Origin of the sequence: uncultured Paracoccus sp., from assembly GCF_937873615.1 — a bacterium.
Classification (GTDB): domain Bacteria; phylum Pseudomonadota; class Alphaproteobacteria; order Rhodobacterales; family Rhodobacteraceae; genus Paracoccus.
This window is the reverse complement of sequence record NZ_CALMYP010000040.1, coordinates 1-55,116: the sequence shown is the minus strand read 5'-3', so window position 1 is coordinate 55,116 and position 55,116 is coordinate 1. Positions and strand designations below refer to the sequence as shown.

Annotated in this window: 55 protein-coding genes (1 of these 55 only partly in view); 23 read left to right on the top strand and 32 right to left on the bottom strand. The window is 65.1% G+C overall.

From position 1 onward, the window contains the following. Positions 1–607: the 3' portion of a LysR family transcriptional regulator gene (locus Q0330_RS10640; protein WP_299478528.1), read on the top strand. Its footprint begins 368 nt before the window's first position; the window shows 607 of its 975 coding nt (coding positions 369–975); its start codon lies beyond the left edge, outside the window; it ends in the stop codon at positions 605–607. Positions 608–647: 40 nt separating this feature from the next. On the opposite strand, the gene Q0330_RS10635 is transcribed toward Q0330_RS10640, so the two are convergent. Next, the gene (locus Q0330_RS10635) at positions 648–1,895 is read right to left on the bottom strand and encodes an MFS transporter (protein WP_299478525.1); all 1,248 of its coding nucleotides are present in this window, start codon (positions 1,893–1,895) and stop codon (positions 648–650) included. Between the two features lie 266 nt (positions 1,896–2,161). Between Q0330_RS10635 and cysP the strand changes: the two genes are divergently transcribed. The 4 genes from cysP (at position 2,162) to Q0330_RS10615 (ending at position 5,626) form a co-directional block, all read left to right on the top strand. Beyond that, positions 2,162–3,184, top strand: coding sequence for a thiosulfate ABC transporter substrate-binding protein CysP (gene cysP / locus Q0330_RS10630; RefSeq protein ID WP_299478522.1), 1,023 nt, complete (start codon positions 2,162–2,164; stop codon positions 3,182–3,184). Between the two features lie 69 nt (positions 3,185–3,253). Further along, on the top strand, positions 3,254–4,096 hold the full coding sequence (gene cysT, locus Q0330_RS10625; protein ID WP_299478519.1) for a sulfate ABC transporter permease subunit CysT: 843 nt from the start codon (positions 3,254–3,256) through the stop codon (positions 4,094–4,096). 4 nt (positions 4,097–4,100) lie between these two features. Then, complete coding sequence (gene cysW / locus Q0330_RS10620; protein WP_299478516.1) at positions 4,101–4,904, top strand: sulfate ABC transporter permease subunit CysW; 804 nt, start codon at positions 4,101–4,103, stop codon at positions 4,902–4,904. Further along, positions 4,901–5,626, top strand: a complete 726-nt coding sequence (locus Q0330_RS10615) for an ABC transporter ATP-binding protein (protein ID WP_299478513.1) — start codon at positions 4,901–4,903, stop codon at positions 5,624–5,626. The genes cysW and Q0330_RS10615 overlap by 4 nt, the downstream gene beginning before the upstream one ends. A gap of 59 nt (positions 5,627–5,685) precedes the next feature. Here the strand turns inward: Q0330_RS10615 and Q0330_RS10610 are convergent, their stop codons facing one another. The 4 genes from Q0330_RS10610 to Q0330_RS10595 all read right to left on the bottom strand — a co-directional run bounded on the left by Q0330_RS10610 (position 5,686) and on the right by Q0330_RS10595 (position 11,202). Continuing rightward, the gene (locus Q0330_RS10610) at positions 5,686–7,839 is read right to left on the bottom strand and encodes an esterase-like activity of phytase family protein (protein WP_299478510.1); all 2,154 of its coding nucleotides are present in this window, start codon (positions 7,837–7,839) and stop codon (positions 5,686–5,688) included. A gap of 175 nt (positions 7,840–8,014) precedes the next feature. Then, complete coding sequence (locus tag Q0330_RS10605) at positions 8,015–9,838, bottom strand: M3 family oligoendopeptidase (protein ID WP_299478507.1); 1,824 nt, start codon at positions 9,836–9,838, stop codon at positions 8,015–8,017. Between the two features lie 49 nt (positions 9,839–9,887). Continuing rightward, positions 9,888–10,862 carry an alpha/beta hydrolase gene (locus tag Q0330_RS10600; protein ID WP_299478504.1) on the bottom strand — a complete coding sequence of 325 codons (975 nt, stop codon included), beginning with the start codon at positions 10,860–10,862 and terminating at the stop codon, positions 9,888–9,890. Positions 10,863–10,914: 52 nt separating this feature from the next. Next, on the bottom strand, positions 10,915–11,202 hold the full coding sequence (locus Q0330_RS10595; protein WP_299478500.1) for an SCP2 sterol-binding domain-containing protein: 288 nt from the start codon (positions 11,200–11,202) through the stop codon (positions 10,915–10,917). A gap of 56 nt (positions 11,203–11,258) precedes the next feature. Between Q0330_RS10595 and Q0330_RS10590 the strand changes: the two genes are divergently transcribed. From Q0330_RS10590 to Q0330_RS10580, 3 genes are read left to right on the top strand one after another with little or no spacing between them, the layout of a single operon-like run. Further along, positions 11,259–11,813, top strand: coding sequence for a tetratricopeptide repeat protein (locus Q0330_RS10590; protein WP_299478497.1), 555 nt, complete (start codon positions 11,259–11,261; stop codon positions 11,811–11,813). A 21-nt stretch (positions 11,814–11,834) separates the two neighbouring features. After that, positions 11,835–14,726: a helicase-related protein gene (locus Q0330_RS10585; protein WP_299478494.1), complete on the top strand. Its 2,892-nt coding sequence runs from the start codon at positions 11,835–11,837 to the stop codon at positions 14,724–14,726. 29 nt (positions 14,727–14,755) lie between these two features. Continuing rightward, positions 14,756–14,977 (top strand): hypothetical protein, encoded by a 222-nt coding sequence (locus Q0330_RS10580; RefSeq protein WP_299478491.1) that lies wholly within the window; start codon positions 14,756–14,758, stop codon positions 14,975–14,977. Positions 14,978–15,027: 50 nt separating this feature from the next. Here Q0330_RS10580 and rpsD read toward each other — a convergent pair whose 3' ends face one another. Beyond that, complete coding sequence (rpsD, locus tag Q0330_RS10575; protein ID WP_299478488.1) at positions 15,028–15,648, bottom strand: 30S ribosomal protein S4; 621 nt, start codon at positions 15,646–15,648, stop codon at positions 15,028–15,030. A 168-nt stretch (positions 15,649–15,816) separates the two neighbouring features. Between rpsD and Q0330_RS10570 the strand changes: the two genes are divergently transcribed. Next, complete coding sequence (locus tag Q0330_RS10570) at positions 15,817–16,614, top strand: glycosyl transferase (protein WP_299478485.1); 798 nt, start codon at positions 15,817–15,819, stop codon at positions 16,612–16,614. A gap of 1 nt (position 16,615) precedes the next feature. Here Q0330_RS10570 and Q0330_RS10565 read toward each other — a convergent pair whose 3' ends face one another. After that, positions 16,616–17,581, bottom strand: a complete 966-nt coding sequence (locus Q0330_RS10565) for a glycosyltransferase (RefSeq protein WP_299478482.1) — start codon at positions 17,579–17,581, stop codon at positions 16,616–16,618. 143 nt (positions 17,582–17,724) lie between these two features. On the opposite strand from Q0330_RS10565, the gene proS reads away from it, so the two are divergent. After that, a complete protein-coding gene (proS, locus tag Q0330_RS10560; RefSeq protein ID WP_299478478.1) occupies positions 17,725–19,077 on the top strand; it encodes a proline--tRNA ligase in 1,353 nt (450 codons plus the stop codon). A gap of 87 nt (positions 19,078–19,164) precedes the next feature. Here proS and hisG read toward each other — a convergent pair whose 3' ends face one another. From hisG to hisS, 3 genes are read right to left on the bottom strand one after another with little or no spacing between them, the layout of a single operon-like run. Then, positions 19,165–19,836, bottom strand: a complete 672-nt coding sequence (hisG, locus tag Q0330_RS10555) for an ATP phosphoribosyltransferase (protein WP_299478475.1) — start codon at positions 19,834–19,836, stop codon at positions 19,165–19,167. Further along, positions 19,830–20,891, bottom strand: a complete 1,062-nt coding sequence (locus tag Q0330_RS10550; protein ID WP_299478471.1) for an ATP phosphoribosyltransferase regulatory subunit — start codon at positions 20,889–20,891, stop codon at positions 19,830–19,832. Before Q0330_RS10550 ends, hisG begins: the two co-directional genes overlap by 7 nt. Beyond that, positions 20,885–22,372 carry a histidine--tRNA ligase gene (hisS, locus tag Q0330_RS10545; RefSeq protein ID WP_299478467.1) on the bottom strand — a complete coding sequence of 496 codons (1,488 nt, stop codon included), beginning with the start codon at positions 22,370–22,372 and terminating at the stop codon, positions 20,885–20,887. The genes Q0330_RS10550 and hisS overlap by 7 nt, the downstream gene beginning before the upstream one ends. Positions 22,373–22,410: 38 nt before the next feature. Between hisS and Q0330_RS10540 the strand changes: the two genes are divergently transcribed. After that, entirely contained in the window at positions 22,411–22,623 is a 213-nt protein-coding gene (locus tag Q0330_RS10540; protein ID WP_299478463.1) for a SlyX family protein, read from the top strand. A 4-nt stretch (positions 22,624–22,627) separates the two neighbouring features. On the opposite strand, the gene Q0330_RS10535 is transcribed toward Q0330_RS10540, so the two are convergent. Continuing rightward, positions 22,628–22,984 carry an SUF system Fe-S cluster assembly protein gene (locus tag Q0330_RS10535; RefSeq protein WP_299478460.1) on the bottom strand — a complete coding sequence of 119 codons (357 nt, stop codon included), beginning with the start codon at positions 22,982–22,984 and terminating at the stop codon, positions 22,628–22,630. A gap of 84 nt (positions 22,985–23,068) precedes the next feature. On the opposite strand from Q0330_RS10535, the gene arsC reads away from it, so the two are divergent. Then, positions 23,069–23,416, top strand: coding sequence for an arsenate reductase (glutaredoxin) (arsC, locus tag Q0330_RS10530; RefSeq protein ID WP_299478457.1), 348 nt, complete (start codon positions 23,069–23,071; stop codon positions 23,414–23,416). Between the two features lie 86 nt (positions 23,417–23,502). Here the strand turns inward: arsC and Q0330_RS10525 are convergent, their stop codons facing one another. The 4 genes from Q0330_RS10525 to Q0330_RS10510 are packed head-to-tail and all read right to left on the bottom strand — an operon-like array spanning position 23,503 to position 28,007. Then, positions 23,503–24,837, bottom strand: a complete 1,335-nt coding sequence (locus tag Q0330_RS10525) for a mechanosensitive ion channel family protein (RefSeq protein ID WP_299478454.1) — start codon at positions 24,835–24,837, stop codon at positions 23,503–23,505. Further along, positions 24,834–25,670 (bottom strand): 3-deoxy-8-phosphooctulonate synthase, encoded by an 837-nt coding sequence (gene kdsA / locus Q0330_RS10520; protein ID WP_299478451.1) that lies wholly within the window; start codon positions 25,668–25,670, stop codon positions 24,834–24,836. Before kdsA ends, Q0330_RS10525 begins: the two co-directional genes overlap by 4 nt. Continuing rightward, a complete protein-coding gene (locus Q0330_RS10515) occupies positions 25,667–27,370 on the bottom strand; it encodes a capsule biosynthesis protein (protein ID WP_299478448.1) in 1,704 nt (567 codons plus the stop codon). Before Q0330_RS10515 ends, kdsA begins: the two co-directional genes overlap by 4 nt. Next, entirely contained in the window at positions 27,354–28,007 is a 654-nt protein-coding gene (locus Q0330_RS10510; protein WP_299478445.1) for an ATP-binding cassette domain-containing protein, read from the bottom strand. Before Q0330_RS10510 ends, Q0330_RS10515 begins: the two co-directional genes overlap by 17 nt. Before the next feature lie 184 nt (positions 28,008–28,191). Here Q0330_RS10510 and Q0330_RS10505 point away from each other — a divergent pair, with 184 nt between their 5' ends. Beyond that, positions 28,192–28,791 carry a uracil-DNA glycosylase family protein gene (locus tag Q0330_RS10505; RefSeq protein WP_299478442.1) on the top strand — a complete coding sequence of 200 codons (600 nt, stop codon included), beginning with the start codon at positions 28,192–28,194 and terminating at the stop codon, positions 28,789–28,791. Continuing rightward, entirely contained in the window at positions 28,778–29,545 is a 768-nt protein-coding gene (locus Q0330_RS10500) for an SseB family protein (RefSeq protein WP_299478439.1), read from the top strand. Before Q0330_RS10505 ends, Q0330_RS10500 begins: the two co-directional genes overlap by 14 nt. Here the strand turns inward: Q0330_RS10500 and Q0330_RS10495 are convergent. From Q0330_RS10495 to Q0330_RS10465, 7 genes are all read right to left on the bottom strand, one after another. Next, positions 29,542–30,468, bottom strand: a complete 927-nt coding sequence (locus tag Q0330_RS10495; RefSeq protein ID WP_299478436.1) for a glyoxylate/hydroxypyruvate reductase A — start codon at positions 30,466–30,468, stop codon at positions 29,542–29,544. The genes Q0330_RS10500 and Q0330_RS10495 overlap by 4 nt on opposite strands. Before the next feature lie 96 nt (positions 30,469–30,564). After that, positions 30,565–31,737: a Hint domain-containing protein gene (locus Q0330_RS10490; protein ID WP_299478432.1), complete on the bottom strand. Its 1,173-nt coding sequence runs from the start codon at positions 31,735–31,737 to the stop codon at positions 30,565–30,567. A 200-nt stretch (positions 31,738–31,937) separates the two neighbouring features. After that, positions 31,938–33,077 carry a rod shape-determining protein RodA gene (gene rodA, locus Q0330_RS10485; RefSeq protein ID WP_299478429.1) on the bottom strand — a complete coding sequence of 380 codons (1,140 nt, stop codon included), beginning with the start codon at positions 33,075–33,077 and terminating at the stop codon, positions 31,938–31,940. Next, positions 33,074–35,020: a penicillin-binding protein 2 gene (gene mrdA, locus Q0330_RS10480; protein WP_299478426.1), complete on the bottom strand. Its 1,947-nt coding sequence runs from the start codon at positions 35,018–35,020 to the stop codon at positions 33,074–33,076. The genes rodA and mrdA overlap by 4 nt, the downstream gene beginning before the upstream one ends. Beyond that, complete coding sequence (locus tag Q0330_RS10475) at positions 35,020–35,550, bottom strand: rod shape-determining protein MreD (RefSeq protein WP_299478423.1); 531 nt, start codon at positions 35,548–35,550, stop codon at positions 35,020–35,022. The genes mrdA and Q0330_RS10475 overlap by 1 nt, the downstream gene beginning before the upstream one ends. Next, on the bottom strand, positions 35,547–36,467 hold the full coding sequence (mreC, locus tag Q0330_RS10470) for a rod shape-determining protein MreC (RefSeq protein WP_299478420.1): 921 nt from the start codon (positions 36,465–36,467) through the stop codon (positions 35,547–35,549). Before mreC ends, Q0330_RS10475 begins: the two co-directional genes overlap by 4 nt. A 15-nt stretch (positions 36,468–36,482) precedes the next feature. Next, a complete protein-coding gene (locus Q0330_RS10465) occupies positions 36,483–37,517 on the bottom strand; it encodes a rod shape-determining protein (protein ID WP_299478417.1) in 1,035 nt (344 codons plus the stop codon). Between the two features lie 263 nt (positions 37,518–37,780). Here Q0330_RS10465 and Q0330_RS10460 point away from each other — a divergent pair, with 263 nt between their 5' ends. Beyond that, entirely contained in the window at positions 37,781–38,611 is an 831-nt protein-coding gene (locus tag Q0330_RS10460; RefSeq protein WP_299478414.1) for a glycosyltransferase, read from the top strand. Between the two features lie 49 nt (positions 38,612–38,660). Here Q0330_RS10460 and Q0330_RS10455 read toward each other — a convergent pair whose 3' ends face one another. The 5 genes from Q0330_RS10455 to folK all read right to left on the bottom strand — a co-directional run bounded on the left by Q0330_RS10455 (position 38,661) and on the right by folK (position 44,355). Then, entirely contained in the window at positions 38,661–40,223 is a 1,563-nt protein-coding gene (locus tag Q0330_RS10455) for a 2-isopropylmalate synthase (RefSeq protein ID WP_299478411.1), read from the bottom strand. A 233-nt stretch (positions 40,224–40,456) separates the two neighbouring features. After that, positions 40,457–41,125, bottom strand: coding sequence for a DUF2062 domain-containing protein (locus Q0330_RS10450; protein ID WP_299478408.1), 669 nt, complete (start codon positions 41,123–41,125; stop codon positions 40,457–40,459). 63 nt (positions 41,126–41,188) lie between these two features. After that, on the bottom strand, positions 41,189–43,315 hold the full coding sequence (locus Q0330_RS10445; RefSeq protein ID WP_299478405.1) for a bifunctional (p)ppGpp synthetase/guanosine-3',5'-bis(diphosphate) 3'-pyrophosphohydrolase: 2,127 nt from the start codon (positions 43,313–43,315) through the stop codon (positions 41,189–41,191). Between the two features lie 19 nt (positions 43,316–43,334). After that, positions 43,335–43,691, bottom strand: coding sequence for a DNA-directed RNA polymerase subunit omega (gene rpoZ / locus Q0330_RS10440; RefSeq protein ID WP_299478402.1), 357 nt, complete (start codon positions 43,689–43,691; stop codon positions 43,335–43,337). Between the two features lie 7 nt (positions 43,692–43,698). Further along, on the bottom strand, positions 43,699–44,355 hold the full coding sequence (gene folK / locus Q0330_RS10435) for a 2-amino-4-hydroxy-6-hydroxymethyldihydropteridine diphosphokinase (protein ID WP_366518326.1): 657 nt from the start codon (positions 44,353–44,355) through the stop codon (positions 43,699–43,701). 49 nt (positions 44,356–44,404) lie between these two features. On the opposite strand from folK, the gene Q0330_RS10430 reads away from it, so the two are divergent. Then, positions 44,405–44,989: an NYN domain-containing protein gene (locus Q0330_RS10430; protein WP_299478399.1), complete on the top strand. Its 585-nt coding sequence runs from the start codon at positions 44,405–44,407 to the stop codon at positions 44,987–44,989. A gap of 102 nt (positions 44,990–45,091) precedes the next feature. On the opposite strand, the gene Q0330_RS10425 is transcribed toward Q0330_RS10430, so the two are convergent. Beyond that, positions 45,092–46,270, bottom strand: a complete 1,179-nt coding sequence (locus Q0330_RS10425) for a PQQ-dependent sugar dehydrogenase (RefSeq protein WP_299478396.1) — start codon at positions 46,268–46,270, stop codon at positions 45,092–45,094. Between the two features lie 129 nt (positions 46,271–46,399). On the opposite strand from Q0330_RS10425, the gene ispH reads away from it, so the two are divergent. From ispH to rnhA, 4 genes are read left to right on the top strand one after another with little or no spacing between them, the layout of a single operon-like run. Then, complete coding sequence (gene ispH / locus Q0330_RS10420; RefSeq protein WP_299478393.1) at positions 46,400–47,356, top strand: 4-hydroxy-3-methylbut-2-enyl diphosphate reductase; 957 nt, start codon at positions 46,400–46,402, stop codon at positions 47,354–47,356. Between the two features lie 48 nt (positions 47,357–47,404). Further along, the gene (locus Q0330_RS10415; protein WP_299478390.1) at positions 47,405–48,010 is read left to right on the top strand and encodes a glutathione S-transferase family protein; all 606 of its coding nucleotides are present in this window, start codon (positions 47,405–47,407) and stop codon (positions 48,008–48,010) included. Beyond that, positions 48,007–48,609: a LysE family translocator gene (locus Q0330_RS10410; RefSeq protein ID WP_299478386.1), complete on the top strand. Its 603-nt coding sequence runs from the start codon at positions 48,007–48,009 to the stop codon at positions 48,607–48,609. Before Q0330_RS10415 ends, Q0330_RS10410 begins: the two co-directional genes overlap by 4 nt. A 41-nt stretch (positions 48,610–48,650) precedes the next feature. Then, a complete protein-coding gene (gene rnhA / locus Q0330_RS10405; protein ID WP_299478383.1) occupies positions 48,651–49,103 on the top strand; it encodes a ribonuclease HI in 453 nt (150 codons plus the stop codon). Here rnhA and Q0330_RS10400 read toward each other — a convergent pair. Then, positions 49,091–49,624 (bottom strand): DUF177 domain-containing protein, encoded by a 534-nt coding sequence (locus tag Q0330_RS10400; RefSeq protein ID WP_299478380.1) that lies wholly within the window; start codon positions 49,622–49,624, stop codon positions 49,091–49,093. The genes rnhA and Q0330_RS10400 overlap by 13 nt on opposite strands. Before the next feature lie 123 nt (positions 49,625–49,747). Between Q0330_RS10400 and bamE the strand changes: the two genes are divergently transcribed. Then, positions 49,748–50,194, top strand: coding sequence for an outer membrane protein assembly factor BamE (gene bamE / locus Q0330_RS10395; RefSeq protein ID WP_299478377.1), 447 nt, complete (start codon positions 49,748–49,750; stop codon positions 50,192–50,194). Between the two features lie 11 nt (positions 50,195–50,205). Here the strand turns inward: bamE and msrB are convergent, their stop codons facing one another. Beyond that, positions 50,206–50,595, bottom strand: coding sequence for a peptide-methionine (R)-S-oxide reductase MsrB (msrB, locus tag Q0330_RS10390; RefSeq protein WP_299478374.1), 390 nt, complete (start codon positions 50,593–50,595; stop codon positions 50,206–50,208). Between the two features lie 79 nt (positions 50,596–50,674). Between msrB and Q0330_RS10385 the strand changes: the two genes are divergently transcribed. Continuing rightward, positions 50,675–51,427, top strand: coding sequence for a GNAT family N-acyltransferase (locus Q0330_RS10385; RefSeq protein WP_299478370.1), 753 nt, complete (start codon positions 50,675–50,677; stop codon positions 51,425–51,427). 21 nt (positions 51,428–51,448) lie between these two features. On the opposite strand, the gene Q0330_RS10380 is transcribed toward Q0330_RS10385, so the two are convergent. Together Q0330_RS10380 and Q0330_RS10375 are read right to left on the bottom strand one after the other, a co-directional pair. After that, a complete protein-coding gene (locus tag Q0330_RS10380) occupies positions 51,449–52,198 on the bottom strand; it encodes a MipA/OmpV family protein (RefSeq protein ID WP_299478367.1) in 750 nt (249 codons plus the stop codon). A gap of 146 nt (positions 52,199–52,344) precedes the next feature. Continuing rightward, the gene (locus Q0330_RS10375) at positions 52,345–54,192 is read right to left on the bottom strand and encodes an ABC-F family ATP-binding cassette domain-containing protein (protein WP_299478364.1); all 1,848 of its coding nucleotides are present in this window, start codon (positions 54,190–54,192) and stop codon (positions 52,345–52,347) included. Between the two features lie 91 nt (positions 54,193–54,283). Between Q0330_RS10375 and Q0330_RS10370 the strand changes: the two genes are divergently transcribed. After that, positions 54,284–55,057 carry a hypothetical protein gene (locus Q0330_RS10370; RefSeq protein WP_299478361.1) on the top strand — a complete coding sequence of 258 codons (774 nt, stop codon included), beginning with the start codon at positions 54,284–54,286 and terminating at the stop codon, positions 55,055–55,057. Positions 55,058–55,116 lie beyond the last annotated feature (59 nt).

Sequence of the window (55,116 nt, the reverse complement as noted above, 5' to 3'; positions counted from 1 at the left end):
GCAGCGCGCACCTGATGCCAATATCACCATCGATGTGCTGCCCTCGCGCGAGTTGCTGGGGCATCTTCTGGCCGGAGAGATGGATTTCGTCCTTGGCCGCATTCTGCCCGAATTCGAAAGCCGCGATCTGGAGATCCTGCCGATGCGCGATGAGAGGGTCAGCCTGCTCGTGCGCGGCAGTCATCCGCTGGCCCGTGCGCCGATGGTCACGCTGACCGAGTTGACCGATTACGAATGGATCATGCAGCAGCGCGGCGCCCCGATCCGAGAGGCGACGCAGGACGCTTTCGCGGCGGTCGGGCTGCGCGAGCCGCGCAATATCGTCAACAGTCCCTCATTGCTGCTGACCATTGCCTATCTGGCGCAGAGCGATGCGGTCTCTCCCATCTCGGATGAGGTTGCGCAGCTGCTGATCCAGCCCCCGGTCAGCGCGGGTTTCCGGGCGCTGCGTCTGCGCCGCCAGATCCGGGTTTCGCCCTATTACTTGCTCAGCCTGAAGCGCCGGCCAATGTCGCCGCTGGCCGTGGCGCTGCGCGACCGGGTGGTCGAGTATGCGCGGGCGGGCGGAGCGGGCGCATGGGGTCAGGCTGCCGCACGGCCTGACTGAGCGACGCGGCCACATTCGGTCTGGCTGTCACGCGCCCCGCCTATCGCGGCGACGTGTCCGCTGACAGGGTGTCGACATTGCGCAGCGTCGGGAACAGGCGCATCCACAGGGCGCAGATCCCCAGTGACACAAGCGCGCCACCGGCCACCGCGACGACGGGGCCGAACAGGGCGGCCATGCTGCCGGCCCGGAACTCTCCCAACTCGTTCGAGGCGCCGATGAAGACGGTGTTGACGGCGCTGACCCTGCCGCGCAGCTCGTCCGGGGTGTGCAGTTGGATCAGCGTCTGGCGGATGATGACGCTGACCACATCGGTTGCGCCGATGATCACAAGGGCGGCAACCGACAGCCAGACATGGGTCGACAGGCCGAAGACCAGTGTCGCGAAGGAAAACAGCCCGACACAGGCGAACATGGTGCGTCCGGCATGTCGCCGGATCGGGCGGGCCATCAGCAACAGCGCGACGGCAATCGCACCGATCGCGGGCGCTGCGCGCAGGACGCCAAGGCCGAAAATGCCGACGTCGAGCACGTCGCGCGCGTAAACCGGCAGCAGCGCGAAGGCGCCGCCCAGAAGAACCACGAAAAGATCCAGCGAGATTGCGCCAAGGATGATCGGACGCTGGCGAATGAAGCTGAAGCCGGCGGTCAGGTCCTGCCAGCTTTGCCGCCGCCGGGGCGCGCGGTTCTGCGCCGGCTTCGGGATCGCCAGCACCAGAACGGCGGCAATGGCCAGCAGCACGAAAGAGGTGCCATAGGCGACCTCTGCCGCCAGCCCGTACAGCAGACCGCCCGCCACCGGCCCGCAGATCGTCGCCACCTGCATGGCCGTGCTGGTGGTGGCCAGCGCGCCCGGCAGATGTTCCGGCGGCACGATATTGGCGATCAGCGATTGCCGGGTCGGATTATAGAAGGCGCGCGACGCGCCATAGACCACCATCAGCACGAAGATTGCCGTGACCGCCATGCTGCCCGAACGGGTCAGCCACCAGAAGGTGCCGGAAACGAATGCCATGACCAGCAGGCACAACCCCATCACCAGCCGGCGCGAGAAGCGGTCGGCCACGGCCCCGGTGACCAGCACCAGACAAAGCGCGGGGGCGAATTGCGACAGGCCGACAAGGCCGAGATCGAAGGGATTGCGGGTCATGTCATAGACCTGCCAGCCAACCGCGACCGTCTGGATCTGGATCGCCAGCCAGTTGAACAGGATGGCGACGACATAAAGCCTGAAGCCGGGAATTTTCAGCAAGGCGCCCTTCGGTTCAGGGCAGGTTTCATCAGTCACATTCTGGCCCGATCCGACAGCAATCGGGCGCAGATTGGGGCGATGCGCAGGTGTTGGCAAGCCCTGCGCCGCCCGTCACGACTGGAAGCGGCGGCAGCGACCGGGAGAGGGGCGAATTCTTTGCGGGCGAAATCTGCAAATCTGGAAAAAATTCCGCGCTTGAGAAAAATGATCGGCAAATCATCCTTATGTGATGCGCTGCGATTGCAAATTCGCGAACATTGTCACCAATTGCGCTCAAACAAGCCTTCCGAAAGGACCTCGATATGACCTTCTTCCAAACCTCCCGCTTGCTGCGGCGCGGCTTCGGCATTGCTGCGATTGCATTCGCGGGATTTGCCGGCACCGCCCAGGCCGAGGATCGCCAGTTGCTGAACGTCTCCTATGACATCGCACGCGAGCTTTACGCCGAGCTGAACCCGGCCTTCATCGAACAATGGAAGACCAATACCGGCGAGGCCCTGACCATCGAGCAGAGCCATGCCGGTTCCTCGAAACAGGCGCGGGCGATCCTGCAGGGGCTGAAGGCGGATCTGGTTACCTTCAATCAGGTAACTGACGTTCAGGTGCTGGCCGATAACGGCTTCGTCGATGCGGATTGGCAGCAGGACCTGCCGAACAATGCCTCGCCCTATTATTCGCTGCCGGCCTTTCTGGTGCGTGGCGGCAACCCGAAGGGGATCGAGGATTGGGACGATCTGGTGCGAGACGATGTCTCCATCGTTTTCCCGAACCCGAAAACCAGCGGCAATGCGCGCTATACCTATCTCGCGGCCTATGCCTATGCGCTGGACAAGTTCGGCGGTGACGATGCGGCGGCGCAGGAGTTTGTCGGCAAGGTGCTGGGCAATGTCGCGGTCTTCGATACCGGCGGGCGCGGTGCCACCACCAGCTTTGTCGAGCGCAGCATCGGCGATGTGCTGATCACCTTCGAGGCCGAGGTGGAAAACATCCGCGCCGCCGAGGATGAAGGCGCTTACGAGCGTGTCGTGCCCTCGATGTCGCTGCTGGCGGAGTTTCCCGTGGCCCTGGTCCGCAAGGTCGCCGAGGAGCGTGGCACGGTCGATGTCTCGGAAGCCTATCTGAACTTCCTCTACAGCACGCCCGCGCAGGAAATCATCGCCTCGTTCAACAACCGCGTCCATGATCCCGAGGTCGTCGAAGCCACGGCGGATCAATTCCCCGAGGTGCGTCTGGTCACGGTCGAGGATGTCTTCGGCGGCTGGGACGAGGCCAGCAAGACCCATTTCGGCGATGGCGGCACGCTCGACAAGCTGCTGCGGAACTGATCTGAAGCCGAACGAACCACGGCCCCCGCGTTCCGGCGCGGGGGCATCCGATGTCAAGGACGCCGTATCATGGCAACGCTTGCCCGCCGCGAAGCCCGGATCCTGCCGGGATTTTCCCTGTCCATGGGGATTACGCTGCTGTTTCTGTGCCTGATCGTGCTTTTGCCGCTGACCGGGCTGTTCTGGCAACTGGCCCAGCTTGGGCCGGGCGATTACCTGCGGGTCATGGGCTCGGAACGGGTGCTGGCGGCGCTGCGCGTCACCATCACCGCCGCCGCTGCGGCGACGGCGCTGAACGGGGTCTTCGGCTTCATCATCGCCTGGGTGCTGACCCGCTATCGCTTTCCGGGGCGCGGCATCGCCGATGCGCTTGTCGATCTGCCCTTCGCGCTGCCGACGGCGGTGGCGGGGATCGCGCTTGTGGCGCTTTATGACAAATCGGGCTGGCTGGGCCGCATCCTCGACAGCATGGGGTTGCAGGTCGCCTATACCTGGTGGGGGATCGTGATCGCGATGACCTTCACCTCGATCCCTTTCGCCGTGCGCGCCATCCAGCCCGCCATCGAGGAGCTGGACCCGGCCGAGGAAGCCGCCGCCCTGACCCTTGGCGCCAGCCGCCCGCAACTGTTCCTGCGGGTGCTGCTGCGCCCGCTTCTGCCTTCTGTCCTGACCGGGGTGGGGCTGTCCTTCGTGCGCTCTCTGGGGGAGTTCGGTGCGGTGATCTTCATTGCCGGCAACATGCCCTACGAGACCGAGATCGCCTCGCTGCTGATCCTGATCCGGCTGGACGAGTTCGACTATCCGGCGGCGGCGGCGATCGCGGGCTCGCTTCTGGGGCTGTCGCTGGTGCTGCTGGTGGCGATCAACATGCTGCAGCACCGCCTGCAGGCCTATCTGCACCGGGAGGGTTGAGGCGATGCTGCGCAGGTTCCTGATCGGGCTGGCCCTGGCATTCCTGGGTCTCATGGTGCTGCTGCCGGTCCTGGCCATTTTCACCCGTGCCTTTGCCGATGGCGCGGCGGCCTATATCGCCGCCATCATCGAGCCGGAGACGCTGGCCGCGATCCGCCTGACCGTTGTCGCGGCGGTAATCGTGGTGCCCTTGAACATCGTCTTCGGCACCGCCGCCGCCTGGCTGGTGGCGCGCTATCGCTTCTGGGGGCGGCGGGCGCTGCTGATCCTGATCGAGCTGCCCTTCGCCATGTCGCCCATCGTCGTGGGCCTGTGCTTCCTGCTGATCTACGGTGCCTATGGCCCGGTCGGCGCGGCGCTGGAACCCTACGGTATCCAGCTGATGTTCAACCTGACCGGGATCGTGCTGGTGTCGCTGTTCATCACCTGCCCCTTCGTCATGCGCGAGATCCTTCCGGTGTTGATGGTGACGGGCGAGGACGAGGAAAAGGCGGCGCTGACGCTTGGCGCGAATGGCTGGCAGATCTTCCGCCATGTGGTGCTGCCCAATATCTCCTGGGGGTTGGCTTACGGCACCATGCTGACCATGGCCCGCGCCATGGGCGAATTCGGTGCGGTCAGCGTGGTTTCCGGCGCGATCCGGGGCCGGACCATGACGCTGCCTTTGCAGATCGAGCTGCTTTACAACGATTACAATGCCACCGGCGCCTTCGCCGCCGCCACGGTGCTGACGGCGCTGGCGCTTGTCACCCTGATCATCCGTGGCCTGCTGAACCGCTTCGGCCCGGCCAGAGAGGTCCATCCATGACGCTGGAAGTCCAGGATATCCACAAGTCCATCGGCGAGACCGAGATCCTCAAGGGCGTCTCGCTGACCGTCGAGGCGGGCGAGTTCGTGGCCCTGCTGGGGCCGTCCGGTTCGGGCAAGACGACGCTTCTGAACATCGTCGCGGGTCTGGCCCATGCCGATCAGGGCCGGCTGATGCTGGATGGCGAGGACATCACCCGGCTGCCCTCGGGCCAGCGGCATTTCGGCATGGTGTTCCAGAACTATGCCCTGTTCCGGCACATGACCGTGGCCGAGAATGTCGGCTTCGGGCTGAAGGTGATGCCCGCCGCCTCGCGCCCGTCCCGCGCCGAGATCGCCACCCGCGTGGCCGACCTGCTGGACATGGTCGAGCTGCCGCATCTGGCCGACCGGTTTCCGGCGCAGCTTTCCGGCGGGCAGCGCCAGCGTGTCGCCATGGCCCGTGCGCTGGCGATCCGGCCAAGGCTGCTGCTGATGGACGAACCCTTCAGCGCGCTCGATACCCAGGTGCGCCACTCGCTGCGGGGCGAGGTGCGGGCCCTGCAACGCAAGGCCGGGGTGGCGGCGATTATGGTCACCCATGACCGGGGCGAGGCCTGGGCGCTTGCCGACCGCATCGCGGTCATGGATCACGGCCGCATCGTGCAGTTCGACCGTCCCGAGGCCCTGTCCGAAAACCCGGCCAGCGAGGCGGTGCGCACCCTTGTCGAGGGCATCGCCTGATCTGCCGGCAACGCAAAAGGCCCCGTGCGTGACGGGGCCTTTCCGGATGCGTGGCAGGATCAGTCCAGCTTGAACGACCAGAAGAAGGTCTCGCCCGAGGCGTCGTCGACCCCGTCATTGTCGGTCACCATCCAGACCGTGCCGTCCTCGGTGATGGCCATGCCCTCAACCTTGTCCTGCACATAGCCGTTCCAGCCCTTGAGGTCGGGGATCAGGTCACGGACGGTTTCCTTGCTCACGAGCGGCAATTCGCCATCCAGCGGTGCCGGGTTCAGATCGGCCAGTGCCACCCGGGTCACGGCCTTCAGCTTCGCCGCATCGCCGATCAGGTTGTCGCGCTCGATCAGGTAGAGGTGGTCGCCATGCACGGCCAGTTCGGACAGGCCGACCCAGCCCTCGCCCTTGTCGAGCGGATAGCGGACGCCGGCCCATTCGCCGCTTGCCGGGTCGAGTTGCAGCAGCTTCACCTGACCTTCGGGATCGTCACCCCATTCACGCTGCACCGCCAGCCAGAGCTTGCCGTCGATCAGGGCGATGCCCTCGAAGCCGAAGCGCTTTTCTTGCGCCATCAGGGCGTCCGGCAGGCCGAATTCCTGGGTGATCGCGCCCGAGGCGTCGACATGCAGGACGGCGTGCGGAACCTCTTTCTCGCTGTTGCCTTCCGAGGCCAGCCAGAACCCGCCCGCGCCATCCGTGGCGATGCCTTCGAGGTCCAGCTTTTCAGCAGGGCTGCCATCGCGGGTGATGATGGTCTTGGCGGTAATCTGCGCGGGCAGGCTCGACGCGTCGATGGTATAGATCGCGGGCGCGGCAGAATAGACGCTGTCGCTGACGGCATGAAGCGTCGCGGGATTGGCCGCATCCGGTGCCAGACCGGACAGGGCACCCCAGCCGATCACGCCTTCAGCGGCGGCGATGGTAGGATAGGCCGGTGCCGCCTCGCTGCGTTCATAGATCATGACATGGGCGCGGGCGGCGCCATCCTCGCCCAGATCGGTTTCGTTGGCGGTGGCAAACAGGTTCCGGCCCGGGATCGCGACCAGCCCTTCCGGGCCGATGCCCGAGGGCAGGGATTGCAGCAGCTTCGGCGCGGTCGGGTCGGTGGCGTCGAAGACGAAAACGATGCTGCCACGCTCGGAAGCGACGAAGATCAGCGGTTGTTCGCCATAGCGGGCGGTGATGACGGCCTCTGGCTCTCCGCCCTTCTTGCCCGAGCGACCCTCGGGGTAGTGGCCGATCCGCATCAGCTCGTGGTCGAGCATATTGCCGCTGTCGAACACGACCGAGCCATCCTTGTTCCAGATGGTGAAGCCGCGGCTGCCACCGTTCCAGTCGCCCTCATTCGCGGTGACGAAATGGTCGGCATCGACCCAGGCCACGGCGTCAGGTTCGCGGGGCACGGCGGCGAGGCTGCCGCCCTGTTCGATCTTGCCGTCCTTCTCAGTGTCGATTGCATCCAGATCGACCGTGCCGGCGCTGAAATCGGCGCTGACCGCGCCATCGGCACCGATGACAACGAGATGGTTGTTTTCCTGTAGCGTGACGACGAGTTCGCCGGCCTCGTTGAAGGACAGAAATTCGGGCTCCGGGTCCTCGGGCGCGATATCGGCAAGGCCGGTCAGTTCGACGACCTGCATGGCCGCGCAATCGACCGTGCCATCGGTGACGGGCAGGCGGACCACAAAGCCTGCCGGCATTTGCGGCAGGGCACCGTCATTGATGTCCTCGTCACGTTCGTTCTCGATGGCGACGGCGATCATGTCGCCGGCGGGCGAGATGGCGACGCTGTCGGGCTGGCCGCCGAGATCGCAGCTTGCCACCACGTCGTTGCTGGTCAGATCGACGCTGCGCAGCACGCCCGAAGGTTCGGTGAAGGAGGCCGAGGTGTTCACGCCCACGAAGGCCATGTCGCCCTTGACCACGGTGGTGGTCGGCTCTCCCTCCATGGGGATATTGCCAAGCGGCTTCGGCGCGCGCGCATCGCTGATGTCGATCATCCCGATCACCCCGAGCGGGCTGTCGGAATAGATCAGCCGGTTGCCGTCTTCGGTCACGGCCATGATCTCGGCCGAGGTTTCGCGGGCACGATCTTCGCCTTCGGCCATGTTCTCGGCGGTGGCGAAGCTGGCGATGCGGTTGAAGGTCGGTTCGGCGAAGGCGGGCAGCGCGGCGGCAATGGCCAATGCAGAGGTCAGGGTGGTGCGGCGGATCATCGTCTTATCCCGGTCAGGTTACGTCGGGCGATCCATTGCGGGATAATGTAACGATGCCGTGTCGACGCGGTGACGGAACGATTAAATCTGCCGGGGCGGCGAAATCCGAAAGTTGCGGGGATGTGCCGGAGACCTCATCGCCTGCGCCGCCGGAGCAGCGCAGGCGGTTGAGGATTCAAGCCTCCATCGCCTCCAGCTCGTCGATGAAGCCTTCGATCATGGACAGGCCCTTGTCCCAGAAGGCCGGGTCCGAGGCGTCCAGCCCGAAGGGCGCCAGCAATTCCTTGTGATGTTTCGAGCCGCCGGCCGAGAGCATGTCGAAATATTTCTGCTGGAAGCCTTCGGGCTGGGCCTCGTAGGCCGCATAGAGCGCGTTCACCAGCCCGTCGCCGAAGGCATAGGCATAGACGTAGAAGGGCGAATGCACGAAATGGGGCACATAGGACCAGAAGGTTTCATAGCCCGGCATGAACTCGAAAGCCGGGCCGAGGCTTTCGGTCGCCACATCCATCCAGATCGCGTTGATGTCGTCGGGCGTCAGCTCCCCTTCCGCGCGGGCGGCGTGCAGGCGGATCTCGAAATCGTAGAAGCTGATCTGGCGGACGACCGTGTTGATCATGTCCTCGACCTTGCCGGCCAGCAGCGCCTTTTTCTGTGCCGGGTCGGTGGTTTCGGCCAGCAGCTTGCGGAAGGTCAGCATCTCGCCGAAGACGGATGCGGTTTCCGCGAGCGTCAGCGGCGTCGAGGCCAGCAATTCGCCCTGACCCGCCGCCAGCCGCTGATGCACGCCATGGCCCAGTTCATGCGCCAGCGTCATTACGTCGCGCGGTTTGCCGAGATAGTTCAGCATCACATAAGGGTGCACCGTGGTCACGGTCGGATGCGCGAAGGCGCCGGGCGCCTTGCCGGGTTTCACGGCGGCGTCGATCCAGCCAAGATCGAAGAACGGCTCGGCCAGTTCGGCCAGCTTCGGCGAGAAGCCGGCATAGGCATCGAGCACCGTGGCCTTCGCCTCGTCCCAATCGACGGTCTTCGGTGTCTCGGTCGGCAAGGGCGCGTTGCGGTCCCAGACCTGCAGCTTGTCGAGGCCGAGCCAGCGCGCCTTCAGCGCGTAATAGCGGTGCGAGATGCGGGGGTAAGCCGTGGTTACGGCGTTGCGCAGGGCCTCGACCACTTCGGGTTCGACATGGTTCGACAGGTGCCTGCCATGCTGGGGCGAGGGCATCTTGCGCCACTTGTCCTCCACCGCCTTTTCCTTCGCCAGCGTGTTATGGACGCGTGAAAAAAGCTTGATGTTCTTGCCGAAAACATCGGCCAGGGCACGGGCGGCGGCCTCTCGTTTCGGGCGGTCGTGATCGGTCAGCAGGGTCAGGACGGCTTCCAACTGCATCGTCTCGCCATCGACGGTGAATTCCAGGCCGGCCATGGTTTCATCGAAAAGCCGGTTCCAGGCGGCGGCGCCGACGACGGAATTGTCGTGCAGGAATTTCTCCAACTCGTCCGACAGCTGATAGGGGCGCATGGCGCGCATCCGGTCGAAGACGGGCTTGTAGCGGGCCGGGCCGCCCTCGGCGGTAAAGACCGCCTCATAGGTCGCATCCGGGATGCGGTTGAATTCGAGGCTGAAGAAAACCAGCGGCGTGGTCATCTCGGTGATCTGCGCTTGCAGGTCCGACATCTGCTTGGCGCGGGCGGCGTCGGTGGTGTTCTGGTAATAGCGCAGGCCGGCATAGGACATGATGCGCCCGGCGAGGATGTCGATCTCCTCATAGCGGCGGATGCAGTCCAGCATGGCAGCGGCATCGAGCGAGGCCAGCTTGCCCTCGTAATCGCTGGCGAAGCTGGCGGCTTTCTGTTCCAGCGCCGCCAGATCGGCCTTGAGTTCGGGCGCGTCGGGGGCGGGGTAGAGATCGCTCAGGTCCCAGTCGGGCAGGTTGCCGAACTCAGTCCTGGTGGCGGTCAGGGTGGTGTCGCGCAGGGGTTCGCGGTCGAAACGCATCGGGGGTTCCTTTCTGTTGCCCCAGATGTGCAGGCTGCCGCGCCCCGGTTCAACCCCCGGCGGCGACCTGTTGCCGGTCGGGCTGGCCGGGGCGGATCAGGTTCAGGAAGGCATCGTAGAATTGCGCCTGCAATTCCGGGGTTTCGAACATCACCTCGTGATGGCCGCCATCGAGTTCCAGAAGCCGGCCCGCCGGCCAGCCGGCGGCACGGGTGCGGATCGCCGGGGCCGAGACGACCAGTTCCTTCGAGCCGAGCGTGACCAGCATCGGCACATCCGGCGCCGGTTCCGCCGCCAGCCTGCGGCATTCCTCAAGCGCGGCGCCGACCCAGCGATAGCTGGCCCCGCCAAGCGTCAGCTCCGGCCAGGCGGCGGCCTCTCGCACCTGACGGGCCCAGGCATCGGCATTGCCGGTCAGCAGGTTGTTCTGGAACGGCTCGTCCAGCAGATAGGCACCATTGCCGCCGGTGCCGATCGCGGGATTGCCGCCACGACCCAGCTTGCTGGCAATCTTCGACAGCGCCAGGGCGGCAGCGCGCGGCATGGGTGCGTGATTGATGCCCCACATCGGGGCCGAGAATGTCGCGGTCCGGACCGGCAACCCGTTCATCAGCGCGGCCAGCCCGATGGCACCGCCCATGGAATGCGCCAGAAGATGCCAAGGCTCTGTCAGGTTCAGCGCCGCCGCAGCCTCGATCAGGGCCACGACATCAAGCTGGTATTGCGAGAAATCCCCGATATGGCCGGGGCGGGGGTTGTCCTGCAAGCGGTCGGACATGCCCTGCCCGCGCCAGTCGATGGACAGGACATTGATCCCCAGCCCGGTCAGGATCTGCGCCACCGGGGCGTATTTCTCGACATATTCGGTGCGACCGGGAAACAGCAGCACGGTTTCGACCGGCGCCTCCGCCCGCCACAGCGCCAGCCGCAGCCGCAGGTCGTCGTCGCTGCGAAGCCAGAAGGCCTCGGCAGGGAGTTCCTGCGACTCGGGAAGCTGATGAAACGGGGCCGGGGACAGATCCATCGAATGACCGCTCAAACTGGCTAAAATACGGACGATAAGGTGACGCGAATGCTCAGGACAGGGCCGAGCCGAGCTTCATCGCCAGCCCCATATTGCCGTCGACCTTCAACTTGCCGGTCATGAAGGCCATGGTCGGGTTGACGTCGCCGTTCAACATGCCCTCGAAGGTCTCGCGGCTGGCGGTCAGGGTGACATCGGCCTCGTCATCGCCGGCGCGCACGCCGTCCGCGTCCATGACGATTGCGCCCTCGCCATCGATCACGAATTTCGCGGTGCCATCGGCAAAGCTGCTGATCTTCTCGCTCAGCGCGGCCACGGCGGCATTGATCACCTCGGACATGAATTCCTCCATAAGCTTGACTGGCGGGGGCCAGCCTGTCGGGTTACAATGCCTATATGAACAGGCGCGCCCGCATTTTCCAATATACCGTCACGGCATTTGCCATTGCATTCGGTCCGGCGCAAGCGATTGCCGCACCGCCCGACCCCGCGCTTTTCGCGGCGCTCGCCCAGACCGAGGGCGAGGCCTGGGTCGAGGCCGAGACCGAGATCCTGACCGCTTGGGAAGATACCGGCTCAGAGCCGCTGAACCTGATCCAGATGCGCGGCGAAAGTGCGCTGGACGAAGGCGATTACCCGAGCGCCATCGGCCATCTGACCGCGCTTGTCGATCACGCGCCGGATCACGCCATGGGCTATCAGCTGCGCGGTCTGGCCTATTGGCTGAACGGTAATTACGGGCCGGCGGCGGCAGATCTGTCGATGGCGCTGGAACTGGAGCCGAAGCAGTATCTTGCCCTTACCCAGCTTGGCACCATGCTGGAGGAACTGGGCGACAATGCCCGCGCCGCTGAGGCGCTGCGCCTCAGCCTGGACATCAACCCCCATCAGCAGGATGCCATCGACGCCGCCGCCCGCCTTGACGCGGCCGATACCGGCACCGACATCTAGGCGCGGCAACAAGGGGCAGCCATGTCACGCATTACGGCCGTGCTGGGCCCGACCAATACCGGCAAGACCCATTACGCCATCGAGCGGATGCTGGCCCATCGCTCGGGCGTCATCGGTCTGCCGCTTCGCCTCTTGGCGCGAGAGGTCTATGACCGCATCGTCAAGGCGCGTGGGCCGTCCGTCGTGGCACTGGTCACGGGCGAGGAGCGCATCGTGCCGCCCCGCGCCCAATATTGGGTCGCCACCACCGAGGCCATGCCCGAGGTCGCCGCCGATTTCGTCGCCCTCGACGAGATCCAGCTTTGCGCCGATCCGCAGCGCGGCCATGTCTTCACCGACCGGCTGCTGCGCGCGCGCGGGCTGCACGAGACCCTGCTTCTGGGTTCCGACACCATGCGGCCTGCCATTGCCGCACTGGTCGACAAGGTGCAGTTCATGCGCCGGGACCGCTTCTCGACGCTCAGCTGGGCCGGATCGAAGAAGATCAGCCGGATGCCCTCGCGTTCCGCCATCGTCGGGTTTTCGGTCGACGATGTCTATGCGATTGCCGAACTTCTGCGTCGTCAGAAAGGCGGGGCCGCCGTGGTCATGGGGGCGCTTTCGCCGCGCACCCGCAATGCCCAGGTCGAGATGTATCAGTCCGGCGAAGTCGATCATCTGGTCGCCACCGATGCCATCGGCATGGGGCTTAACCTCGATATCCGGCATGTCGCCTTCTTCTCGACGGTGAAATTCGATGGCCGCCGGCTGCGTCCGCTGTTCCCGCATGAAATGGGCCAGATCGCCGGTCGCGCCGGCCGCCATACCGAGCCGGGCACCTTCGGCGTGACGGGCGAGGCATCGCCGCTGGACGAAGGCCTGATCGACGCCATCGAGAACCACCGTTTCGCCCCGATCAGTCGCCTGATCTGGCGCAACCCGCGGCTGGAATTCGGCACCATGGACCGGCTGATCCAGAGCCTTGAAGCCGCGCCCGACAGCGAATGGCTGACCAGGGGCCGCGAGGCCGACGACCTCGCCGCGTTGAAGACCCTGCGCGAGATGCCCGAAATCCGCGACCGTGTGACCACCGCGCCGGATGTGCGGCTGCTCTGGGATGCCTGCCGGATCCCGGATTTCCGGTCCATTTCGCCGGCGGAACATACCAGCCTGCTCTTGCGCATCTTCACCTTTCTGCAGGAAGGCACCATCCCCGGCGACTGGCTGTCGCGGGCGATCGAACGCATCGACCGGACCGAAGGCGACATCGACGCGCTGTCGAAGCGGTTGGCATTCATCCGCACATGGACTTATGTCGCGCAACGCTCTGGCTGGGTCGAGGACGAATCGTATTGGCGCGAGGCGACGCGCACGGTAGAAGACCGCCTGTCAGATGCGCTGCACGCGGCGCTCACGCAACGATTTGTGGACCGGCGCACCTCTGTGCTTATGCGCCGGCTCAAGCAGAAGGAGACCCTCGTGGCCGAGGTGAACGACAAGGGTGAAGTCAGCGTCGAAGGCGAATTCGCCGGTCGGCTGGAAGGGTTCCGCTTCCGGGCCGATCAGACCCAGAATCCCGACGAGGCGCGGATGCTGAACCGTGCCGCCTATGAGGCGCTCAAGCCCGAATTCCATCTGCGCGCGGATCGTTTCTATAACGCGCCCGATACCGAGCTGGATTTCACCGAGCAGGGCGGGCTGATGTGGGGCAATGCCGCCATCGGCAAGCTGGTCAAGGGCGGCGACCTGCTTAAACCCGGGGTCGAGGCCTTCGTCGACGAGGAAGCCGGCCCCGAGATCGCCGAGAAGGTGCAGCGCCGCTTGCAGCATTTCATCGACCGCAAGCTGGCGACCCTGTTCGAGCCGCTTCTGGCCATGCAGAATGACGAGGCGCTGACCGGTCTGGCGCGCGGCTTTGCCTTCCGGCTGGTTGAAAACCTTGGCATCATCCGGCGCGAGGATGTCGCGGGCGAGGTCAAGGATCTGGATCAGGATGCGCGCGGGCTGCTGCGCAAGCATGGCGTCCGCTTCGGTCAGTTCACCATCTTCATGCCGGCGCTGTTGAAGCCCGCGCCGACGCGGCTGCGCCTTGTGTTGTCGGGCCTCTGGGACGGGCTGGCCGAATTCCCCGAAAGCCCGCCGCCCGGTCTGGTGACGATCCCGAATATCAAGGACGTGCCGGTGCGGGTCTATACGCTGTCCGGCTATCGCCCGGCGGGCGAGCGCGCGATCCGCATCGACATGCTGGAACGTCTGGCCGACATGCTGCGCACGCAGGACACCCGCGCGGGTTTCGAGGCCAATGCCGACATGCTCTCGATCACCGGCATGACGCTCGAACAGTTCGCCAACCTGATGGAGGGCCTCGGCTATGCCGCCGAGAAGGGCGAGCGTCCGAAGGCCAAGGCCGAAACCGCGCCTGCCCCCGAAGCCCCGGTCGAGGTCGATCACGAACACCCGCTGACCGAGGAGGAATCGGTCCTTGCCGCCGAAACCCGCGCCAAGTGGGAAGCCGAGCAGGCCGAGAAGAAGAAGGCCGAGGCCGAGGCCGCCGCTGCGGCGGGCGAGACCCCGGCCGAAGGCGACGCGGTCGAAGCGACCGAGGAAGCCGCGCCCGAGGTCGAGGTCTTCTATACCTTCCGCTGGTCCCCGAAACCGCGCGGCCCGCGCCAGCAGCAGGGCGGCAACCGCCGTCACGGCGGCGGGCAGCGTCAGGATGGCGGGCAGCGCGCCGAAGGCGGCGAGGGTGGCCGCCCGCGCGGCAGGAAGCCCGACTTCAAGGGTGGCAAGCCCGGGAAGGGCAAGCCGCGCGGCAAGGATGACCGGGGCGACCGGGCCAAGAACTACTCGGCCCGCCCGCCGCGCGCCGAAAAGCCCATCGACCCGGACAACCCCTTCGCGGCAGCTCTTGCCGGTCTGATCAAGAAGGACTGAGGCGATGCGCGGCGAAGCGAAGGCTCGTCATGCGCTATCCCGACGGCACTGAAATTCGCCCCGGCGACCGCCTGCTTTGGGCCGGTCGCCGGGGCATTGTCGTGATTTGCCTTGATGACGGCAGTTTCTCACGGGAGTTTTCCCGCGACGATTGGGGGCATCTCGAAGCCGGGGTGCTGATCGATGTCGAGGGCGTGGGTCTTGTCCACGAAGTCGAGGCGTCCGATCTGGAACTGCTCAGCCGGCAATGAAAAAGGGCCGCCCCGAAGGACGGCCCCTGAAATTCCTGACGCGAAAAGGATCAGTTCTTCGCGTAATATTCGACGACCAGGTTCGGCTCCATCACGACGGCATAGGGCACGTCGCCAAGCGCCGGGGTGCGCACGAAGGTCGCGGTCAGCTTGCTGGTGTCGACATCCAGGTAATCCGGCACGTCGCGCTCGGCCAGTTGCACGGCTTCCAGAACGATGGCCAGCTGCTTCGAGCGGTCGCGGACGGCGATCACGTCGCCTTCCTTGACGCGGTAGGAAGCGATGTTCACGCGCTTGCCGTTCACGGTCACATGGCCGTGGTTCACGAACTGGCGGGCGGCGAAGATGGTCGGCACGAACTTCGCGCGATAGACGACGGCGTCCAGACGGCGCTCCAGCAGACCGACCAGGTTTTCACCGGTGTCGCCCTTGACGCGCTCGGCTTCCGCGTAGATGCGGCGGAACTGCTTCTCGGTCAGGTCGCCGTAATAGCCCTTCAGCTTCTGCTTGGCGCGCAGCTGAGTGCCGAAATCCGACAGCTTGTTCTTGCGGCGCTGACCGTGCTGGCCGGGGCCGTATTCGCGGCGGTTGACCGGCGACTTGGCGCGGCCCCAGATGTTTTCGCCCATGCGGCGGTCGATCTTGTACTTGGCAGACGTGCGTTTGGTCACGGCTGATCTCCTTTTGTCAGTTTCAAAAGGGCGTTGTCCTTTGGGTTTCCCCCGACAGGCTTCCCCTTGCGGGGTCCACCAACACCAATGAAGCGGCGCTTATAGCTGGCCGGGGGCGAGAGTCAACAGCACTTGCTGCATTGCCGAAAGAACGGCAGAAAGGCAGGCATGAAACAGATCATCTGCATCAAGTGGGGGGTGAAATACGGCCCCGAATATGTGAACCGCTTCTTCAATATGGTGGCGCGCAATATCACGCCGCCTTTCCGGGTCATCTGTTTCACCGATGACGGGACCGGCCTGAACCCCGATATCGTCGTGCGGCCGCTGCCGGAACCCGATTTCGTCATGCCGAAGAACACGCCGGGCAAATGGCCGAAATCGCAGCTTTGGGGGGATCTGGGCGATATCACCGGCACGGTGCTGTTCATGGATCTGGACATCATCATCACCGGTAATATCGACGGTTTCTTCGACTATGGCGATCCCTCGGATACGATCACCGCGAAGAACCCGAACACGCCTTTCGAGCGCATGGCCCAGACCTCGATCTACCGGATGCAGGTGGGCAAGCTGAAGCCGATGCAGGAAGTCTTTCGCGCCGATCCGCAGGGCGCGGCGGACAAGTACCGCTACGAGCAGCGCTTCGTCACCCATAACGCGCCCGGCGGGGTGAAATTCTGGCCGAAGGGCTGGGTCAGCCATTTCCGGCTGAACTGCATCCCGCCCTTCCCGCTGAACTATATCCGCCCGCCGAGGATCCCCAAGGGCACCAAGGTGGTGATCTTCGCCGGCCACCTGAACCCCGACGATGCGGTTCTGGGGCAATGGTCGAAATCCGACCCGGTGCGCACGCCCGGCGATCACCTGAAAGCGACCTTCGACGGGCGGCGGCGCGAGAGCCTGTCGAAGCATCTGCGCCATTTCTACCTGCCGGCGACATGGATCGCCGACAAGTGGCGCTGATTCAGGGGTTCAGCAGCGTATATTCATCCGGGAAACGACCCAGATAATCCAGCATCGGCCCGGCTGCCATCCATTGCTTGGCAAGGCTCTTGCGCAAGTCCCCCCGCGCCGGCCAGTGGCGGCGGTCGAGGGCCGCAGCCCTCGGGGCCTCGGGGAAATGGGCGGGCAGGATGCGGGCGTAACCCTCGCGCAGGCGCAGGGGGACGCGGGTCTCGGCGCTGTCCAGCCAGGGTTTGTGCGGACCGATGAAATGGACGAGGCACGGGTCCGCCATCGATATCAGATGCGCCGAGGACCAGGTGAACTGCCAGTTCCACAAGGGGCTGATCTCGGCCCAGTCGCCATAGAGCATCCCGTTCATCAGCGCCTGATCGCGGCCCAGCCCCGCCAGATGATCGCGGGCGAAGGCCTGCGCCTTCTCGGACCAGCCGGCTTCGGCCCAGCTTTCGGTGTCGATCATCACCACGCCGGCGTTGAAATAGGGGGCGGCAGGGCGGCCAAGCTGCTTGAATTCGCGCACCAGTTTCCTCGGGCTGCGCCATTGCCGGTTGTCGCGCACCGCCGCGACGGCATGGCCCAGCATCCCGGCGCTAAGCAGCCGCCCCGGATCGCCGCGCTCAAACACCACATCGCTGTCGAGCACCAGGATCCGGCGATAGACCCCGCGCAGGGCGCTGGCGAAGAATAGTTCCATATAGGTGGCGATGGAGCGGCGCGCATCGGTGGGCAGCGCATCAAGGATCGCCGTATCCACCGCCGCGACATGACCGATCCCGGCTTCTCGCAGCACAGCGGGCAGGGACAAGGCTTCGGGGCCGCCTATCAGCACATCGTAATCGCGCCCCGCCCGCGCCAGTTGCAGCGCGGCCACGGCGGCATAGGGCAGGTAATTGGCGTCGCAGGCGACGATCACCGCGACATCGTGTTGCGGCGTGAAGCCCTCTGAGAATTGCGCTTGGTCGGTCATGGATGCCCTCGCGGCCAGTGCTGCTCGTGGCGGCCAGCGTAATGCGGACGCGTCGCCTTGGTAAGAGCAACCGCCGCGCCGTTCTTGCCCCGCCGAAGCCTTTCGGATAACCGAGGCAAAACCCTGCTGATAAAGGTCCGCATATGCGTCTGTCGCGTTATTTCCTGCCCGTTCTCAAGGAAACCCCGTCCGAGGCGCAGATCGCCAGCCACCGGCTGATGCTGCGCGCCGGGATGATAAAGCAGCAGGCGGCGGGGATCTATTCCTGGCTGCCGCTGGGATACAAGGTCCTGAAGCGGATCGAGCAGATCGTGCATGAGGAACAGCAGCGCGCCGGACATATCCCGCTGCTGATGCCGACGCTGCAATCGGCGGATCTGTGGCGCGAAAGCGGCCGCTACGACGATTACGGCGAAGAAATGCTGCGCATCACCGACCGCCACAAGCGTGATCTCCTCTATGGTCCCACGAACGAGGAGATGATCACCGACATCTTCCGGTCCCATGTGAACAGCTACAAGGACCTGCCGCTGACGCTCTATCACATCCAGTGGAAATTCCGCGACGAGATCCGCCCGCGCTTCGGCGTCATGCGCGGCCGCGAATTCCTGATGAAGGATGGCTATAATTTCGACCTGACCAAGGAAGACGCGCTGCACGCCTATAACCGGCATCTTGTGACCTATCTGCGCACCTATGAGCGTATGGGATTGCAGGCGATCCCGATGCGTGCCGATTCCGGGCCGATCGGGGGCGAGAACACGCATGAATTCCTGGTCCTCGCCGAGACCGGCGAGTCGGAAGTCTTCTATGACAGCGAGATCACCGACCTGACCTTTGGCGACCGGCAGATCGACTATGACAGCGTCGAACAGTGTCAGGCCGTGCTGGAGGAATTCACCAGCCGCTATGCCCGCACCGACGAGACCCATGACGAGGCCGTTTTCGCCCAGGTCCCCGAAACCCGCCGTCGCACCGCGCGCGGCATCGAGGTCGGCCAGATCTTCTATTTCGGCACCAAATATTCCGAGCCGATGGGCGCCACCGTCGTCGGCCCCGACGGCGCCCGCACGCCCGTCCACATGGGCAGCCACGGCATCGGCGTCTCGCGTCTGGCCGGCGCCATCATCGAGGCGAACCACGACGACAAGGGCATCATCTGGCCCGAGGGCGTGACCCCCTTCCATGTCGGCATCGTCAACCTGAAACAGGGCGATGCATCGGTCGATTCGGCCTGCGAGGCGCTTTATCGCGAGCTATCGGCCAAGGGCTTCGACGTGCTCTATGACGACCGCGATGAACGCGCCGGTGCGAAATTCGCCACCATGGACCTGATCGGCCTGCCCTGGCGGATCACCGTCGGGCCGCGCGGGCTGCAGAACAACAAGGTCGAGCTGACCTCGCGCCGTTCGGGCCTGTCCGAGGAGATGTCACCGGCGGATGCGATGGCGCGGCTGGAGAAGATCTATCAGCCGGTGTTTGCTGCGGCGAAGTAAGGACCGGGGCGCTGCCCGTCGCCGGCCGGTTCTCGAACCGGTGGCGCACCGACCGGCGACCCCGAGGTATTTGGGCACCAAAGACGGTCAGAGGCCGAGTTGAGTGGCGAAGGCTTTGATGGCCTTCGCATCGGTCTTTTGCGAAGCAAACAGTGTCGCCTGGCTGGCATGGATCAGCGCGTCGGGCAGGATTTTCAGGTGGTTGGCGCGCAGCGTCTCTCCGCTGCTGGTGATATCGGCAATCGCCTCGGCGGTCAGGTTGGCGACCGTGCCTTCGGTCGCGCCCTGACTGTCGACAAGCTGGTAATCGGCGACCTCGTGTTCGGACAGGAAGGCCCTGACCAGGCGGTGATATTTCGTGGCGATGCGCAGCCGGAAGCCGTGGGTGCCGCGGAACTGGCGGGCGATGGCGGCGAAATCGTCGAGGCTTTCGCAATCGCGCCAGCAGGCCGGGACCGCCAGCACCAGATCGGCATGGCCAAACCCCATCTGCGCCACCTCGCGCACGTCCGAGCGCCAGCCGGCAAGCTTTTCGCGCACCAGGTCTGATCCGGTGACGCCAAGGTCGATCCGGCCCGAGGCAAGCTCTCGGGGGATTTCGCTGGCCGACAGCAGCACCAGCGACAGGTCCGCGCCCTCGACCCGGCCGGCATATTCGCGGTCCGATCCGGCGCGCGACAGGGCGATGCCGCGATCCGCGAACCAGCGGAACGTATCCTCCATCAGCCGCCCCTTGGACGGCACGCCGAGCTTCAGCATGAGGCCTCCAGTTCCGCGATCAGGCCGGGACGGATGATGCCGCCGACGGCGGGGATGGCGCGCCCGGCGCCAAGCTGCGCGGTCAGCGCGTCATAGCGCCCGCCCGAGGCGACCGGCGGCCAGTCGGGGTGCGGCGCGGTGAAGGTGAAGGTCATGCCGTCGTAATATTCCATTGTCTCGCGGCCATGACTGGCGGCGAAGCGGATGGCGACGGGATCGGTGCCGCGCGCGGCCAACTGGTCGAGGCGGGTGGCGAGGCGGTCCACGGCTTCCACAATGGCGGGGATTTCGCTGGCCAATTCGCGCAGTTGCGCCAGCGCCTGCGGGGCGGGCGCGTCCACGGCGAAGAGCCGGGTCAGACGGTTCGCCCAGACGGCGGGCAGGGGGGGCTCGTCCGGTTCCATCGACAGGGTGGCGATGCGCGCCTCCATCTCCGATCCGGTGCGCAAGCCGGTCCAGGGCGCGGCGCTGTCGGGCAGGGCGCGCGGGCTTGCCGGGGCCGAGAAGCGGGCGAGCAGGCGCGAGAAGCGGATCGGGCGCCAGATATGGTGCAGCAGTGCGGCCCGGCGCGCCTCCGAGACCGGCAGCGCGCGCACTGCGTCCAGAAGGATATCCATGTCGCCCATGGTCGCGCTGAGGCCATAGGGGGTCAGCAGCCGGTGGAAGAGCGCGAAGACCTCGGCATCGGCGCCCGCGTCGCGGGCGAAGACCTCGAATCCCGCCTGCAGATATTCGTTGTCGCGCGGGTGCTCGGGGCGGGTCTCGCCATGGTCCTGCTTGCGGAACACCTCGCCCAGATAGCAATAGCGTGCCGGTTCGGCGCCGGTTTCCATATGGGCGCGCACGACCGGGACGGTGAAATCGGGGCGCAACACGACTTCGCCCCGGACCGGGTCGGCGGTCACATAGGCGCGGGCGCGGATGTCTTCGCCGTAAAGGTCCAGCAGGGTGGCGGCGTCCAGCAGGATGTCGGGCGCGACCTCGACCGCGCCGGCATCGCGGAAGGCGGCCAGAAAGCGTTGGCCGATGGCCTGCTTGGCGGATTTGGTTACCATCGGGCCAGCATCTCGCGGATGGCGGCGACCAGCTGGTCGCGCGGCACCTCGGTCTGGGCGGGCTGGGATTTCCACTCCTCGTGGCTGACCTCGGATGCCAGCTTTGCGCCGAGGATCAGGTCCTTCAACTGCACCACGCCGCGTTCGGCCTCGTCCCCGCCCTGGATCACGGCGATGGGCGCGGCGCGTTTGTCGGCGTATTTCAACTGGTTGCCGAAATTCTTCGGATTGCCCAGATAGACCTCGGCGCGGATGCCGGCGGCGCGCAATTCGGCGGCCATGGCGTGATAAGCGGCCATGCGGTCGCGGTCCATCACCGTCACTACGACCGGGCCGCGCGCGTCGCCCCCGGCCAGCCCCTTGGCGCGGAGCGCGGCCAGCAGCCGGTCGACCCCGATGGAGACGCCCGTCGCCGGCACCTTCTGGCCGGTGAAGCGTTCGACCAGCCCGTCATAGCGCCCGCCGCCTGCGACGCTGCCGAACTGGCGCTTGCGGCCCTTTTCGTCGAGGATTTCGAAGGTCAGTTCGGCCTCGAAAACCGGGCCGGTGTAATAGCCGAGGCCGCGCACGATGGAGGGGTCGATGATCGCCCGATCCTCGCCCACACCAAGCCCCGCCAGCAGCGCCGCGATCTGGGCCAGTTCGTCGACGCCCTCCGCGCCGATGGCGGAAGCGCCCACGGCGGCGCGCAGATTGGCCAGCGTGGCCGCGTTATCCGCGCCTTTCGAGGTCAGGAAGGCCAGCACCGGCCGGGCCTGCGCATCGGTCAGCCCGACGCCCTCGATCTCGGCGCCGCTGTCGTCCTTGCGACCCACGGTCAGAAGCTGACGCACCCCGGCCTCGCCGACCTTGTCGAACTTGTCGATCTGGCGCAGCACGTCATCGGCCTTGTCGGCGCCGACCTCGGCGGCTTCCAGCACACCGTTCAGCACCTTGCGATTGTTGATCCGCACAAGGTAATCGCCGCGCGCGATGCCCACCGCTTCCAGTGCGTCGGCCAGCATGGCGCAGATCTCGGCATCCGCCGCGACCGAGGCGCTGCCCACCGTATCGGCATCGCATTGATAGAACTGCCGGAACCGCCCCGGCCCGGGCTTTTCATTGCGCCAGACCGGCCCCATCGCATAGCGGCGATAGGGCGCGGGCAGATCGTTGCGATATTGCGCGGCAACGCGGGCCAAGGGCGCGGTCAGGTCATAGCGCAGCGCCATCCAGTCGCCGCGCCCGCCGCCGGGCACGTCTTCCTCCTGCCAGGCGAAGACGCCGGCATTGGGGCGGTCCACATCGGGCAGGAACTTCCCAAGCGCCTCGACGGTTTCCACGGCCGAAGTTTCCAGCGGATCGAACCCGTGCAGATGGTAGATTTCGGCGATCCGGTCCAGCATCTGCTTGCGTTCGGTCACCTCGGCGCCGAAATAGTCGCGAAAGCCCTTTGGCGTCTCGGCCTTCGGGCGGGGATTTTTCTTCTTGTCCTGCGGCATGGAACCTGTCTCCAGTCTCGCCACGGGGCTTAGCGGAGATGGACGGAATGGACAAGTTGCAGCGGCTGGAAGAAGGCATCGCCCACCTGACCCGCACGGTCGAGGACCTGTCGGACGTGGTTGCCCGACAGGAACACGAGATCGTCCGGCTGAAATCGCGGGTGGGAATGCTACTGGAACGCGAGGCCGAGCGCGAGGCGGCGGATGGCAGCTCGATCCCGCTGGCCGATCAGAAGCCGCCGCACTGGTAGGGCGTCAGATGAAGCCCAGTTCCAGCCGGGCTTCGTCGGACATCATGTCCATGCCCCATTGCGGCTGGAAGGTCATCTCGACATCGACCTCGCGCACGCCGGGCACGGATTCGACGGCATCGGCGACCCAGCCCGGCATCTCGCCCGCGACCGGGCAGCCGGGCGCGGTCAGGGTCATGACGACCTTCACCAGGGCTTCGGCGCTGATGTCGATGGTATAGACCAGCCCGAGATCGTAGATATTCACCGGGATTTCGGGGTCATAGACGCTGCGGCAGGCCTCGACGACCTGCTCGTAAAGCGGATGTTCCGTGGTCGAGGGCCGGATCAGCGGCTCGCCTTCCGTGAGATTGTCGTCCATGCGCGTTTTCCCGTAATGCTGTTGGATATATAGGGCAGAAGCAGTGCCGCTTCCAGCCCGCAGGGTGCCGCAGGAAGGAAAGTCATGACCGTCACCATCTATCATCTGCCCCGCTGCTCGACCTCGCGCAATGTGCTGGCTGAAATCCGGGCGCGCGGAATCGAACCTGAGGTGGTCGAATATGTGAAGACCCCGCCCTCGCGCGAGGTGCTGCGCCGGTTGGCGAAGGACAGCGGCTTGGGTGTTCGCGGGCTGCTGCGAGAGAAGAATACGCCCTATGCCGAGTTGGGCCTTGGCGATCCCGCGCTGAGCGACGATCGGCTTCTGGACGCGATCGAGGCGCATCCGATTCTGCTGAACCGGCCCATTGTCGCCGGCCCCAGGGGCACGAGGCTGGTGCGGCCGATGGCGCTGCTGGATGAGGTGATCTGACACGGCAGGGAAGGGGGCAGCATCGCCGGCATTTGCACCGTGTACCACAGATTTTGGTCGCGCTGCCGCCGGTCGCGGGGCCGGCCCTATTCCTGCGGGGCGTGTTCGGACAGAAGGTTGCGCTCGCCTTCCTGCTTTCCGGCCTCGACCATGCGCTCGAACGCCGCATCGGGGGCGATGTCGGGGGTCGTGTCCTCGTCGATCACGGGTTCCGCTGCCGCCGGCGACAGCGGCGGCTGCGATGCCTCGGCAGGCGGTTCTTCCAGCCGGACCCGATAGGTCGGCTCTGGCGGGCCATAACCCGCAGCTTCCAGCGTGTCCCTGACGGCGCGGATCGCCTCTCCTCTGGCCTTGTTGAACTCGGCCCCCTGCTGAGTGACCCAGCCGGTGAAGCGCATGACGATGCCGGATTTTCCGATCTCGTCGATCCAGACGGCGGGTTCCGGGGCGGGCAGGACGAAATCCAGCGCCTGCAGGGTCTTCAGGCCCAGATCGCGCACCGCCGCCAGGTCGGTGCCGCCCGCGACTGAGAGATCGAAGGTGAAGCGCCGTTGCGGGTGGCGGGTGTAATTGGTGATGACCGCCTTGAAGACCATGGCATTGGGAATGCGGATGTCGTTGCCATCCAGCGACAGAAGCGTTGTCGCCCGGCTGTTGAGACGGATCACGCGACCCATGATGCCGTCGATCTCGATCAGGTCATTGGGCCGGAAGGGCTGGCGCAGCGACAGCATGACCGAGGCGATGAAGTTCTCCACCGTGTCGCGCACCGCGAAGCCGAGCGCGATGCCGATGATCCCGGCCGCGCCCAGGAATGTGCCCAGAAGCGCCGTCGCGCCAAGGATATCGAGCGCCACCACCACGGCGGCGACACAGAAGCCCAGCCGGATCGCGGTGCGCAGAATCTCGGCGATGAAAGGGTTGGCGGCGATCCGGTCCCAGGGCCGGCGCATCCGGGCGATGCGGTTACCGATCCAGCCGATCAGCAGCGCCGTCAGCAGGGCCACGCCAAGCAGCGGCAGAAACCCCACCATCTGCGCCATCCGGTCGCGGAAACGCTGCGCGACCGGGGTCAGCCGGGCGCCGAGATCGGTGGTTTCATGAACCTGATTCTCGATCTCGACCACGCCGTCGACGCGGGCGACCAGCCGGTCCAGCCGTTCCTGCGCAGCGCCGTCCAGCACCGTGCCGCCAAGCGTGACGATGCCGGCATCGACGTCGACCGTGACATCGGCAAAGCCGTCCAGACCCGACAGGATCGTCTCGATCCGGTCGCTGATCGCCGCATCGGTCCGGGCGTCGGGGGTGACGGCGATGGTGCCCTCGGGCTGGCTGGCCAGGTCCTGCGCCCAAAGGGGCGGCGACAGGGCCAGAAGCACTGCCGCCAAGGCCGCCGCGCGGATGGCGGCACCTGCCCTCACGAAGGCATGACCGGGTCGGATTTCGCCAGCGCGTCGAAGCGCATCAGGCTGGCGACAAGCGCCGGCATCTGGTCGAGATAGATCATGTTCGGCCCGTCCGAGGGCGAGTTGTCTGGGTCCTGATGCGTCTCGATGAAGACCCCGGCCACGCCGAGCGAGACCGCCGCGCGGGCCATGACCGGCGCGAATTCGCGCTGCCCGCCCGAGGAGCCGCCCTGACCGCCGGGCTGCTGCACCGAATGGGTGGCATCCATGATCACCGGATAGCCAGTGCGGGCCATGATCGGCAGCGAACGGAAATCGGTGACCAGCGTGTTATAGCCGAAGCTGGCGCCACGCTCGGTCAGTAGGATCTTGTCATTGCCGGTCGAGGCGACCTTGTCGGCGACATTGGGCATGTCCCAGGGGGCCAGGAACTGGCCCTTCTTGATATTCACCACCGCCCCGGTTTCGCCGGCGGCCAGCAGCAGGTCGGTCTGGCGCGACAGGAAGGCCGGGATCTGGATCACGTCGACCACGGCACCGGCAATGCGGGCCTGTTCGATATCGTGGATATCGGTCAGGACCGGGCAGCCGATCTGGCGCCGTACCTCCTCCAGCACGCGCAGCCCGTCATCCATGCCGATGCCGCGCCGACCCTTGAGCGAGGTCCGGTTCGCCTTGTCGTAGCTGGCCTTGAAGACATAGCCCGCCCCGGCATCGGCGCAGGCTTTCGCCATCACCTCGGCGATCATCAGGGCATGATCCAGCGATTCCAACTGGCACGGGCCGGCGATGACCGTCAGCGGCTGGTCATTGCCGCAGGTGATATTGCCGATCTGAACCTGCTTCATGTCGATACCTGCTCTCTCAGGATGGATGCGGTCAGCGACAGCATCAGATAAATCCCGGCAAAAATAAGGAAGGCCACGATCGTATTCGAAAGTGACTTCGGATAGGTCGCATTGCTGGGCGCGACCGGCGCCACCGAGAGCGACAGATAGCGGACCTGCTTGTTCGCCTCGATCCGCGAAACCTCCAGTTGTTCGGCAGCCGCGGCCAGCAATTGTTGCCGGGTCTCCAGATCCGCCTCGGCAATGCGCAGCCGGCCGCTGATCTGGGCCAGCGAACCGTTTGTCCCGTTATTCTCGGTCAGTTTCGCGCGGCTCTGTGCGATCAGCTCCTCAAGGCGCTGAATATCGCCTTCGACACCTTGCACCCTGCTTTCGTTCGGGCGCAGGTTGGATTGCAATTGCGCCAGTTCCAACTGCTTCTTTGTCAACTCGGATTGCAATTGTCCGATCTGTGACATCACCAGCGTACTTTCTGAAGCCGCATCCAGAACACCCAGTTGTTCTTGCAGGCTTTGCACCGCAGTCTGTGCGTCGCGGACACGGGCTTCGGCTGCTTCGTAGTTCTTTTGCGATCCTGCCATCTGGTCCGAGCGCACACGCGAGGTCAGGTCGTCGACCTTGCCTTCGGCATAGCGAATGAGAGCGAGCGCGAATTCCTCGCTCAACACGGGATCGGGGGCGATGACGGTCAGGTCGAGCACGCCTTCGGTCGGGTCATATCCGACCTTGATCATGTCGGAATAGGTCTTGAAGGCGTCGTCATCGGTCGCATCGGGCGGCAGGCGCAGCAGCGGGTCGAGCGAGGGGTCCTGGAAGGCGGTCTTGAAGCCGGCTTCCTCGTCCAGGCGCAACATCGCGTTCTTCGATGTCAGATAGCTTTGCACGGCGACAGAATCCGGGTTCAGCTGCAAGCCGCTGAGGATGGAGTTCCCGGAGGCCGTGATGGCCGAATCGGCCTGCTGGATCAGGAATTGAGACTTGGTTTCGTAAAGCGGCGTGGCCACTGTGAAGTAATACCAACCGGCAATCACGGTCGGAAGGACGACCATCAGCAGCAGGCGCACGGTCAACCAGAACTGTCGGATGCGCCTGCGCCGCGCGATGTCGCGTTGGATGCGATAGATCTCGGCCGCGCGCTTTTCTTCTGTCAACGCCTCTCGCGACGGCAGGTCCGGTCGACCGGCCGGGACTTTCACCGGGCTGATCTGGCCCAGTTGTTGCCGGCTGCCTGGCGGAGAGGGCTCTCGCCGCAGCGCCAGCTGATTGCCTGATTCCGAGGCCGGCTCAACGCGATCCTGTTCTGCGGCCGCAGCCGTGGCGGCGCCGGTCTGGGCAACGATCTGGCTGAGCGAGGAGCGATGGAAGGGGTCGATATTCCTCGCCCGCAGCACCACGACGGCCTCTTCATCGCTGTCGACGTCGATACCGTGCATGGCCGCGATCCGCCGCGCGAGGCGCAATTGCCTGCCAGTCAGCCCCTCGGCTTTCACGGCGGCAAGCTGAGCTTCCATGCCCTGGGCCGCTGCGTCAGGCACGGTTTCGGCGTCCTGTGCCGCATTGGCGATGATCGGCTGGGTCAGCACGATTCGTTCGGCCGCGCCCGTCGCCCTGGCCGCTTGGCCCCCGGTGTCGCGCTCCACGCCAAGCACCGATTCGCTTCGCTTCTGGCGGTAGATCCGAACCCTAGGCGGTGTAGTCATAATATTGCTTCGCCTCGTCCAGCGTTTCGAAAATGTAAAGGCGACCGTCGCGAAGGACCGCCGCCTGTCGGCAGAATTTTTCCAGAATTTCAGCCTGGTGCGACACGATCACCACCGTGGAATTCACCAATCTCTCGTTGAGGACCTGGCCGGCCTTGCGGTTGAATTCCACATCGGTTGCGGTCGGCATGCCTTCGTCGATCAGGTAGATGTCGAATTCCAGCGACAGCAACAATGAGAACACGAAGCGCTGCCGCATCCCCGACGAATACATCCCGACCGGCATGTCGAAATATTCGTCGATATCGGTCAGCCAGCGGGTGAAGGCCGAGACGTAATCCGGGTCCAGCCCGTAGATCCGGGCGATGAAGCGCGCATTCTCGTTCGCGCTCAGTCGGCTGACCACGCCGCCCATGAACCCCAGTGGAAACGAAACCCGGCATTCGCGGCGGATTATGCCTTCGTCGGGCTTTTCCAACCCGCACATCATGTTGATGATGGTGGTCTTGCCGGTGCCGTTAGGTGCCAGAATTCCCAATGAGTGGCCAAGCTCAACCCGGAAAGATGCCTGATCGAGGATCACCTTGCGCTGCGTTCCTGTCCAGAACGACTTGGAGACATTGTCGAATTCCAGCATCATCGATACCCTGGAAGCGGCACCCGGCCGGATCGTAACGCGCAGTCCGCCTTGGTCAGGGCGGACACTCTTGCCAGCAAATTATGCCTTCCGCCCCGCGAAGTCCACCAATCCCTTAGTTCGTGGTTTATCAAAGATTTACGCTTCTCTTCACATCGGGCTGTGCCATGGTTAATTTGACCCCATGCCGAAACCCCAAGCTTTGAGTGCCGAAATCGCCGCCTGCCGGCTTTGCGCGGGTCGCTTCGCGGCGACGGCCACGGCGCATGGGCCGCGTCCGGTGGTCTGGTTCAGGCCCTCGGCCCGTATCCTGATCGTGGGTCAGGCCCCCGGCGCGCGGGTTCACGACAGCGGCAAACCCTTCGACGATGCCTCGGGGCAGCGGCTGCGCGAGTGGATGGGGATCACGCCCGAGGCATTCTATGACCGTGACCGCATCGCCATCGTGCCGATGGCTTTCTGCTTTCCCGGCTATGACGCCAAGGGTTCCGACCTGCCGCCGCCGCCGATCTGTGCCGCAACCTGGCGCGAGCGGGTAATGGAACTGCTGCAACCCCGGCTGACGCTGCTGATCGGCGGCCATGCGCAGCGCTGGCATCTCGGCACCCGCGCGCCGGTCAGCCGGGTGGTCGAGGGCTGGCGCGACCATCTGCCCGGCGTCTTTCCCTTGCCACATCCGTCCTGGCGCAATACCGCATGGCTGAAACGCAATGACTGGTTCGCAAGGGACCTGCTGCCGGCCTTGCGTGCCCGCGTCCATGAGGTGCTGAATGACCCCGCTTGACCGCCTTTGCCCGGCACCCTTCCACGACCTGCCCGATGCCGCGCGCGCGCGGGTCCTGAACCGTCTTGCCGATACCGAGCTTTTCGTGGCGCTCGAAGGCGATCCGGTGGGCGACCGCGCCAAGCTGCGGCTGTTCGATCTGCCCGCAGGCCGGCTGGCCATTGCCGCCGATGACGAGGCCCGGCTGGCCGGTTTCTTCGACGCCCCCACAGGGCACCTCGCCATGCCGGGCCGGGCGCTGGCGGCGATGCTGGCGCCTGAGGGCGTGACGCTGATGGTCAATCCCGGCGCGCCGTCCGAGATGCTTCTGGATGCCGCGACACTCGGTTGGCTGTCCGAGGCCTTGTCACAGGCCCCGGCCGAGGAAAAGGCCGGCGTCGCCCGGCTTTCGGCGCCCTCGCCCGAGATGGTCGCGGCCCTGGCCGAGCCGCTGGCGGCGCGGCTCTCGGACATGGCCGGTCTGGCTGAGGCTGCCGGGCTGGCCGCAGCGGAATGGCCGGATGGGTCAGCGGGGCATCTGCTGGTCCTCGTCGGCGTGGCCGAGGCGCAACGACCGCTTATCGCCAAGGCGCTTGCGGAACTGCTGGCCTTCCTGCCACCGCTGCCCGCGCCTTGCGATGTCGCCTTCGATCTGCCGTTGCCCGATGGCGCGCTGATCCTGCGGCTGGATCGGACGGTGCCGGAACCCGCCCCGGCACCCGCTCCCCGTGCGCCCGGAAGCGATCCCGACAAGCCGCCGATCCTGCGATTCTAGTAACCCTTCGCCCGGTCGACCAGGAAGCGCGGCGCCTCGCCACGCATGACCCGGCGCAGGTTTTCCGCCACCACCTGCGCCGCCGTTCCGACCCGGGTTTCCGAGGCGATATGCGGCGTCACCGTCACCGCCGGATGCGCCCAGAAAGGATGATCGGGGGGCAGGGGCTCGGTTCGGAACACGTCCAGAACCGCGTGGCGGAGATGGCCGTGATCGAGCGCCGCCAGCAGCGCCGCATCCTCGATCAGCGTGCCGCGACCGGGATTGATCAGGGTCGCCCCCTGCGGCAGCAGCGCTAGCCTGCCCGCATTCATCAGGTCGCGCGTCGCTGCGGTGTCGGGCAGCAGCAGGATCAGGATTTCGGCCCGGCGCAGGGCGCGGTCCAGTTCGGGACCGGCGAAGGCTGGGATGCCCTCGGCCCCGCGCCCCGAGGCCGACCATGTGGCGACATCGAAGCCCAGCCCCTTCAGCGCCCGCGCCACCGCCTGACCGAGCGCGCCCGCGCCCAGCACCGTCACCCGACGCTCGCTGGCCAGGGGCGGCACGGTATCGTTGCGCCAGATGCCATCCTGCGCATAGGCGTCCATGCCCAGATGCGCGCGCAGCACCCAGCCGGCGCAATAGTCGATCATCCCCTGTTCCAGCCCCGGATCGACCATGCGCGCCAGCGGCTGGGTCAGGGTCGGGTTGGTGACGATACGCTCGACCCCGGCCCAGAGGCTCTGGACCAGACGGGCATTGCGATAGGGCGATAGGTCTTCGATCTCGCCGCCCGGCGCATAGACGATGGCGTCGAAACTGGCGGGATCGCCCGCGCGCGTCAGCTTCGCCTCGGGGCAGGCGGCACGCAGCGCCGACGACCAGGCGGGCCATAGCTCGTCCCTGGCAGCGAACAGCACTTTCAGCGGCGGGAATTCAGTCATATCCATCGGGGCTTTCGGGTTTGGCAAAGACAAAGGGCGCCCCAGTAAAGGAGCGCCCGGCGCGAAATTGCAATGCCCGAATAGGGGCGGCGACCGTCAGACCCGGCCGATCAACTCGCGCCCCTCACGGACGGTCAGGAACGGCCGTGCACCTTCGGGACGCTCGCCGCGTTCCAGCCGGGCTTCCAGTTCAGGGAACAGAGCCAGCACCTCCTCGCGGTCCGAGGGCGCCAGGCCTTTCAAGGCGCCTGGGCCCAGATAGAGGCTTTCCGCCGGTGTTCCATTGGCGAAGATGACCTCGTGACGGTCAAGCAGGATGTGGAAATATTCCACGTTGCCACCTTCGACGGCCCGGATCATGCGGTCGTCGACCAGTGATTTCGCCGGCACCAGCACTTCGGACTGCCCGTAAAGAATCTCGGCCTTCGGTCCCGAGATCAGCATGCGGTGCTGCGGGGAAACCCACAGTTCACGGTCGTTTTCCAGCGCGCCCTCGCGGATGCGGATCGGCGCCATCGCGCCCGTCGCCGGGACCCGGCGCGAGCCGATCCAGCGGATCTCCTGCAGGCCATGATCGGCCGTCAGCACCTTGTCACCGATAGAGAGATTCTCGACCGGACGCTCGCCCTTGTTGGTGAGAATCCGTGTGCCGCGCACGAAACAGGGCGCGACTTCGAAAGCGGCGATCTCGTTGGCAAAATTGGCGATATCCTGACGCTGGGTCAGGTCGCCGCCGAGCGTACCGGTCGGCACATATTCCGTCAGGAATATCTTGGTAACGTTCTGGCCCGAAGCGTTCAGCGCCAGGACCAGTTCGTCACCCAACACCATAGACTGGTAGGTGTTGCCCGTCCCCGGGTCGGTGCCCGAAATGATCACCCCGACACCCTGGATAATGGTGCCGTCCTCCAGCCGGATATCAATCTTGTAACGGTCGAAATCCGTTACCCTCAGCCAGGGATCGCTGCCATCCAGGGTATTGTCGGAATTGAGGTCCATGCGCACGGCTTCGCCGAGGTCGAGGTTGATGTTGTCCCCGATATAGCCCTCCTGGTACAGAGGATTGGTCGATGTGTTCGTCCAGCTACTATAGGGCTGACCGGTTATGGTTGACGGGTTGCTGACCATGGTCAGCGGCGCCACCTCGGAGTTGTGAACAGAGAGGACCGAACCCACCGCAGCAGTGCCGTTGTAAGTCGATTGTCCCAGATAGAACGATGAACCCGTTAATGTTGAACCAGCCACAACCTTCTCCCATAAGTAAAGCACACGCGATTATGACCCTGTCCGGCGGCTGCGTTTGTTGGGAAGCAACACAGCAAGGACAGAACCGCAGGGCGCACTATCAGAAGAACTGTTACATGGATAGGGAAATATTGTCGCAGGCTTGTTAGCCTGCATTTTATGACTGTTTGATCTATCGATGTGGCAGTTCGGCAATCCGGTCCGTTTCGAGCGATACCAGTCGCTTAGCGTGGACGGTTCACATGCGCCGACTGCACCATGCCGAAGGCCATGAGCAGGATCATCATTGCCGTACCGCCATAGCTGACCAGCGGCAGCGGAACGCCCACCACCGGCAGCAGTCCCATCACCATCGCCATGTTGATGGAAAAGAACAGGAAGAAGGTGCCGGCGATGCCGATGGTTAGAAGGCTGGCGAAACGGTCGCGATTGGTCAGCGCCGAATAAAGGCAGAAGCCGATGATCAGCGCGTAAAGCAGCAGCAGCGAGCCGGCGCCGACGAAGCCGAATTCCTCGGCCAGGGTGGTGAAGATGAAATCGGTATGCTTCTCGGGCAGGAAGTTCAAGCGGGACTGGGTGCCCTCCATGAAGCCGCGCCCGGACCAGCCGCCCGAACCCAGCGCGATCTGCGCCTGGATGATGTTATAGCCCGCGCCCTGCGGGTCCTGGGTCGGGTCGAGGAAGGTGTCGATGCGGCGGAACTGGTAATCGTGCAGCAATTGCCATGTCGTGCCCCGGCTTTCCAGCACCGTCCAGACGACGCCCACGCCCGCCGCGATCACGGCGCCGAAATACCACAGGCTGACCCCGGCTGCGAACATCACGATGCCCCCCCCCATCAGCAGCAGCAGCGAGGTGCCGAGATCCGGCTGTTGCAGCACCAGTGCGGTCGGGATCAGGATCAGCACCACCGGGATCAGCACCCAGAGCGGGCGCGAGACCTTGTTCAGGTCGAGCCAGCCGTAATAGGCCGCCAGCAGCAGGACGAGCGCGATCTTCATCAGCTCGGAGGGTTGCAGCTTGACCGGGCCGAGATCCAGCCAGCGCTGCGCCCCCATGCCGACATGGCCGATCACATCGACCGCCACCAGCAGCAGCACGCAGATCACATAGGCCAGGACCGAAATCCCGCGCCAGAACCAGATCGGCACGAAGCCCAGCCCGAGCATGGCCACCATGCCGATGGCGAAACGCTCCATCTGCGGGCGGGCCCAGGTGTCGATATTGCCGCCGGCGACGGAATAGAGCGTCAGGAAACCGACCGAGGCCACCGCCGCCAGCAGGAAGGCCAGGGGCCAGTTCAGCGCCAGGAACTTGCGAATGCCACGCGGCGGCTCGGCAACCTTGTAGTCGAGATAGCTCATGCGCGTGTGCTTCCCCCGCCCGAGGTGGCGACCGGGGTAATCAGGCGCATATTGCGATGCATCTCCTCGATCTGGCCGCGCTGCCCGTCGGGATAGGCGGTCAATGGCGGCACACCGCCCGCGAGTGCGTAAAGCAGGATGTCGCGGGCGATGGGTGCGGCCACCGCCGAGCCGCCGCCGCCATGTTCGACAATGACCGAGACGGCATATTTCGGCGCGTCAAAGGGGGCGTAGCAGACGAACAGTGCATGGTCGCGGCGGTTCCAGGGCAGCTGATCGTTACGGGTGACGCCACGGGCGCGCTCTGCGGCGGTGATATTGCGCACCTGGCTGGTGCCGGTCTTGCCGGCCATGCGCCATTCCTCGGCCACGATCCGCGATTTCCCCGCCGTCCCGGCGGCCGAGTTTATCACCGCATCCATGCCGCGCCGGGCGACGCGCAGGTTGCGTTCGCTCAGACCGAGATCGGCGAATTCCGGGGTCTCGACCGGAACCCCGTCGATGGCGCGCACGAGGCGCGGCTTGACCTCGCGCCCGGTCGCCACCCGCGCCGTCATCACCGCCAGTTGCAGGGGCGAGGCCAGCACGAAACCCTGCCCGATCGAGGCATTGAGCGAATCGCCGATCACCCAGGGCTGGTCGAAGCGTTCCTGCTTCCACGCCCGGTCGGGGGCGATGCCGGTGGCGACGGCCGACATCGGCAGGTCATGTTCGACCCCGATACCCAGTCGTCGCGCCATCGCCGCGATGCGGTCGATGCCGGTGGCGCGGGCGGTCTCGTAATAGAAGACATCGCAGGATTTCTGCAGGCTCTGCACCGGGTTCACATGGCCGTGGCCGCCCCGGCTCCAGCAATGGAACTTGCGGCCGGCAACCTCCAGCGCGCCATTGCAGAAGAAGGTGCTGCCGTCGTTGATAACGCCCGCCTCAAGCCCGGCCAGCAGCGTGACCATCTTGAAGGTCGAGCCGGGCGGATAGACGCCCTGCACGGTCTTGTCGGCCAGCGGGCGGTGGTCATGTTCGGTCAGCGCCTTGTAATCGGCCGAGGAAATGCCACGCACGAACAGGTTCGGATCGAAGACCGGGTTCGAGGCAATGGCCATGATATCGCCATTGGTCACGTCGATGACCACGGCGGCGGCGGATTCCTCGCCCAGACGTTGCACGGCGTAATTCTGCAACCCCGCATCCAGGGTCATCTGCAAGGTGGCGCCCTGCTGGCCCTCCTGCCGGCTGAGCTCGCGCATCTCGCGGCCTGCGGCATTTACCTCGACCTTGCGGATGCCCGCCTTGCCGCGCAGGATCGGTTCCAGCTTGTTCTCGGCCCCGACCTTGCCGAACTGGAATTCCGGCAGCATCAGCACCGGGTCGGGATCTTCCATCTTCGACAGGTCGTAATCCGAGACCCGACCGACATAGCCCAGCACATGGGCGAAATCGCCCCGGCGCGGATAGACCCGCGACAGAACCGATTCCGGCTGCACGCCGGGCAGCGCCGGTGCGTTCACGGCGATAGAGCTGAACTCGTCCCAACTCAGGTGATCGCCGATGCTGACCGGGGTGCTGGCGCTGCGCTTGGCGATTCCCGCCAGCAACTCGGCGGCCTCCTCGTCCGACATCGGCACCAGCAGGCGCAGCTTGGCCACTACCTCATCGACATTGCCGGCCAATTCGCGGGTGATGGTGGCACGGTAATTCTGTTCATTGCCGGCGATCACCAGACCATTGCGGTCATGGATCAGCCCGCGCACCGGCGGCAGCAGGCGAAACTTGATCGAGTTGCCATCCGAAAGCAGCCGATATTCGTCGGCATGTTCGACCTGCATCGAGCGCAACCGCCAGGCCAGCGTGCCGATCACCGCCGCCTGAATGACGCCCAGCATCACCCCGCGCCGCGAGACGATGCGGGCGCTGTCGATCATGTCCTTGGGCGATTTACGCATCAATTTACCGTCATTTCGAGTTCCGCCGTGCTCAACCGCCTGATGCCGATCACATGCACCGCCAGCACCACCAGCGGATAGGCCGCGACCGTTGCAACCCATTGTAGCACCACAGGGGCAAGCGCGGGAACAGGCAGCAGGAACAGAACCATGATCAGGCGGTTGCTGATCAGCATCAGGCCCATCAGGATGGCGACGCGCAGCCACTCGAACAGAAACGCCTGATCCGCCCAACGCTGCGCACGCGGGCGCAAAAGCTCGGTGGCCATGAGGATGAAGAGGCTCCATAGCCCGAAGGGGCGGCCAAGCAGCAAATCGCCGACGACCGACAGGGCCACGATGACCGCCGCCGGCAGCTGATCGGGGCGGCGCAGCACCCAGGCGAATGTCAGGCACAGGCTCAGGTCCGGCCCGGGTCGGCCGGGCTGGCCGGGATGGAGCGGCATGAGCTGGAAAAACAGGATCATCAGCCCAATGCCGATATAGATCGACATGGCGACAAAGCGGCGGCGCCGACGGGGATCGTTCATGGCGCGCCTGCGTCTGCGGGTCGCGCGGCGGGGGCGCCGGGAAGCACCGGCCCGATCAGCCCCGGCTCGGGCGGCAGGACCAGTGCGCCGCCATCCTGCAGACGCTCAGCCGGGTGACTGCGCAGCACGCGCAGGAATTCCAGCCGCCCGTAATCCGCCGCCATGCGCAGCCGCAGCCGTCCGTCCGAGCCTTGCACCACCTGTCCGACCAGAATATCGGGCGGAAAAATCCCGCCGTCGCCCGAACTGATGACCCGGTCGCCCGGTCGCACATTCTCGGGCCGCTCGATGAATTCGAGCGTCGGCAGCGTCGAGTTGTCGCCGGTCAGCAGCGCGTTCTCGCCCGAAGGCTGGACGGTTACTGGAATCCGGGATGATGGATCGGTCAGCAGGATCACCCGGCTGGTCTGGCCGCCGACGCCGGAAATTCGCCCGACCAGTCCCAGCCCGTCCATGACCGCCCAGCCATCCACCACCCCGTCGCGGCGCCCGACATTCAGCAGAACCGACTGCCGGAACACCGTGCCGCTATCGGTCAGCACCACCCCGGTGATCGAGGTAAGCGTCGGGTCCAGCCGGACATTGTTCTGTGCCAGAAGCTTGGCGTTTTCCTGTTCAAGCTGGACGGCGGCTTCCTTCCAGCGCTCCATCTCGCGCAACTCGCGGCGCAACTCCTGATTCTGTTCGTAGATCCGCGAATAGCTCTGCAGGCTGGAAACCATCCGCGTGACCCGGGTGACCGGGGTCATCGCCCATTCGAAACTGGGCACGAAACGATCCACGAAATCCGAACGCATCGCCTCGGCCCGGGGGCTGTCGATGCGCCAGAACAGGAACATGCTCAGCAGGAACAGGGCCAGCAGCCCGATCAGGATGCGGCGGACCGGGGTGGCAAAATCGTAACCCTTGCGGGCCATCGCGCCGGCCCCGCCTCAGCTGTCGTAGTCGATGACGTGACGCAGCTGCTTTTCGAATTCCAGCGCCTTGCCGGTGCCAAGCGCCACGCAGCTCATCGGCTGATCGGCGATGGAGATCGACAGCCCGGTCTGCTCGCGCAGCGCCAGGTCCAGCTCGCCCAGCATGGCGCCGCCACCGGTCAGCATGACGCCGCGATCGACGATATCGGCGGCCAGATCGGGCGGCGTCGCTTCCAGCGCCACCATCACCGCCTCGCAGATCTGCTGGACGGGTTCGGCCAGGGCCTCGGCGACCATGGCCTGAGTGATCTCCAGCTCGCGCGGGACACCGTTCAGCAGGTCGCGACCGCGCACCGGCAGGGTGGCGCCGCGCCCGTCATCGGGCATCCGCGCGGTGCCGATCGAGGTTTTCACGCGCTCGGCGGTCTGATCGCCGATCAGCAGGTTATGGTTGCGGCGCAGATAGTTGATGATCGCCTCGTCCATGCGGTCGCCGCCGATACGGACCGAGCGCGCATAGACCACATCGCCCAGCGACAGCACCGCGACCTCGGTCGTGCCGCCGCCGATATCGACCACCATCGAGCCGGTCGGCTCGGTGATCGGCATACCCGCGCCAATGGCTGCGGCGATGGGTTCCGCGATCAGCCCGGCCTTGCGCGCACCTGCCGACAGCACCGACTGGCGGATGGCACGTTTCTCGACCGGGGTGGCGCCATGCGGCACGCAGACGATGATCTTCGGTTTCGAGAAGGTGGTGCGCTTGAACACCTTCTTGATGAAATGCTTGATCATTTCCTCGGCGCTGTCGAAATCGGCGATGACGCCCTCGCGCATTGGCCGGATCGCCTCGATGGAACCCGGCGTGCGGCCCAGCATCAGCTTGGCGTCTTCGCCCACGGCCAGAACCTGCTTCTTGCCGTCCTTGACGTGATAGGCCACCACCGAAGGTTCGTTCAGGATGATCCCCTTGCCCTTCACATAGACGAGCGTGTTCGCCGTCCCGAGGTCGATCGCTATATCGGTAGAGAACAGCCCGAAGAACGCCATGCCTGTATCCTTTTCGTGCCGGTTGTCCCGGCCTGTCCATATAGGTTTCCGCCCAGCCGGGAATCGCGCCCGGCGCAGCGCGTCGCCCCATATAAAAGGCCGAGTGGCTTCGCGAAAGCCCTGATTTCCAGTAATCATGGGGTTTCGCGTTGCGCTTGATGCCTCGTCATGATCCCGCCCGACGCGCAGCGCCGGTTGCGTCCGCCGCCCGACCGCGCCTAATCTGCGGCCCGCACCCTTCTCAGCCGGAGCCGCAGCCTGCCATGAATGATCGAATCGTCGGGATCTGCCGCTTCTCCTTCCTGGGTCTTGGCGACTGGATCGGGATGCGGGGCGGCGGCGATGCATCGCCCGAACGCATCGCCCATCAGGCGGCGCAGATCTATGCGCCCGACCGGCTGGAACGGCGCTTCGCTGCCTTCGAGACCCTGTTCCTGCCCTGGGTTGCCGCCCAGACCGACCCGGATTTCGAGCTGTGGATCCTGACCTCGCCCGAATTGCCGGCACCCGACATGGCCCGGCTGCGCGATCTTTGCGCGCAGATGCCGCAGATCCGCATCATCGTTTCGGCTGAGCGCGACTGCAAAGCCGCGCTGGCCGAGCCGCTGATGCAAGTGGCTCAGGCGGCTGGCGGGCCGGTCATGCAGTTCCGCATCGACGATGACGACGCGCTCAGCCGGCATTACATCGCCCGGCTGCGGGCCCATATGCGCCGCTTTCAGGATATGCGCACGGTTGCGATCAGCATGGCCTGCGGGCTGATCCTGCGCAGCTATGGCGACGAGCCGGTCAGTTTCTGGCGCGCGAAACAGCTGTTCGGCAGTGCCGGGGCGGCTGTGCGGATGGCGGATCGCTCTCGTTCAGTCTTTTCGCGCAACCATTTCGACCTGCCGCGCCATTTCCCGGCTTTCTCGGATATCGAAGGGCTGAACTATGTCCAGCTTCGCTGGGATGCGGGGGATTCCGCCGCACCCGCGCAGATGAATTGGGACAGCCGCCATGTCGCGCTTGCCCTGGCGCATTTCGAGGCGCTGATCGAGGACGATTTTCCCTTCCTCAAGAATGCCGATTTCGGCTTCATGACTGGCGCATGAAAAAGGCCGGGCGCGCGGCCCGGCCTTCGATCTTCGCAAGCGTCGCCACTTAATGCGAATACATGCTGACCTGCTTGGCATCGCCATCCTTGCCGATGGCCTCACGCCTCGCGCGCAGCCGGTTCAGCGCCCCGACATAGGCCTTCACGCTGGCCAGGATGGTGTCGGTATCGGCGGCCTGCCCGGTGGCGATGCGGCCCTCTTCCTCCATCCGCACGGAAACCGTCGCCTGCGCATCGGTGCCCTCGGTCACGGCATGAACCTGATAGAGTTGCAGCACCGCCTGATGCGGATAGATCTCGGTCACGGCGTTGAAGACGGCATCGACCGGCCCGTCGCCGGTGGTCGAGGCGGTCTTTTCCTGCCCGTCCACGATCAGGGTCAGATCCGCCGATTGCCCGTCGCTGCCGCAGACCACGCGCAGATGCTTGACCTGCAGGTAATCGTCGCCGGTATTGGCGGCGCTGTCCTGCATCAACGCGACGATATCGTCGTCATAGACTTCCTTCTTGCGGTCGGCCAAAGCCTTGAAGCGGACGAAGACATCCTTCAACTGGTTGTCGCCGACCTCGTATCCCAGATCCTTCAGCTTCGAGCGCAGCGCGGCGCGGCCCGAATGCTTGCCCATGGCGATATTGGTCTCGTTCAAGCCGATATCGGCGGGGCGCATGATCTCGAAGGTTTCGACATTCTTCAGCACCCCGTCCTGATGGATGCCGCTTTCATGCAGGAAGGCGTTCTTGCCGACGATGGCCTTGTTGAACTGCACCGGAAAGCCCGAGACCTGCGCCACCCGGCGCGAGATGCCCATGATCTTGGTGGTGTCGATCTCGGTGTCATAGGGCATGATGTCATGGCGCACACGCAGCGCCATCACCACTTCCTCCAGCGCGGTATTGCCGGCGCGTTCGCCCAACCCGTTGATAGTGCATTCGATCTGGCGCGCGCCGGCTTCCACCGCGGCCAGGCTGTTGGCGGTGGCCATGCCCAGGTCGTTATGGCAATGGGTGGCGAAGATCACCTCGTCGGCGCCCGGCACGCGCTCGATCAGCATCCGGATCAGGTCGGCGCTTTCGCGCGGCGCGGTATAGCCGACCGTATCGGGGATGTTGATCGTGGTCGCACCGCATCTGATGGCGATCTCGACCACCCGGCACAGATAGTCGTGTTCCGTCCGCGTCGCGTCCATGGGCGACCATTGCACATTGTCGCAGAGGTTGCGGGCATGGGTCACGGTCTGCTCGATCCGTTCGGCCATCTGGTCCATGTCCAGATTGGGAATGGCGCGGTGCAGGGGCGAGGTGCCGATGAAGGTGTGGATGCGCGGGCGTTTCGCGTGTTTGACCGCTTCCCAGCAGCGGTCGATATCGGGAAATTGCGCGCGCGCCAGCCCGCAGATCACGCTGTTCTTCGCCTGTTTCGCGATTTCCGAGACGGCGGCGAAATCGCCTTCCGAGGCGATCGGGAAGCCGGCCTCGATGATGTCCACGCCCATCTCGTCCAGCATGGCGGCGATTTCCAGCTTCTCGGCATGGGACATGGTGGCGCCCGGCGACTGCTCGCCGTCGCGCAGGGTGGTGTCGAAGATATATACGCGGTTCTTGTCGGTCATTGTCTTGCTTCTTTCGCTGATTGGAATCCTGAGGCCGGGCGCTTGGCCTGACTGAGCGGCGGCCCGGCAGGACCCGCTCAGCGCAGCGTAAGAAGAAGCAGACCGCGGAGGTTCACGGCGAAACGCGCGCCGATCTGCGCGTTGCGGGAAGGGGCGATATGTCGCATCCGGGTCATGGCGCCGACTATACAAGCGGACGCGGCGATGAAAAGCCCAAATCTGTCATTGCCGTATCAGGGTGGCGGATCATCCGGTCGTGGGCCGGCCTGCGGCTTGGCCGGGGGGGTGCCGACACTGCGAATACGCTCGATCCGTTTGGCCAGCTTCCGTGCCCGCCGGCGGTGATAGGCGCGGATCACCGGCACCGTCAGGTAATGCGCGACCACGGCGGCAATGATGCCAAGGATCAGCCCGCCGACCATATAGGGCTGGTAGATGTCGTGATAGAAGGAACCCAGCCGGTCCCAATGCGGCGTTCCGTGGCCGAACATGGCGGTGAAATTGTGCCAGACCTGCATGGAGGCATCGGCGGATTCGTTCAGGATCTTCTTCGCCGACAGCCGGCCATGGGTGCCCAGAAGCTCGCGCCCCAGCCAGGTCGAGGCATAGGCGATGAAGGGGAAGGTGATCGGGTTGCCGACAAATGTCGCCAGCAGCGACGCCAGGATATTGCCGCCAATGACCCAGGCAATGCCTGCGGCCGCAAGGAAATGGAGCCCGTGCAGCGGCGTGAAGGAAATGAACACCCCCGCCGCGACCCCGCGTCCGATCTTGTGCGGCTGATCGGGCAGCCGCCGCAACCGATACAGCACATATTGCCCCGCGCGCAGCCAGCCGCCGCGCGGATAGATCATCTCGGTCGCGATCTGCGAATAGCTGCGGGGTTTGCGGCGCTTGAACATGACGAAAGGGTATGCGGAACGGGTAACAGAAGGATTAACGGGTCAAACAGTAACGCGATCAATCTAGGGTGCCAGGTCCGGCCTGAGAAGGCGCGTGACCTGCGCCACGTCCGATTCTGCCTCCAGCGCGGTCAGAAGTGCGTGAAGCTGGTCCAGCCCGTGCAACTCGACCTCGATTTCGAGCCGGTAGAAATCGGGCTTGCGGTCGGCAAAGGTCAGGTTCGAGATATTGGCCCCCTGGCTGCCGATCAGCGTGCAGATACGCCCCAGAACGCCGGCATCGTGGCGGATGGTGACTGAAAGCGTGACCGGATAGGCCGGCGGATGGCGCCCCTCGCGCCATTGCAGGTCGACCCAACGCTTCATGTCCTCTTCATTGTCCAGCTCGGCCAGGGCCGGGCAGTCGATGGAATGGATGATGACGCCGCGGCCGCGATAGGTGATGCCGACGATCCGCTCTCCCGGCAGCGGCTGGCAGCATTGCGCGCGCCCCAATGTCTGATCGGCCTCCAGCCCGGCCACCGGGCGCTTGGGATCGACGGTTTCCTTGTGGTCGCTGAGTTCGGGGTAAAGCGTTGTCAGCACGTCCTGCGCAGACATCTCGGCGCAGCCGATCCGGGCCAGCAATTCGTCCGAATCGGGCAAGGCCAGCTTGGTCGCCGCCGTGCGCAGCGCCTTGTCGGTGACGCGCCGGCCATGATGTTCGAAACTGATCCGCACCAGTTCGGCACCGAGCCGGATCAGGCGCGCCCGGTCCTCCTCGCGCAGGGATCTGCGGATCGCGGCCTTGGCACGGCCGGTCTGGACGATCTCCAGCCAGGCGGCCTGCGGACGCTGGCCGGCGGCGGTGATGATCTCGACCAATTGGCCGTTCTTCAGCCGGGTCCAGAGCGGCACCCGGATGCCATCGACCTTGGCGCCCACGGTGCTGTTGCCGATCCGCGTATGGATCGCATAGGCGAAGTCGATGGGCGTCGCGCCTTTCGGCAGCTGGATCACATCGCCCTTCGGCGTGAAGATGAAGACCTGGTCGGAATACATCTCCAGCTTGACGTGCTCCAGGAACTCGTCGTGATCCTCGCCCCCCAACCGGTCATTGAGCTGGGCGATCCATTCCGCCGGATCGACGGCAAAAGGGTTCGTCGAGCGTTGCCCGTCGCGATAAGCCCAATGCGCCGCCACGCCCGCCTCGGCGACCTCGTGCATCTGGCGGGTGCGGATCTGGACTTCGACCCGCTTGCCGTCGCGGCCGGTCACGGTGGTGTGGATCGAGCGATAGCCATTCGATTTCGGCTGGCTGATGTAATCCTTGAACCGCCCCGGCACTGCCCGCCAGCGGCGATGGATCAGCCCAAGCGCGCGGTAGCATTCGCTTTCCGTGTCCACGATCACCCGGAAGCCATAGATATCCGACAGCCGAGAGAAGGTGAGCTGCTTTTCCTGCATCTTGCGCCAGACGCTGAACGGGCGCTTGGCGCGGCCATAGACATTGGCCTCGATGCCTTCGCGGTCAAGCTCGGTGCGGATGTCGCGGGTGATCTGGGCGATGACATCGCCCGATTCCTTCTGCAGGGTCAGGAAGCGGCGGATGATCGAGTTGCGGGCCTCGGGATTTATGACCTTGAAGGCCAGATCCTCAAGTTCTTCGCGCATCCACTGCATACCCATGCGACCGGCCAGCGGCGCATAGATATCCATGGTCTCGCGGGCCTTCTTGGCCTGCTTGTCGGGGCGCATGGCGCGGATCGTGCGCATATTGTGCAGCCGGTCCGCCAGCTTGACCAGGATCACCCGCAGATCGCGGGTCATGGCCATGAACAGCTTGCGGAAATTCTCGGCCTGCTTGGAATGCGCGCCGGAGAGTTCCAGATTGGTCAGCTTGGTGACCCCATCGACGAGATCCGCGATCTCGCGGCCGAATTTATCGGAAACCTCGGACCAGCTGGCGCGGGTATCCTCGATGGTGTCATGCAGAAGGGCGGTGACCAACGTCGCATCGTCCAGCCGCATCTCGGTCAGGATGGCGGCGACGGCGACGGGATGGGTGAAATAGGGCTCGCCCGAATGGCGTGTCTGGCCCTCATGCATCCGCTGGCCGTAATCATAGGCCAGCCGGATCAGCTTTTCATCGGTGCGCGGATTGTAGTTGCGGATCAGCGCGATCAGGTCTTCGACATCGAACTTGTCCAATCGAAAACCCCGTTCACCCTCAGCCGCGCTGGTTCGCTTCCAGCATCATCCGCAGCATCCTTTCCTCCGATTCCTCGTCGGCGGGCTTCGGACGGTCGACCTCGGCACCCAGCAGAAGCGCCATGGCGTCTTCCTCCGGCTCGTCGACCTCGATCTGGGTCTGGCTGGATTCGATCATCCGCTCGCGCAGGTCGTCGACCTGCTGGGTTTCCTCGGCGATTTCGCGCAGGGCGACGACCGGGTTCTTGTCATTGTCGCGGTCGAGGCTCAGCGGGCTGCCGGTCGCGATTTCGCGGGCGCGATGCGATGCGAGCATCACCAGGTCGAAGCGGTTCGGAACCTTGTCAACGCAGTCTTCGACGGTCACGCGGGCCATGAATCACCTATCGGTTCGAATCAGAAAGGGCGGAAACGGTTACTTGGTGAGTCGCGGGCGGATTGTCAAGCGAAACCCGGAGGGCCGCGCGGTCTTCGGCGGGCAGGGCGGCCAGCATCTCTGCCACCGTCTGCCCGCTGCGCGGATGGTGCCAGAGCGGCGCGATCTCGGCCAGCGGCAGCAGCACGAAGGCGCGGTCCTGCATCCGCGGATGCGGCAGGATCAACTGCTCGGGCGTGCGGGTCATCTGTTCGGCCAGCGGCAGGCTGCGCCATGCGTCCTGCGTCGCGTGATCGGGCAGAACCAGTTGCCCCACGGCCAAAAGGTCAAGGTCGATCCCACGCGCCGCCCATCTTCTGCCGTCGCGCTGCCGCCCCAGTTCGGCCTCGATCTCATGGAGAACATGCAGCAATGCTTCGGGCGAAAGCGCCGTGTGCAGACAGGCGCAGGCATTGGCGTAATCGGGCCCGCTGCCAGCCGGAAAAGCCGGCGAATAGTAAATTTTGGAAACTGACCCTAGCGTAAGGTCGGGATGCCTGCTAATCAACTGCAGCGCGAAGCGAACCGATTGGTCAGGAGAACCTACCGAAGAAGACAAGTTTGCGCCAAGGGCGATCAGGGCTAAGTTGGTGGACATTCTGGTTTCGGTAATCGTTTCCAGCATTTGCAATTATCAGTTGGCATGCCTGCGCGGGCATGTCTAGGGAGTCTACGTGTTCTACAAAGATGATCGCCTCGCACTCTTCATTGACGGTGCAAACCTTTACGCGGCGGCCAAGTCCCTGGGCTTCGACATCGACTATAAGTTGTTGCGGCAAGAGTTCCAGCGCCGTGGAAAACTCCTCCGCGCCTATTATTACACGGCCCTGCTGGAGAACGAAGATTACTCGCCGATCCGGCCCCTTGTCGATTGGTTGCAGTATAACGGCTATTCCCTGGTGACCAAGGCGGCCAAGGAATACACCGATGCCCTGGGGCGCCGGAAGATCAAGGGCAATATGGACATCGAACTGACCGTCGACGCGATGGAGCTTGCGCCCCGGATGGATCATGCCGTCCTGTTTTCCGGCGACGGCGATTTCCGGCCCCTGGTCGAGGCGTTGCAGCGTGAGGGCGTCCGGGTCTCGGTCGTCTCGACGACGCGAAGCCAGCCGCCGATGATCGCCGACGAACTGCGCCGTCAGGCCGACAACTTCATCGAACTCGATGCGCTGCGCGACGTGATCGGGCGACCCCCGCGCGAGAACGGTCATCCGCAGCGCGACCCGTCCGAGCCGCCGCCGACGATCGAGACATGAATCGATCCCTGCGCCCCTGAACCGGGGGCGCGGGATCACCGTTGAGGGGGAGGTCCGGCGGGCACCTTTCGCCCCGTCGCCGCTGAGCAGACTCCTTGAAGCTCAGCGTTCAGGCGACAGGCGATAAAGCCCGCCATCCGCCTCATCCGTGACCACCCAGATGGTGCCGTCACCGGCCACCTGCACATCGCGGATCCGTCCGATGCCGGGATCGAGCCGTTCTTCACCGCTGACCTTGCCGCCGTCCAGCTTCAGCCGCACCAGCCCCGGCGGCCGCATCGCCCCGATCAGCAGATCGCCCTGCCAGCCGGGAAACAGCCTGCCCTCATAGAAATCCGCCCCCGAAGGCGCGATCACCGGGTCCCAGTAATAGACCGGCTGTTCCATCCCCTCGCGCGCGGTAATCCCCTCATTCACCGCGCTGCCATTGTAATTCCTGCCATAGGAAATCACCGGCCAGCCGTAATTGCGGCCCCGCTCCGGTCGGTTCAACTCGTCCCCGCCAAGCGGGCCATGCTCGATGGTCCAAAGCTGGCCCGCCTTGTCCAGCGTGGCCGCCTGCACATTGCGAAAGCCGCTGGCATAGATCTCGGGGCGCACACCGTCCCGACCGACAAAGGGATTGTCCGAAGGGATATTCCCGTCCGGCATGATCCGGATCAGCTTGCCGAGGTGATGGCCCATATCCTGCGCCGTGTCGCGGATCGGCACGTCGGAGCGCTCTCCCAGAGTGATGAACAGCGACCCATCCGGCGCCGGCACGATCCGGCTGCCGAAATGCAGCCCGCCGTCATAGGTCGGCATCTGCCGGAAGATCACCTCCACATCGCTGACCGAGGCCCCGTCCGGCGCCAGCACCATGCGCGCGACGGCGGTGCCATTGCCGCCCTCGCGCGGCTCGGCATAGCTGAGGAAGATCACCCGGCTGCCCGTGAAATCGGGCGAGATCGCCACATCCAGCAGCCCGCCCTGCCGCCTTGCATCGACCCTCGGAATGCCGCTCACCTCGCTCACGCGGCCATTGGCGTAATATCTCAGCCGTCCGGGCCGTTCGGTCACCAGCACGCCGCCATCGGGCAGAAGCGCGACCGCCCAGGGATGCTCCAGCCCCTTGATCACCGGCTCGACTTTCAGGGTCACGCCGCTTTGCATCGCCTCGGCCCGGGTCTGCCCGGCAAAGGCGGGCGGGAAATCCGTATTGGCCTTGCCCTGCGGCCAGGGCGCGGCATAAGAAGCGCCGGCGATCAGGGCGGCAAAAGCAGCGTTCAGCAGAAATCTCATATCCAATCTCCTTGTCTGCGTGCCGGAACCGGCCCCGATGGGGCTGGGCGGGCTTGGCTGTCAAAAGAACCTCCCGAGCCTAGCCCGGCTCCACTGGATTTTCCTGCACAAGCGCGTTACCTGCGGATCATGGAACAGGCCAAGCCCCCCCTGACGCTTTACCTCGCCGCCCCGCGCGGCTTCTGCGCTGGCGTCGACCGCGCCATCAAGATCGTCGAAATGGCGCTGCAGAAATGGGGCGCGCCGGTCTATGTCCGGCACGAGATCGTGCATAACAAATTCGTCGTCGACAGCCTGCGCGATCAGGGCGCCGTCTTCGTCGAGGAACTGGACGAATGCCCCGACGACCGCCCGGTGATCTTCTCGGCGCATGGCGTGCCGAAAGCCGTCCCGGCCGAGGCCCGACGGCGAGAGATGATCTTCGTCGATGCCACCTGTCCCCTTGTCAGCAAGGTCCATGTCGAGGCCGAGCGTCACCATGCCGAAGGCCTGCAGATGGTCATGATCGGCCATGCCGGCCACCCCGAGGTTCTGGGCACCATGGGCCAGTTGCCGGAAGGCGAGGTGCTGCTGGTCGAAACCGTCGAGGACGTGGCCGGCATCGCGCCGCGCGACCCCGACCGGCTGGCCTTCATCACCCAGACCACGCTCTCGGTCGATGATACGGCGGCCATCGTCGCCGCGCTGCAGGCGCGCTTTCCGGCGATCGTCGGCCCGGCCAAGGAAGACATCTGTTACGCCACCACCAATCGTCAGGCGGCGGTCAAGGCGGTGGCACCGATGATCGACGCGCTGCTGGTGATCGGGGCGCCCAACAGTTCCAATTCCCGCCGTCTGGTCGAGGTCGGACGCGCCGCCGGCTGCGCCTATAGCCAGCTGGTCATGCGGGCCGCCGAAATCGACTGGCGCGCGATGGAGGGTATCCGCGCCGTCGGCGTCACCGCCGGTGCCAGCGCCCCCGAGGTGCTGATCAACGAGGTCATCGACGCCTTCCGCGCCCGCTTCGATGTCACCGTCGAGATCGTCGAAACCGCGCAGGAAAATGTCGAATTCAAGGTCCCCCGGGTCTTGCGCGAACCGGCCTGATCTGTCCAGATCGCCCCGACTCCGACAGGCGGGGCAGGGTGATTTCAGATGAAGCTTTATTCGATGCCGTCCTCCGGCAATTCCTACAAGGTCCGGCTGCTGCTGGCGCTTCTTGGCCGCGAAGCCGAGATCGTCGATGTCGAGGACAGTTCGCCCGCCATTGCGACCGCCAAGGCCGAGGGCCGTCTGCCCTTCGGCAAGGCCCCGGTGCTGGAACTGGACGATGGCCGGCTGCTGCCCGAATCCAATGCCATTCTGTGCTATCTGGGCGAGGGCACGGGGTTTGTCCCCGCCGATCCGGTCCTGAAGGCGGAAATGCTCGGCTGGATGTTCTGGGAACAGAACCAGCATGAGGGCACCATCGCCGTGCGTGGCGCGCTGCAATTCTATCCGCCGCGCCGGCATCTGGCGACGCCCGAACGCATGGCCGACCTTCTGGAACGCGGCAATGCCCATCTTCAGATCATGGAGAATCGTCTGACCACCTGCGACTGGCTGGTCGGCGACGCCATCAGCCTCGCCGATATCTGCCTTTACGGCTATACCCATACGGCGGGCGAACGTGGCGGGTTTGACATGGGCCGTTTTCCGGCCATCAATGCATGGCTCGCGCGGATTGCCGCGCTGCCGGATTACAAGGGATTGGACACATGAGCTGGGATTACCTTCTGACCGCTTTCATCGTCTGCCTCGCGCCGGGGATCGGCGTGGTCTATACGCTCTCGACCACGCTCGGCGGCGGGTTTCGCGCCGGCTTCTGGGCGGCGCTCGGCTGCACCATCGCGACTGTGGTTCACATGATCGTCGCCATGGCCGGGCTGGCCGCCGTGCTGCATTCCAGCGCCCTGCTGTTTCAGGCGATCAAATTCGCCGGCGTCGCCTATCTGCTGTGGATGGCCTGGGCGGTGCTGAAGGATCGCGGCGGGCTGTCGGTGCGCCCGAGCGAGCCCGCCTCGCCCAGGGAACTGGTGCGGCGCGGCATCCTGCTGAACATCCTGAACCCCAAGCTGCCCCTGTTCTTCATGGCCTTCATTCCGCAATTCATGCCGGCAGGCGCGGGCATGGGGATGCTGATCCAGTTGGGCGCGGGCTTCACCCTGATGACCTTCGCGGTCTTCATGGGCTATGTCGCCCTTGCCGTCACCGGGCGCCAGCGTGTCCTGTCCAGCGAGGTCGCGATGGGCTGGATGCGCCGTGCCTTCGCCGCCAGTTTCGCGCTTCTTGGCCTGAAACTCGCGACCGAGCGCGCCTGATCGCCTTTTGCTTCCCCCCGGCTTCGTCTAGAAGCCGGGGCATGAGCGAATTGTTTGCATGGACCGACGGCGCGTGTTCCGGCAATCCCGGCCCCGGCGGCTGGGGTGTATTGATGCGCGCCATGGACGGCGAGAAGATCGTCAAGCAGCGCGAGCTGGAAGGTGGCGAGCCCGACACCACCAACAACCGGATGGAGCTGATGGCGGCGATTTCCGCGCTGGAGACCCTGACCCGTCCCTCGGCGATCACCATCACCACCGATTCGGCCTATGTGAAGAACGGCGTCACCAACTGGATTCACGGCTGGAAGCGCAACGGCTGGAAGACCGCCGACCGCAAGCCGGTGAAGAATGTCGATCTCTGGCAGCGGCTGGATGCGGCGCAATCGCGCCACCAGGTCAACTGGGAATGGATCAAGGGCCATGCCGGCCACCCGGAGAATGAGCGCGCCGACGAACTCGCCCGCGCCGGCATGGCGCCCTACAAGCCCTGATCGCCCTTCTTCAGCAGATCGGCCAGCCCGGCGAAGGGCTTTCGCCCCTCGTCCTCGGCCGGATCGTCACCGATGGCCGCCTCGGGCATCTCGGCCCCCGGCGACAGGGGATGGCTCGGCAGCGCCAGCGACAGCGCCTCCAGCGCGATATCGCCAAGCTCGATCCAGGCCCCCAGCGGCTCGATGCTGTCATCGCCCATCTCGACCTCTTCCTCGTCCGGCGCTGTCACATGGGGCGAGAAGATCAGCGTCACATCCTCGGCAATCGCCGTCTCGACCGGATCGAGCGTGATCGCGCAGGGCTGCACCACCCGCGCCACCAGCTTGCCCGACAGCGCCCAGTCCTCGGCGCCGGAGGCGCGAATCGCACCGCTGAAGCGCATCTCCGGCAGCGCCAGCAGCTCCATCTCGGCAGCGATCCGGGCGCGGGCCCCGGCATCGGGGGCAATATCGAATTCATTCGGGCGGCTGGGCGACAAATGCGCCACGCGCAGCCTCTCGGGGATGGGACGTCCTGCCAAACTGAGCCTTTCCAGATGGATTGAGAGCCGTGGCCCGCGATCTTCTTGAGCCAACCTGCCGAGTTTGCTAAGCCTCTCGGGCGGCGTCAACCGGGGCCGCGCATCTGGCGGGAATGACCTCATATGTTACCGATCCGTGGCCTTGTTATCGCGCTGACGCTTTTTGTCACCGGATGTGCACCGATTTACCGCAATCACGGCTATATTCCGCCCGAGGAAGACCTGGCGCTGATCCAGATCGGCCAGACCAGCCAGTTCGAGCTTGAGAGCATGATCGGCAGGCCAGGTTCGCAAGGCCTGCTGGAAGGATCGGGCTGGTTCTATGTCGGTTCGCGCTGGCGCCATTACGGCGCCATGCCCCCGCGAGAGATCGAGCGCGAGGTCGTCGCCATCCATTTCGCCCCCGATGGCACGGTTTCGAATGTCGAGCGTTTCGGCTTCGAGCAGGGCCGCATCGTGGTGCTGTCGCGCCGCGTGACCCAGACCAACGTGACCTCGACCAGTGCGATTCGTCAGGTCCTCGGCAATATCGGCAATTTCGATCCCACCGGCGCGCTCGGCGGCGACTGATCGGCGCCGGCCTATACTGCGGCAGGCACGAATCTGATCGCCACCCCATTGATGCAGTAACGCAGGCCGGTGGGCGGCGGCCCGTCGGGGAAGACATGGCCCAGATGGGCGTCGCAGTTATGGCAGCGAACCTCGGTGCGCATCATGCCGTGGCTCTGATCGACATGCTCGTCGATCTCGCCGCCGGGGGCGCTGAAACTCGGCCAGCCGCAATGGCTTTCGAACTTGGCATTCTGGGTGAACAGCGGCGCGTCGCAGCAGATGCAGGCGAAATAACCCTCGCCCTTCGGGAACCCCTGATGAGAGAAGGGGCGCTCGGTCCCGGCCTGCCGGGTGACGTAATATTCCGCATCGCTCAGCTGCGCCCGCCATTCCGCGTCGGATTTTACCAGCTTCGGCATTGAACTCTCCTGTTGCACGACCGTTACTAGATAGGAATATGCAGTCAGGTGACAAGATCGTGGCACCGGAGAGACCGAGATGATGCGCAAGACAGGCCGCTACAGGGCCCGGCTGGCCGAGACCGGGGCCGACCTTCAGGCCGCGCAACGCCTGCGCTGGCTGGCCTTCATCGGTCGGCGCGGTGCTGCGCCGGACCAGACCGCGCTCGATGCCGACGACCACGACGCCGCCTGCGCCCATGTGCTGATCGAGGATCAGCGCAGCGGCCAGCTTGTCGCCACCTTCCGCTTTCTGGCGCTCGCCAGCGGTGCCGAGATCGAACGCAGCTATTCCGCCCGCCATTACGACCTGCGCAAGCTGAAGGAATTTGCCGGCCCGATGGTCGAGATGGGGCGCTTCTGCACCCATCCCGAATATTCAGATCCCGACATCCTGCGCGTCGCCTGGGGCTGGATGACGGCTTACGTCGATGCCCATGGGGTGCAGCTTCTCTTTGGCTGTTCCTCCTTCATGGGGACCGAGACGCAGGGCTATCAGGACGCTTTCGCGCTTCTCAGGCAGCGCTATCTGGCGCCGCGCTGCTGGCTGCCACGGGTGAAGTCGCCGAAGGTCTTCCGCTTCGCGCGCGCGCTTGCCCGCTTCACGCCGGACCCGCGCCGGGCGCAGGCCGGGCTGCCGCCGCTTTTGCGGACCTATCTGCTGATGGGCGGCTGGGTCAGCGATCATGCCGTGGTCGACGACCAGCTTGGCACGCTGCATGTTTTCACCGGGCTGGAAATCGCCGCCATCCCGCCCGCCCGCCAAAGGCTGCTGCGGCAGGTCGCGGGCTGACCTCGCGCGGGTCGAACCGGATCAGAAGTTGAAGTTCAGCCGGCGCACGATGCCCAGACGCAGGGTCGGCTGGTTCTTGTCCTGCACGATCGGGCTGTCTGCGGCATCGCCGACGATGCGAAGGAAACGGACCTCGCCCAGAAGGGCGGTCTTTTCGGTCAGCTGGTAACGCGCTTCCAGAATCGCGGCTGCGGTGTTGAAGCCGCCGCCGGGCCTGTATTCGCCGTATTCGGTATTGGCCGCTTCCTTGGCGCTGACGCCGAAATAGGTCTCGTTCAGCTTGCTGTCGCCATAACCGGCCTCGACGCCGGCCTGGAACGACCATTTGTCCGAAGTCGCGAAGTCGTATTTCACGCCCAATTCGCCGACGACGCCGTGATGGCCGCCGAAACCCTTGCGCACGGTGCCATAGGTGGACAGCCCGTCGCGGGTATAGGCCAGCTTCACCCCGGCCTCATAGGCGCGGCTGATATCGTCCATGCCCTTCAGCGCGTCGTCGTCATCTTCCTCGCGCGGGCCCATGATGTCGAAATTCGGCAGGATCGAGAAACCGTTGGCGCTGTCACGCCCGCCATAGGTGCCGACGCGCAGGTTGCGCAGCGTTACCCAGGGACCGACATCATGATCGTCCGCGCCCGCATATTTCGGCTTGGCAATGGCACCGATGCCGAAATCGAACTCGACCGAATCGATCCCGGAAACAGCAGCATCCTGCGACAGCGCAGGCGTTGCGAAGGCAAGGGCAGCGATCAGGGACAGGGCGAGTTTCATCGGCGTCGGACCTCATAACGAAAAGGTGGGCTTGCGCCCGTCGAGGGTCGGCATCGGGCAATCGGGGCGGGGAATCAAGCGCCACGGCCCGGTGCTGCAACCATCTTGAACCAGACGTGACCTTCGCGCAACGGATTGCTTGCGACTCAGCCGTTCTCGGCGCTTTCCAACCGCTCCAGCGCCTCCATCCACAGGCTTTCGGCGCGGATCATCGCCTCGCTCGCCTCGGCATGTTTGCGGCCCCATTTCTCGACCTCGGCCGGATCGTCATAAATTTTAGGATCGGCCATCTTCACGCCCAGCTTGTCCAGCATCTCGGCCAGCTTCTCGATCCGCTCCTCGGCCCGGCGGGCCTCGGCACGCAGTTCAAGGATCTCGTCGCGGCTGGCGCGCTTGCTTGCCGGCTTGGCGGGCGCGCGCGCCGGTCGGTCCTCGGGCGTCGACAGCAGCATGGCCCGGTAATCGTCCAGATCGCCCTGCCAGGGCGCCACCCCGCCCTGATCGACCAGCCACAGCCGATCCGCGACCAGTGACAGAAGGTGCATGTCATGGCTGACCAGCACCACGGCGCCGGTATAATCGTTCAGCGCCTCGGTCAAAGCCTCGCGGCTTTCGATGTCGAGGTGGTTCGTCGGTTCGTCCAGCACCAGCAGATGCGGCGCGTCGATGGTGGCAATGAGCAGCGACAGCCGCGCCTTCTGCCCGCCAGAGAGTTGCCCGACCTTCGTTTCGGCCTGCGCCTCCATCAGCCCGAAACCCGCCAGCCTCGCGCGCAGCCGGGCCGGGGTTTCATCGGGACGCAGCCGGCGGACATGATCCAGCGGCGTCTCGTCCAATTCCAGCTCATCGACCTGATGCTGGGCGAAATATCCGACCCGCAGCTTGCCCGAACGCGTGATCCGCCCTTCCATGGTCTCCAGCCGCTCGGCCAGCAGCTTCGACAGCGTCGACTTGCCCTGGCCGTTGCGGCCCAGCAGCGCGATGCGGTCGTCCTGATCTATGCGCAGGTTCAGCCGCCGCAGCACCTCGCGCGAACCATACCCGACCGAGACCTCCTCCATGGCGATGATCGGCGGCGAAAGCTGCTCGGGCGCGGGGAAGGTGAAACGGTGGAACTTCGCCTCTTCCGGCGCGGTGATCGGGTCCATGCGTTCCAGCATCTTGACCCGCGCCTGCGCCTGCTTGGCCTTCGAGGCCTTGGCCCGGAACCGGTCCACGAAGCTCTGCAGATGCGCCCGCCGCGCCTCCTGCTTCTTCGCTTCGGAGGCCTGCAACGCCCGCTTCTCGGCCCTTGTCCGGGCGAAGCTGTCGTAACCGCCGGTGTAAAGCACCAGCCTGCGGTTTTCGAGATGCAGGATATGGCCCACGGCGCGGTTCAACAACTCGCGGTCATGGCTGATGACGATGACCGTATGCGGATAGCGCGCCAGATAGCTTTCCAGCCAGAGCGCGCCTTCCAGGTCCAGATAGTTCGTCGGCTCGTCCAGCAGCAGCAGGTCCGGCTGCGCGAACAGCACGCCGGCCAGCGCCACCCGCATCCGCCAGCCGCCGGAATAATCGCTGGTCGGTTGCGCCTGGTCCTCGGTCGAGAAGCCGAGGCCCCGCAGGATCGTCGCCGCCCGCGCTTCGGCCGACCAGGCATCGATATCGGCCAGTCGCGTCTGGATCTCGGCGATGCGATGCGGATCGGTCGCGCTCTCCGCCTCCACCAGCAGGGCGGCGCGCTCCAGATCCGCGTCCAGCACCGTATCGAGCACGCTGCGCCCGGTCCCCGGCGCCTCCTGCGCCACGCCGCCGATGCGGGCGCGGGCGGGCAGGCCGATGGAACCGCCATCCAGCGCCAACTCCCCCCTCAGCAGCTTGAACAGCGTCGTCTTGCCGGTGCCGTTCGGCCCGACCAGCCCGACCTTGTGGCCATAGGGGATCGCCGCCGACGCATGTTCGAACAGTGGCCGCCCGGCAATGGAATAGGAGATGTCGTCAATACGCAGCATGGCGCCTGCCATGACCCAGCAAGCGGATTGCGTCAATGGCCCTCGCGGCCTATCACGGAACCGATTTCGCAGTTGAGGCCATTCCGCCCCCATGCATGATTTCGGCACATCCGGCCATCGGGCGCGGTTTCTCATCGTCACCCTGCCTCGCAGCGGCTCCTATCACCTGGCCTCGCTTCTGGGCAGCGCGCCCGACGTCACCTGCCTGGGAGAGCTCTACAAGCCCAACGCCGTCGAATTGCCGCCCTGGCTGCGCCAACAGGTCGGCTTCGCCCGCCACGATACCGCGCTGCGCGATGCCGATCCGCTGGGCTATCTGGCGCTGCTCATGGCCCATTGCGACAGCCCGGTCTTCGGCTTCAAGGAATTCCTGAACCGCATCCACCAGACCGGCATCGGCAAGCAGACGCTGCGCTCGCGGCACTGGCAGAAGATCTTCCTGTTCCGCAACCCGATCCGCAAATACCTCTCGCTCGCCCGCGCCATCCAGACCGGCGCCTATACCAAGACCGAACCCGGCGCAGCACCCGAGGATAACGCCGTGATCCGCTTCGATCCGCAGCTTTTCGATGAGACCATCCGCCTCGACGCCCAGCTGCGCCAGCGTTATCGAGACCTGAAAGCGCAGCATCCCCGCCGCAACATGGCCCTCGACTACCGAGAGCTGAACGATCCCGCCAGACAGGCCGGGATGCTGGATTTCATCCGCGCCGAGGCCGAGCCCGCCCAGTTGACCAGCATCTATCACCGCCAGAACTCCGCCCCGCTGGAGGAGAGCATTACCGATTACGAGGCCATGGCCGCCCATGCCCGCGCGACCGGGCAGGGGTCTGCACTGGACGACGCCCGCCACCCCGACGCCTGATCGGGCGTAAGCGTTGTCTGGCGATCACCTTCTGCTGACGGGATAGATTTGCGACTTGG

Coding starts and splice junctions, on each gene's coding strand:
- cysP (WP_299478522.1), top strand. CDS start 2,162: ATGACCTTCTTCCAAACCTCCCGCTTGCTGCGGCGCGGCTTCGGCATT.
- cysT (WP_299478519.1), top strand. CDS start 3,254: ATGGCAACGCTTGCCCGCCGCGAAGCCCGGATCCTGCCGGGATTTTCC.
- cysW (WP_299478516.1), top strand. CDS start 4,101: ATGCTGCGCAGGTTCCTGATCGGGCTGGCCCTGGCATTCCTGGGTCTC.
- Q0330_RS10615 (WP_299478513.1), top strand. CDS start 4,901: ATGACGCTGGAAGTCCAGGATATCCACAAGTCCATCGGCGAGACCGAG.
- Q0330_RS10610 (WP_299478510.1), bottom strand. CDS start 7,839: ATGATCCGCCGCACCACCCTGACCTCTGCATTGGCCATTGCCGCCGCG.
- Q0330_RS10605 (WP_299478507.1), bottom strand. CDS start 9,838: ATGCGTTTCGACCGCGAACCCCTGCGCGACACCACCCTGACCGCCACC.
- Q0330_RS10600 (WP_299478504.1), bottom strand. CDS start 10,862: ATGGATCTGTCCCCGGCCCCGTTTCATCAGCTTCCCGAGTCGCAGGAA.
- Q0330_RS10595 (WP_299478500.1), bottom strand. CDS start 11,202: ATGTCCGAGGTGATCAATGCCGCCGTGGCCGCGCTGAGCGAGAAGATC.
- Q0330_RS10590 (WP_299478497.1), top strand. CDS start 11,259: ATGAACAGGCGCGCCCGCATTTTCCAATATACCGTCACGGCATTTGCC.
- Q0330_RS10585 (WP_299478494.1), top strand. CDS start 11,835: ATGTCACGCATTACGGCCGTGCTGGGCCCGACCAATACCGGCAAGACC.
- Q0330_RS10580 (WP_299478491.1), top strand. CDS start 14,756: ATGCGCTATCCCGACGGCACTGAAATTCGCCCCGGCGACCGCCTGCTT.
- Q0330_RS10570 (WP_299478485.1), top strand. CDS start 15,817: ATGAAACAGATCATCTGCATCAAGTGGGGGGTGAAATACGGCCCCGAA.
- Q0330_RS10565 (WP_299478482.1), bottom strand. CDS start 17,581: ATGACCGACCAAGCGCAATTCTCAGAGGGCTTCACGCCGCAACACGAT.
- proS (WP_299478478.1), top strand. CDS start 17,725: ATGCGTCTGTCGCGTTATTTCCTGCCCGTTCTCAAGGAAACCCCGTCC.
- hisG (WP_299478475.1), bottom strand. CDS start 19,836: ATGCTGAAGCTCGGCGTGCCGTCCAAGGGGCGGCTGATGGAGGATACG.
- Q0330_RS10550 (WP_299478471.1), bottom strand. CDS start 20,891: ATGGTAACCAAATCCGCCAAGCAGGCCATCGGCCAACGCTTTCTGGCC.
- hisS (WP_299478467.1), bottom strand. CDS start 22,372: ATGCCGCAGGACAAGAAGAAAAATCCCCGCCCGAAGGCCGAGACGCCA.
- Q0330_RS10540 (WP_299478463.1), top strand. CDS start 22,411: ATGGACGGAATGGACAAGTTGCAGCGGCTGGAAGAAGGCATCGCCCAC.
- Q0330_RS10535 (WP_299478460.1), bottom strand. CDS start 22,984: ATGGACGACAATCTCACGGAAGGCGAGCCGCTGATCCGGCCCTCGACC.
- arsC (WP_299478457.1), top strand. CDS start 23,069: ATGACCGTCACCATCTATCATCTGCCCCGCTGCTCGACCTCGCGCAAT.
- kdsA (WP_299478451.1), bottom strand. CDS start 25,670: ATGAAGCAGGTTCAGATCGGCAATATCACCTGCGGCAATGACCAGCCG.
- Q0330_RS10515 (WP_299478448.1), bottom strand. CDS start 27,370: ATGACTACACCGCCTAGGGTTCGGATCTACCGCCAGAAGCGAAGCGAA.
- Q0330_RS10510 (WP_299478445.1), bottom strand. CDS start 28,007: ATGCTGGAATTCGACAATGTCTCCAAGTCGTTCTGGACAGGAACGCAG.
- Q0330_RS10505 (WP_299478442.1), top strand. CDS start 28,192: ATGCCGAAACCCCAAGCTTTGAGTGCCGAAATCGCCGCCTGCCGGCTT.
- Q0330_RS10500 (WP_299478439.1), top strand. CDS start 28,778: ATGACCCCGCTTGACCGCCTTTGCCCGGCACCCTTCCACGACCTGCCC.
- Q0330_RS10495 (WP_299478436.1), bottom strand. CDS start 30,468: ATGACTGAATTCCCGCCGCTGAAAGTGCTGTTCGCTGCCAGGGACGAG.
- rodA (WP_299478429.1), bottom strand. CDS start 33,077: ATGAGCTATCTCGACTACAAGGTTGCCGAGCCGCCGCGTGGCATTCGC.
- mrdA (WP_299478426.1), bottom strand. CDS start 35,020: ATGCGTAAATCGCCCAAGGACATGATCGACAGCGCCCGCATCGTCTCG.
- Q0330_RS10475 (WP_299478423.1), bottom strand. CDS start 35,550: ATGAACGATCCCCGTCGGCGCCGCCGCTTTGTCGCCATGTCGATCTAT.
- mreC (WP_299478420.1), bottom strand. CDS start 36,467: ATGGCCCGCAAGGGTTACGATTTTGCCACCCCGGTCCGCCGCATCCTG.
- Q0330_RS10465 (WP_299478417.1), bottom strand. CDS start 37,517: ATGGCGTTCTTCGGGCTGTTCTCTACCGATATAGCGATCGACCTCGGG.
- Q0330_RS10460 (WP_299478414.1), top strand. CDS start 37,781: ATGAATGATCGAATCGTCGGGATCTGCCGCTTCTCCTTCCTGGGTCTT.
- Q0330_RS10455 (WP_299478411.1), bottom strand. CDS start 40,223: ATGACCGACAAGAACCGCGTATATATCTTCGACACCACCCTGCGCGAC.
- Q0330_RS10450 (WP_299478408.1), bottom strand. CDS start 41,125: ATGTTCAAGCGCCGCAAACCCCGCAGCTATTCGCAGATCGCGACCGAG.
- rpoZ (WP_299478402.1), bottom strand. CDS start 43,691: ATGGCCCGCGTGACCGTCGAAGACTGCGTTGACAAGGTTCCGAACCGC.
- folK (WP_366518326.1), bottom strand. CDS start 44,355: ATGCTGGAAACGATTACCGAAACCAGAATGTCCACCAACTTAGCCCTG.
- Q0330_RS10425 (WP_299478396.1), bottom strand. CDS start 46,270: ATGAGATTTCTGCTGAACGCTGCTTTTGCCGCCCTGATCGCCGGCGCT.
- ispH (WP_299478393.1), top strand. CDS start 46,400: ATGGAACAGGCCAAGCCCCCCCTGACGCTTTACCTCGCCGCCCCGCGC.
- Q0330_RS10415 (WP_299478390.1), top strand. CDS start 47,405: ATGAAGCTTTATTCGATGCCGTCCTCCGGCAATTCCTACAAGGTCCGG.
- Q0330_RS10410 (WP_299478386.1), top strand. CDS start 48,007: ATGAGCTGGGATTACCTTCTGACCGCTTTCATCGTCTGCCTCGCGCCG.
- rnhA (WP_299478383.1), top strand. CDS start 48,651: ATGAGCGAATTGTTTGCATGGACCGACGGCGCGTGTTCCGGCAATCCC.
- bamE (WP_299478377.1), top strand. CDS start 49,748: ATGTTACCGATCCGTGGCCTTGTTATCGCGCTGACGCTTTTTGTCACC.
- msrB (WP_299478374.1), bottom strand. CDS start 50,595: ATGCCGAAGCTGGTAAAATCCGACGCGGAATGGCGGGCGCAGCTGAGC.
- Q0330_RS10385 (WP_299478370.1), top strand. CDS start 50,675: ATGATGCGCAAGACAGGCCGCTACAGGGCCCGGCTGGCCGAGACCGGG.
- Q0330_RS10380 (WP_299478367.1), bottom strand. CDS start 52,198: ATGAAACTCGCCCTGTCCCTGATCGCTGCCCTTGCCTTCGCAACGCCT.
- Q0330_RS10375 (WP_299478364.1), bottom strand. CDS start 54,192: ATGCTGCGTATTGACGACATCTCCTATTCCATTGCCGGGCGGCCACTG.
- Q0330_RS10370 (WP_299478361.1), top strand. CDS start 54,284: ATGCATGATTTCGGCACATCCGGCCATCGGGCGCGGTTTCTCATCGTC.